Annotated in this window: 51 protein-coding genes (2 of these 51 only partly in view); 19 read left to right on the top strand and 32 right to left on the bottom strand. The window is 69.5% G+C overall.

Annotation, left to right across the window (positions count from 1 at the left end; all coding sequences use genetic code 11):
• Together VPH46_RS05070 and VPH46_RS05065 are read right to left on the bottom strand one after the other, a co-directional pair.
• Positions 1-258 carry the start of an O-antigen ligase family protein gene (locus VPH46_RS05070; protein ID WP_132882763.1) on the bottom strand. The gene continues 1125 nt to the left of window position 1, outside the view, so only the first 258 of its 1383 coding nucleotides appear in the window; the start codon lies at positions 256-258; its stop codon lies beyond the left edge, outside the window.
• 130 nt (positions 259-388) lie between these two features.
• On the bottom strand, positions 389-532 hold the full coding sequence (locus tag VPH46_RS05065; protein WP_416609449.1) for a hypothetical protein: 144 nt from the start codon (positions 530-532) through the stop codon (positions 389-391).
• Positions 533-945: 413 nt separating this feature from the next.
• On the opposite strand from VPH46_RS05065, the gene proS reads away from it, so the two are divergent.
• The 3 genes from proS (at position 946) to VPH46_RS05050 (ending at position 5662) form a co-directional block, all read left to right on the top strand.
• Positions 946-2478, top strand: coding sequence for a proline--tRNA ligase (proS, locus tag VPH46_RS05060; protein ID WP_416609447.1), 1533 nt, complete (start codon positions 946-948; stop codon positions 2476-2478).
• A gap of 347 nt (positions 2479-2825) precedes the next feature.
• Positions 2826-5084 (top strand): ribonuclease R, encoded by a 2259-nt coding sequence (gene rnr, locus VPH46_RS05055; protein ID WP_416609445.1) that lies wholly within the window; start codon positions 2826-2828, stop codon positions 5082-5084.
• Positions 5085-5140: 56 nt separating this feature from the next.
• Positions 5141-5662, top strand: coding sequence for a hypothetical protein (locus tag VPH46_RS05050; protein ID WP_416609443.1), 522 nt, complete (start codon positions 5141-5143; stop codon positions 5660-5662).
• Between the two features lie 75 nt (positions 5663-5737).
• Here VPH46_RS05050 and VPH46_RS05045 read toward each other — a convergent pair whose 3' ends face one another.
• Positions 5738-5995 carry a hypothetical protein gene (locus tag VPH46_RS05045; RefSeq protein WP_416609441.1) on the bottom strand — a complete coding sequence of 86 codons (258 nt, stop codon included), beginning with the start codon at positions 5993-5995 and terminating at the stop codon, positions 5738-5740.
• A gap of 87 nt (positions 5996-6082) precedes the next feature.
• Positions 6083-7825: an ABC transporter transmembrane domain-containing protein gene (locus tag VPH46_RS05040; RefSeq protein ID WP_416609644.1), complete on the bottom strand. Its 1743-nt coding sequence runs from the start codon at positions 7823-7825 to the stop codon at positions 6083-6085.
• 210 nt (positions 7826-8035) lie between these two features.
• Between VPH46_RS05040 and VPH46_RS05035 the strand changes: the two genes are divergently transcribed.
• Positions 8036-9268, top strand: a complete 1233-nt coding sequence (locus VPH46_RS05035; RefSeq protein ID WP_416609439.1) for a polyhydroxyalkanoate depolymerase — start codon at positions 8036-8038, stop codon at positions 9266-9268.
• Between the two features lie 15 nt (positions 9269-9283).
• On the opposite strand, the gene VPH46_RS05030 is transcribed toward VPH46_RS05035, so the two are convergent.
• The 4 genes from VPH46_RS05030 to VPH46_RS05015 all read right to left on the bottom strand — a co-directional run bounded on the left by VPH46_RS05030 (position 9284) and on the right by VPH46_RS05015 (position 13372).
• The gene (locus VPH46_RS05030; protein ID WP_239435985.1) at positions 9284-9670 is read right to left on the bottom strand and encodes a YkvA family protein; all 387 of its coding nucleotides are present in this window, start codon (positions 9668-9670) and stop codon (positions 9284-9286) included.
• A 1-nt stretch (position 9671) separates the two neighbouring features.
• Entirely contained in the window at positions 9672-10148 is a 477-nt protein-coding gene (locus tag VPH46_RS05025) for a pyridoxamine 5'-phosphate oxidase family protein (protein WP_416609436.1), read from the bottom strand.
• Positions 10149-10217: 69 nt separating this feature from the next.
• Positions 10218-12197, bottom strand: a complete 1980-nt coding sequence (locus VPH46_RS05020; RefSeq protein WP_416609434.1) for an alpha/beta hydrolase family protein — start codon at positions 12195-12197, stop codon at positions 10218-10220.
• A 146-nt stretch (positions 12198-12343) separates the two neighbouring features.
• Positions 12344-13372: a DNA topoisomerase IB gene (locus VPH46_RS05015; RefSeq protein WP_416609432.1), complete on the bottom strand. Its 1029-nt coding sequence runs from the start codon at positions 13370-13372 to the stop codon at positions 12344-12346.
• 111 nt (positions 13373-13483) lie between these two features.
• On the opposite strand from VPH46_RS05015, the gene VPH46_RS05010 reads away from it, so the two are divergent.
• Together VPH46_RS05010 and VPH46_RS05005 are read left to right on the top strand one after the other, a co-directional pair.
• Complete coding sequence (locus VPH46_RS05010; RefSeq protein WP_416609430.1) at positions 13484-14083, top strand: type 1 glutamine amidotransferase domain-containing protein; 600 nt, start codon at positions 13484-13486, stop codon at positions 14081-14083.
• An 87-nt stretch (positions 14084-14170) separates the two neighbouring features.
• A complete protein-coding gene (locus VPH46_RS05005) occupies positions 14171-15115 on the top strand; it encodes a NosD domain-containing protein (RefSeq protein WP_416609428.1) in 945 nt (314 codons plus the stop codon).
• A gap of 3 nt (positions 15116-15118) precedes the next feature.
• On the opposite strand, the gene VPH46_RS05000 is transcribed toward VPH46_RS05005, so the two are convergent.
• From VPH46_RS05000 to VPH46_RS04990, 3 genes are read right to left on the bottom strand one after another with little or no spacing between them, the layout of a single operon-like run.
• Positions 15119-16867 (bottom strand): hypothetical protein, encoded by a 1749-nt coding sequence (locus VPH46_RS05000; protein ID WP_416609426.1) that lies wholly within the window; start codon positions 16865-16867, stop codon positions 15119-15121.
• 7 nt (positions 16868-16874) lie between these two features.
• Positions 16875-18251 carry a putative O-glycosylation ligase, exosortase A system-associated gene (locus VPH46_RS04995; protein ID WP_416609424.1) on the bottom strand — a complete coding sequence of 459 codons (1377 nt, stop codon included), beginning with the start codon at positions 18249-18251 and terminating at the stop codon, positions 16875-16877.
• Positions 18244-18390 carry a hypothetical protein gene (locus VPH46_RS04990; protein WP_416609422.1) on the bottom strand — a complete coding sequence of 49 codons (147 nt, stop codon included), beginning with the start codon at positions 18388-18390 and terminating at the stop codon, positions 18244-18246. Before VPH46_RS04990 ends, VPH46_RS04995 begins: the two co-directional genes overlap by 8 nt.
• A gap of 87 nt (positions 18391-18477) precedes the next feature.
• Here VPH46_RS04990 and VPH46_RS04985 point away from each other — a divergent pair, with 87 nt between their 5' ends.
• Complete coding sequence (locus VPH46_RS04985) at positions 18478-19716, top strand: TIGR04063 family PEP-CTERM/XrtA system glycosyltransferase (protein ID WP_416609420.1); 1239 nt, start codon at positions 18478-18480, stop codon at positions 19714-19716.
• Positions 19686-20513 (top strand): hypothetical protein, encoded by an 828-nt coding sequence (locus tag VPH46_RS04980; protein ID WP_416609418.1) that lies wholly within the window; start codon positions 19686-19688, stop codon positions 20511-20513. The genes VPH46_RS04985 and VPH46_RS04980 overlap by 31 nt, the downstream gene beginning before the upstream one ends.
• A gap of 3 nt (positions 20514-20516) precedes the next feature.
• Here the strand turns inward: VPH46_RS04980 and VPH46_RS04975 are convergent, their stop codons facing one another.
• Positions 20517-20831 carry a hypothetical protein gene (locus VPH46_RS04975; protein WP_416609416.1) on the bottom strand — a complete coding sequence of 105 codons (315 nt, stop codon included), beginning with the start codon at positions 20829-20831 and terminating at the stop codon, positions 20517-20519.
• The gene (locus VPH46_RS04970) at positions 20828-21010 is read right to left on the bottom strand and encodes a hypothetical protein (RefSeq protein ID WP_125960534.1); all 183 of its coding nucleotides are present in this window, start codon (positions 21008-21010) and stop codon (positions 20828-20830) included. Before VPH46_RS04970 ends, VPH46_RS04975 begins: the two co-directional genes overlap by 4 nt.
• 90 nt (positions 21011-21100) lie before the next feature.
• On the opposite strand from VPH46_RS04970, the gene VPH46_RS04965 reads away from it, so the two are divergent.
• Positions 21101-21718: a LexA family transcriptional regulator gene (locus VPH46_RS04965; protein WP_416609414.1), complete on the top strand. Its 618-nt coding sequence runs from the start codon at positions 21101-21103 to the stop codon at positions 21716-21718.
• A gap of 3 nt (positions 21719-21721) precedes the next feature.
• Here the strand turns inward: VPH46_RS04965 and VPH46_RS04960 are convergent, their stop codons facing one another.
• Entirely contained in the window at positions 21722-21898 is a 177-nt protein-coding gene (locus tag VPH46_RS04960; protein WP_164521241.1) for a hypothetical protein, read from the bottom strand.
• Between the two features lie 141 nt (positions 21899-22039).
• Between VPH46_RS04960 and VPH46_RS04955 the strand changes: the two genes are divergently transcribed.
• The 3 genes from VPH46_RS04955 to VPH46_RS04945 all read left to right on the top strand — a co-directional run bounded on the left by VPH46_RS04955 (position 22040) and on the right by VPH46_RS04945 (position 30019).
• Positions 22040-24010, top strand: coding sequence for an autotransporter assembly complex protein TamA (locus VPH46_RS04955; protein WP_416609412.1), 1971 nt, complete (start codon positions 22040-22042; stop codon positions 24008-24010).
• Positions 24007-28176: a translocation/assembly module TamB domain-containing protein gene (locus tag VPH46_RS04950; protein WP_416609410.1), complete on the top strand. Its 4170-nt coding sequence runs from the start codon at positions 24007-24009 to the stop codon at positions 28174-28176. Before VPH46_RS04955 ends, VPH46_RS04950 begins: the two co-directional genes overlap by 4 nt.
• A 67-nt stretch (positions 28177-28243) precedes the next feature.
• On the top strand, positions 28244-30019 hold the full coding sequence (locus tag VPH46_RS04945; RefSeq protein ID WP_416609408.1) for an SLC13 family permease: 1776 nt from the start codon (positions 28244-28246) through the stop codon (positions 30017-30019).
• Between the two features lie 92 nt (positions 30020-30111).
• Here VPH46_RS04945 and VPH46_RS04940 read toward each other — a convergent pair whose 3' ends face one another.
• From VPH46_RS04940 to gltX, 3 genes are read right to left on the bottom strand one after another with little or no spacing between them, the layout of a single operon-like run.
• The gene (locus tag VPH46_RS04940; RefSeq protein WP_125960531.1) at positions 30112-30315 is read right to left on the bottom strand and encodes a hypothetical protein; all 204 of its coding nucleotides are present in this window, start codon (positions 30313-30315) and stop codon (positions 30112-30114) included.
• On the bottom strand, positions 30315-31598 hold the full coding sequence (locus VPH46_RS04935; RefSeq protein WP_132882783.1) for a citrate synthase: 1284 nt from the start codon (positions 31596-31598) through the stop codon (positions 30315-30317). Before VPH46_RS04935 ends, VPH46_RS04940 begins: the two co-directional genes overlap by 1 nt.
• Positions 31599-31616: 18 nt before the next feature.
• Positions 31617-33062 (bottom strand): glutamate--tRNA ligase, encoded by a 1446-nt coding sequence (gltX, locus tag VPH46_RS04930; protein ID WP_416609405.1) that lies wholly within the window; start codon positions 33060-33062, stop codon positions 31617-31619.
• Positions 33063-33102: 40 nt separating this feature from the next.
• Here gltX and VPH46_RS04925 point away from each other — a divergent pair, with 40 nt between their 5' ends.
• Positions 33103-35289: a ComEC/Rec2 family competence protein gene (locus VPH46_RS04925; RefSeq protein ID WP_416609404.1), complete on the top strand. Its 2187-nt coding sequence runs from the start codon at positions 33103-33105 to the stop codon at positions 35287-35289.
• A gap of 396 nt (positions 35290-35685) precedes the next feature.
• Here VPH46_RS04925 and lexA read toward each other — a convergent pair whose 3' ends face one another.
• The 6 genes from lexA to VPH46_RS04895 are packed head-to-tail and all read right to left on the bottom strand — an operon-like array spanning position 35686 to position 40409.
• Positions 35686-36360, bottom strand: a complete 675-nt coding sequence (gene lexA / locus VPH46_RS04920) for a transcriptional repressor LexA (RefSeq protein ID WP_416609402.1) — start codon at positions 36358-36360, stop codon at positions 35686-35688.
• A gap of 54 nt (positions 36361-36414) precedes the next feature.
• The gene (locus VPH46_RS04915) at positions 36415-37593 is read right to left on the bottom strand and encodes a molybdopterin molybdotransferase MoeA (protein ID WP_416609400.1); all 1179 of its coding nucleotides are present in this window, start codon (positions 37591-37593) and stop codon (positions 36415-36417) included.
• Positions 37590-38057: a cyclic pyranopterin monophosphate synthase MoaC gene (gene moaC, locus VPH46_RS04910; RefSeq protein WP_416609398.1), complete on the bottom strand. Its 468-nt coding sequence runs from the start codon at positions 38055-38057 to the stop codon at positions 37590-37592. Before moaC ends, VPH46_RS04915 begins: the two co-directional genes overlap by 4 nt.
• On the bottom strand, positions 38054-38833 hold the full coding sequence (gene trpC / locus VPH46_RS04905) for an indole-3-glycerol phosphate synthase TrpC (RefSeq protein ID WP_416609396.1): 780 nt from the start codon (positions 38831-38833) through the stop codon (positions 38054-38056). Before trpC ends, moaC begins: the two co-directional genes overlap by 4 nt.
• Positions 38830-39825 carry an anthranilate phosphoribosyltransferase gene (gene trpD / locus VPH46_RS04900; RefSeq protein ID WP_416609394.1) on the bottom strand — a complete coding sequence of 332 codons (996 nt, stop codon included), beginning with the start codon at positions 39823-39825 and terminating at the stop codon, positions 38830-38832. The genes trpC and trpD overlap by 4 nt, the downstream gene beginning before the upstream one ends.
• A complete protein-coding gene (locus VPH46_RS04895; protein ID WP_125960522.1) occupies positions 39822-40409 on the bottom strand; it encodes an anthranilate synthase component II in 588 nt (195 codons plus the stop codon). Before VPH46_RS04895 ends, trpD begins: the two co-directional genes overlap by 4 nt.
• 90 nt (positions 40410-40499) lie before the next feature.
• On the opposite strand from VPH46_RS04895, the gene VPH46_RS04890 reads away from it, so the two are divergent.
• A complete protein-coding gene (locus tag VPH46_RS04890; protein WP_125960521.1) occupies positions 40500-40916 on the top strand; it encodes a hypothetical protein in 417 nt (138 codons plus the stop codon).
• 298 nt (positions 40917-41214) lie between these two features.
• On the opposite strand, the gene trpE is transcribed toward VPH46_RS04890, so the two are convergent.
• Together trpE and VPH46_RS04880 are read right to left on the bottom strand one after the other, a co-directional pair.
• Positions 41215-42714, bottom strand: a complete 1500-nt coding sequence (trpE, locus tag VPH46_RS04885; RefSeq protein ID WP_416609642.1) for an anthranilate synthase component I — start codon at positions 42712-42714, stop codon at positions 41215-41217.
• 20 nt (positions 42715-42734) lie between these two features.
• On the bottom strand, positions 42735-44678 hold the full coding sequence (locus VPH46_RS04880; RefSeq protein ID WP_416609392.1) for a peptidyl-prolyl cis-trans isomerase: 1944 nt from the start codon (positions 44676-44678) through the stop codon (positions 42735-42737).
• 124 nt (positions 44679-44802) lie between these two features.
• Between VPH46_RS04880 and tpiA the strand changes: the two genes are divergently transcribed.
• The gene (tpiA, locus tag VPH46_RS04875; RefSeq protein WP_416609390.1) at positions 44803-45549 is read left to right on the top strand and encodes a triose-phosphate isomerase; all 747 of its coding nucleotides are present in this window, start codon (positions 44803-44805) and stop codon (positions 45547-45549) included.
• A 429-nt stretch (positions 45550-45978) separates the two neighbouring features.
• Here tpiA and VPH46_RS04870 read toward each other — a convergent pair whose 3' ends face one another.
• Positions 45979-47010 (bottom strand): choice-of-anchor A family protein, encoded by a 1032-nt coding sequence (locus VPH46_RS04870; RefSeq protein ID WP_416609389.1) that lies wholly within the window; start codon positions 47008-47010, stop codon positions 45979-45981.
• A gap of 73 nt (positions 47011-47083) precedes the next feature.
• Positions 47084-48478 (bottom strand): leucyl aminopeptidase family protein, encoded by a 1395-nt coding sequence (locus tag VPH46_RS04865; RefSeq protein WP_416609387.1) that lies wholly within the window; start codon positions 48476-48478, stop codon positions 47084-47086.
• A gap of 266 nt (positions 48479-48744) precedes the next feature.
• Here VPH46_RS04865 and VPH46_RS04860 point away from each other — a divergent pair, with 266 nt between their 5' ends.
• Genes VPH46_RS04860 through VPH46_RS04850 form a run of 3 tightly spaced genes read left to right on the top strand, consistent with a single transcriptional unit; the run spans position 48745 to position 50941 of the window.
• Positions 48745-50217, top strand: coding sequence for a GMC oxidoreductase (locus tag VPH46_RS04860; RefSeq protein WP_416609385.1), 1473 nt, complete (start codon positions 48745-48747; stop codon positions 50215-50217).
• Positions 50214-50564 (top strand): hypothetical protein, encoded by a 351-nt coding sequence (locus VPH46_RS04855; protein ID WP_416609383.1) that lies wholly within the window; start codon positions 50214-50216, stop codon positions 50562-50564. The genes VPH46_RS04860 and VPH46_RS04855 overlap by 4 nt, the downstream gene beginning before the upstream one ends.
• Positions 50561-50941, top strand: a complete 381-nt coding sequence (locus VPH46_RS04850) for a c-type cytochrome (protein ID WP_416609381.1) — start codon at positions 50561-50563, stop codon at positions 50939-50941. Before VPH46_RS04855 ends, VPH46_RS04850 begins: the two co-directional genes overlap by 4 nt.
• 329 nt (positions 50942-51270) lie before the next feature.
• Here the strand turns inward: VPH46_RS04850 and rimO are convergent, their stop codons facing one another.
• The 5 genes from rimO to serS all read right to left on the bottom strand — a co-directional run bounded on the left by rimO (position 51271) and on the right by serS (position 56481).
• Entirely contained in the window at positions 51271-52620 is a 1350-nt protein-coding gene (rimO, locus tag VPH46_RS04845) for a 30S ribosomal protein S12 methylthiotransferase RimO (RefSeq protein ID WP_416609379.1), read from the bottom strand.
• A gap of 63 nt (positions 52621-52683) precedes the next feature.
• The gene (locus VPH46_RS04840) at positions 52684-53040 is read right to left on the bottom strand and encodes a DMT family protein (RefSeq protein ID WP_416609377.1); all 357 of its coding nucleotides are present in this window, start codon (positions 53038-53040) and stop codon (positions 52684-52686) included.
• Entirely contained in the window at positions 53040-54083 is a 1044-nt protein-coding gene (locus tag VPH46_RS04835) for a potassium channel family protein (RefSeq protein WP_416609375.1), read from the bottom strand. The genes VPH46_RS04840 and VPH46_RS04835 overlap by 1 nt, the downstream gene beginning before the upstream one ends.
• Positions 54080-55159 carry a LysM peptidoglycan-binding domain-containing M23 family metallopeptidase gene (locus VPH46_RS04830; protein ID WP_125960509.1) on the bottom strand — a complete coding sequence of 360 codons (1080 nt, stop codon included), beginning with the start codon at positions 55157-55159 and terminating at the stop codon, positions 54080-54082. The genes VPH46_RS04835 and VPH46_RS04830 overlap by 4 nt, the downstream gene beginning before the upstream one ends.
• Positions 55160-55200: 41 nt before the next feature.
• The gene (serS, locus tag VPH46_RS04825; protein WP_416609372.1) at positions 55201-56481 is read right to left on the bottom strand and encodes a serine--tRNA ligase; all 1281 of its coding nucleotides are present in this window, start codon (positions 56479-56481) and stop codon (positions 55201-55203) included.
• Between the two features lie 113 nt (positions 56482-56594).
• Between serS and VPH46_RS04820 the strand changes: the two genes are divergently transcribed.
• A protein-coding gene (locus tag VPH46_RS04820) for a host attachment family protein (protein ID WP_125960507.1) crosses the window boundary here: on the top strand, positions 56595-56690 show its start. 414 nt of this gene lie beyond the right edge of the window; only the first 96 of its 510 coding nucleotides appear in the window; its start codon is at positions 56595-56597; the stop codon falls past the right edge of the window.

Here is a 56690-nt window from a genome sequence, read left to right as displayed (position 1 = left end):
CAATGCCGCGGCGAGGATGATCGGCAGCCGATCGACACGGACTGGGGCCTCTGCGGGGAGGAGCGACCAGAGGATCGCAGCACCGATCGCGGCGAGCTCCACCGCCAATTCCGTACGGGGTGCCGGCGATCCGCCGCCCCCGATCAGCAGCCCGACCGTCACCAGTCCCAGGCACAATGCCGCCCGGACGTCCGGCAGGCCCGTCCTCCCGGCACGATCCGCGCGTGCCGCCGCATTCCACGTTGTTGCCGAGATCATGGACGCAACTCGCGCAAGCACGGTTCCGCTCCGGCCGGAGCGACCGCGACAGGAAGGGAGCGGGCGCCGGCGGTTGCCGGCGCGCCATGCGATGTGCGGATCGCGCCGGTTCGCGGCGCGATGCCGGCGATCAGCCTTCGCTGTCGGGTTGGCCCGAAGCCGCCATGGCGACGGTCACCGCGACTGCCGTGCCGATGCCCAGACCGAGGAAGAGCGGTAGCCCGATCAGGCGGTTGGCTTCGGCCATCCGCGCGACTGTGCGCCGGGGTGCCACCGATCGTTGCGCAGCCGCACGCATCCGTGGAAGCGAATCCTCAGACCTCTGGGCGGCCGCTGCGCTTGCGACGCTTCCGAGCGCCACCGCGATCAATATGGCTGCTTTCAGCACTCCCCCGCTTTTCGACATCCGATCCCCCGATTCTTTGTCTATAGTTAACACTATCGTAATCGGATCAGTTGGCAACATGTACCAACAAGAAAAACTGCCAGTAGAGCATTGATGGACTGCCCCAAGCCGGGTCAGCATACAGGAGGTTTGGTTTCCTCTTCTTTCCCGTCGTTGCATCCGGCCAAGTAAATCGGAGTTGTGGGTCGAAGACCCGGGACGCGCGAAAGAACCACATCCGGTGCCGCGGATTGCGCGTGGGTAGATGACGCGGCGCTCGGACGGCGCTATCGGCGCTTTCCATGAAACACGCGCTCCCCGTCACCCGTGAGGCCGACTTTGCGGCCTGGTACCAGTCCGTCATCACCGAGGCCGACCTCGCCGAGGAATCCGGCGTCCGCGGCTGCATGGTCATCCGGCCCTGGGGTTACGGTATTTGGGAACGCATCCAGCGGCTGCTCGACGACCAGATCAAGGCGACGGGGCACGAGAACTGCTACTTCCCGCTGTTCATCCCGCTGAGCTACTTCGAGAAGGAAGCCGAGCACGTCGAGGGCTTCGCCAAGGAGATGGCGGTCGTTACTCACCACCGGCTGGTGGCGGACGGCAAGGGCGGGCTGGTGCCGGACCCGGAGGCGAAGCTGGAAGAGCCGCTGGTGGTTCGCCCGACCTCGGAGACGGTGATCGGCACCGCCTTTTCGCGCTGGGTGCAGTCGTGGCGCGACCTGCCGGTGCTCATCAACCAATGGGCGAACGTCGTGCGCTGGGAAATGCGCACCCGCATGTTCCTGCGCACCAGCGAGTTCCTGTGGCAGGAGGGCCATACCGCCCACGCAACCGCCGACGAGGCGCGCGAGGAGACGCTCAAGATCCTGGAGCTCTACCGCCGCTTTTCCGAGGATTGCCTGGCCGTCCATGTGATCGCGGGCGAGAAGCCGGAGAACGAGCGCTTCCCGGGCGCGGTCGCCACCTACAGCATCGAGGCGATGATGCAGGACGGCAAGGCGCTGCAGGCCGGCACCTCGCACTTCCTGGGCACCAACTTCGCCAAGGCGCAGAACATCCGCTTCCAGAACGCGAGCGGCGAGTTGGAGCTGGCGAACACCACCAGCTGGGGCGTGTCGACCCGCATGATCGGCGGCGTCATCATGGTGCACGGCGACGACGACGGGCTGCGCGTGCCGCCCAAGATCGCGCCGTGGCAGGTGGTGATCGTGCCGATGCTGCGCGACAAGCCCGAGGACGAGGAGGTCGTCGCCTATTGCCGCGACCTGCAGGCGGCTCTTGCCGGCCAGAGCGCGCTGGGCGAGCCCGTGCGCGCGCTGCTCGACCTGAAGCCCGCCAAGGCCGCGAACAAGCGCTGGGGCTGGGTCAAGAAGGGCGCGCCGATCATCGTCGAGGTCGGCCCGCGCGATGCGGCGGGCGGCAACGTCTCGGTGCTGCGCCGCGACCGGCTGTACCGCGAGGACGGCAAGCTCGACAGCGCGATCCTGCCGCGCGACGGCTTCGTCGGCGACGTCGGCGCAACGCTGGAGGCGATCCAGACCGCCCTGCACGACCAGTCGATCGAGAAGCTGCGCGCCCGCATCACGCCGGTGGACGGCTGGGCCGGCGTCGAAGCGCATTTTGCGGAAGGCGTCGTGAACCCCGGCTGGGTGGACGTGCGCTGGGTGCGCCCGACCGGCGCCGAGCTCGATCAGGTGGTCGAGCGGCTGAAGGCGCTGAAGCTCACCATCCGCAACGCGCCCACGGCGCAGACCGGCCATGACGAAGGCCCTTGCGTCTTCACGGGGCGTCCGTCGGTCGAGCGGATCCTGATCGGCCGCGCCTATTGAGCGATCAAAGGTGAGGGGGACTTCCCCTCACCAAAGCCGTGTTCCCGCCTGCGCGGGAGCACGACAGGGTAGCGGCCACACGGAGCGGGAGCCTCCCGCTCCATGCCCTCAACGGTGGTCGTCCGAGGTGTGGCCGGTGTCGCGGCGGCGCCACAGGAACAGGAAGGCCGCCGCGACGACCAGAACGATGAACACGACGATCATTTGATTGGTGGGCATCTACGCACCTCTTCTGAAGCCCCCGCTTCGCGAGCAGGCTAGGTGCCCAGGAGTTAACGGGCGGTAAGTTCAGCGACGGTCACGCAGTCCATTGGCCTTGCGGCCCCGGACGCCTATCTTTGCCCCACATGGCAAAGAAACAAATCGCCCCCGGCCTTCCGACGCGCGAGCAGATCCTCGACTTCATCACCACGTCGGACACGCCGGCCGGCAAGCGCGAGATCGCGCGCGCCTTCGGCCTTTCGGCCCAGCAGAAGATCACGCTCAAGGCGCTTTTGAAGGACATGGCCGACGAGGGGCTGATCGACAGCGCCCCCGGTCGTGCCTTCCACAAGATGGGGGGCCTTCCGAAGGTCACGGTGCTGCGCGTGGCCGATGTCGACGACGGCGGCAGCGTCTGGGCCGTGCCCGAGCGCTGGGAAGCGGAGACGCCCCCGCCGCGGCTGCGCATCCGGGAGAAGGGCAAGCGCTCGGCGCTCGGCGTCGGCGACCGCGTGCTCGCACGCACCGAGGAGGCGGGCTCCGGCTGGATCGCGCATCCGATGAAGACGCTCGCGCGCGGCGAGGAACTGATGCTGGGTGTCCTTCACGAAGAGGGCGGCAAGCTGTGGCTCCAGGGCGTGGAAAAGAAAGAGCGCCGCGACTTCATGGTCTCGGATGCCGGGGGCGCAAGTCCGGGCGACCTGGTTCTCGCTGAGAAGGCGGGGCGTCCACCGCGGATCACCGCGCGCGTGACCCAGCGGCTGGGCGATCCGTTCGAGGCACGCAGCTTTTCGTTGATCGCGATCCACAAGCACTCGATTCCCGACGTGTTCGGCGCCGAGGTGATCGAGGAGGCGGAGCGCATCGCCCAGGCGCCGCTGGGCGACGACCGTGAGGACCTGCGCGACCTGCCGATCGTCGCCATCGACCCCGCCGACGCGCGCGACCATGACGACGCCGTCTGGGCCGCGCCCGATGACGATCCGTCGAACCCGGACGGCTGGAAGGCGATCGTCGCGATTGCCGACGTGAGTTTCTACGTGCGCCCGGGCGGCGCGCTCGACCGCGAGGCGCGCAAGCGCGGTAACAGCGTCTATTTCCCTGATCGCGTCGTGCCGATGCTGCCGGAGACGCTGTCGGCCGACGTCTGTTCGTTGAAGGAGGGCGTGGATCGCGCCGCGCTCGCCTGCCACCTGCAGGTCGCAAAGGACGGCAAGCTCAAGGGCTGGCGCTTCACCCGGGCGGTGATCCGCGTCGCGGCAAATATCGCCTACGAGGACGCGCAGGCGGCGATCGACGGCACCGGTGACAAGGTGGCGCCGGAGCTGGTCGACACCGCGCTTCGCCCGCTCTGGGACTGCTGGCGCGCGCTCTACAAGGCGCGCGAAGCCCGCGAACCGCTCGACCTCGACCTGCCCGAGCGGCGGATCGTGCTCGACGAGAAGGGACGCATCCTCTCGGTCGCGCCGCGCGAGCGGCTCGACGCGCACAAGCTGATCGAGGACTACATGATCGCGGCCAACGTCGCCGCCGCCAAGGCGCTGGAGGCGAAGAAGGCGCCGGTCATGTACCGCATCCACGAGCCGCCGAGCCGCGAGAAGCTGGTCGCGCTCAAGGACTATCTCGAGACCTTCGACATCCCCTTCGCGCTGGGGCAGGTGGTGAAACCTGCCACCTTCAACCGCATCCTCGACAAGGTGGGGGAGGCGGCGTTCCGCCCGCAGGTGATGGAGCAGGTGCTGCGCTCGCAGACCCAGGCTTATTACGGGCCGGCGAACCACGGCCACTTCGGCCTGTCGCTTGGCAGCTATGCCCACTTCACCTCGCCGATCCGCCGTTATGCCGACCTGGTGGTGCATCGTGGTCTGGTCGCGGCGTACAAGCTGGGGCCGGGCGGCGTCGCCGAGGACATGGCGACGATGGAGCGCACCGGCGAAGTTATCAGCGCGCTCGAACGCCGCGCGATGGAGGCAGAGCGCGAGACGGTGGATCGCTACGTCGCGGCCTATCTGTCCGAGCATGTCGGCAGCGTCATGGAGGCGCGCATCACCGGCGTGCAGAGCTTCGGCTTCTTCGCGACGGTGGACGGCATCGGCGGCGACGGGCTGGTCCCCGCCCGCGACCTCGGCCGCGAGTATTTCCGCTACGACGAGAAGGGCCAGCGGCTGGTCGGCGACCACAGCGGTGAGGAATTCACCCTCGGCCAGCGCCTGCCGCTCCGCCTGGTGGAGGCGAACCCGGTGTCCGGCGCGCTGCGCTTCGAGCTGGTCGACGGCAAGGGATCGGCGGGCGGAGCGCCTGACGGCGGCGGTCGCGGCGATCGAGAGCCGGGCCGCCGACCGCCGAGGGTGCTGAAGCGCCGCGGACGCCCGGGCAACATCCGCCACCAGGGACGCAAGCGCTAGCCTCTTGCCCGCGACCCCGCTTCCCGCCACACCCGGTGGCGGGGACATGGGGAATAATGATGAAGCGGATGCTGGTAGCGGTGGCCGTACTGATGGCGTCGACGGCCGCCGCCGAGGAGCCTGCGCGCGCGCCCGACGCCGTGCGACAGCTGGAGGGCTGCTGGCAGGGCAGGGGCGAGGTGATGGGCAAGCCGGTGACCATCGCCGTCGAGGCTCGGCCGGTGGCGCTCGGCGCGATCCTGGCTCTCGATGCGAGCAGCGTCGCGATCGCCGATCCTTCGGACCGCTATGCCGCGCATCTGGTGTTCGGCGGCGGCAAAGGGGCTGGCGAGGTGATCGGTTTCTGGTCCGACAGCTTCGGCGGCAGCATGACGGCGACCGGCACGGGCTCAGTCCAGCCCGCCGGCTTCGACATCAGCTACCCCTATCCCGACGCGGAATTCGTCAACCGCTGGCGCCCGGCCGGCGAGCAACTCGGATGGACCATCATCGCGCGCGACGCGAAGAGCGGCGAGCAGCCGTTTGCGAGCTACGCGCTACGCCGCGTCCGCTGCGCGCCCGCCAAGCCCCCGCAATAGGTCGCTAGCCGTACGGCCTTGGACAGCCCTGGCGCCCCTGCCGCCGAGACGGCAGGGGCCGGGTCTCCTGTGCCGTTAGCGGGTGCCGCGCGACCGACGAGCCTGCTCCAGCGCGTCCTGGTTAGCCCTGTCGATCTCCGTCCATTCGGCCCTGGTGTGGCAGACGCGTTTCCCCGCCAGGATGCTGCCGGTGACCTGCATTCGCCGGCAGACCTTCTTCTCGGAAGCCTCCGCTCCCCCCTGGTCTACCGCCGCGCCTTTGTCGGTCCCCTGCGCGAGCGCCGTGCCTGCGCTCAGCGCGCCAAGCAGAACCGCAAGAATCATCGTCCGCATCATACCCTCCTGAAAGTCCCGAGCGAAAGGTAACGCGGTGACCCGGTAGAGGAAGCGCTATTCGCTTCTACGGTACTAGTGGGTCCTTCAGACGGCCTGGTTGAACTGCAACGCCGCGAGGCGCGCGTAGAGGCCGCCGCGGGCGATCAGCTCGCCATGGGTCCCGCTCTCGACGATGCGTCCCTCGTCCATCACGATGATGCGGCCGGCCGCCCGCACGGTGGCGAGGCGGTGGGCGATCACCAGCGTGGTGCGACCGGCCATCAGTCGCTCCAGCGCGTCCTGCACCAGACGTTCGCTCTCTGCGTCCAGCGCGGAGGTGGCTTCGTCCAGCAGCAGGATCGGGCTGTCGCGCAGCAGCGCGCGGGCGATCGCGATCCGCTGGCGCTGGCCGCCCGATAGGCGTGCTCCGCCTTCGCCCAGGAAGGTGTCGAGCCCTTCCGGCAGCGCGCGGAGGAACTCGCTCGCATTGGCGGCATCCGCCGCTGCCCAGATCGCCTCGTCGCTCGCGTCCCAGCGGCCGTAGCGCAGATTGTCGCGCGCCGAGGCACCGAAGATCACCGTCTCCTGCGGCACCATGGCGATGCGCGCGCGCACCTCTGCCGGATCGGCATCGCGCACGTTCACCCCGTCCACCGACACCGTGCCGCTCGCCGGATCGTAGAAGCGCTGGAGCAGCTGGAACAGCGTCGACTTGCCGGCACCGGACGGGCCGACCACCGCCACCGTCTCCCCGGGCGCGACCTCGAGCGAGAAGTCAGTGAGCGCCGCCACGTCCGGGCGGGTGGGGTAGCGGAACGCGACGTTCGCGAACGCCAGCGCGCCCTGCGGCGGCTGCGGCAGCGCCACGGGATTGGCCGGGGCACGGATCTCGGGCTCCTGGGCGAGCAGCTCGGCGAGACGGCCGGCGGCGCCCGAAGCGCGCAGCAGGTCGCCGTAGACCTCCGTCAGCGCGCCGAACGAACCGGTCACCAGCGCCGCGGTGATGACGAAGGCGGTCAGCGCGCCGCCGGTCGTGCGGCCCGAGGCGACGTCGCTGACGGCATCCCACAGGATCAGCGTGATCGCACCAAACAACAGCCCGATCACCATCGCGGTCATGATCGCTCGGGTGCCGAAGCGGCGGCGCGCCACGCCGAAGCCCGCCTCCACCGCCGACTGGAAGCGCTCCGCCTCGCGCTTCTCCTGCCCGAACGCCTGCACGATCTTCATCGCGCCCAGCGTCTCCGACGCGATGGCGCCGATATCGGCGATGCGGTCCTGGCTGGAGCGCGACAGCTTGCGCACCCGCGAGCCCATCCAGATGATCGGCGTCACCACCAGCGGGATGCCGATGATGAGGTAGGCGGCCAACTTGGGTGCCAGCGCGAACAGGTAGATCACGCCGCCGATACCGATCAGCAGGTTGCGCAGCGCCGTCGAGACGGTGGTGCCGACGATCTGCTCGACGATGGCGGTGTCGGCGGTCAGGCGCGACGCGATCTCGGACGGGCGGTTCTCCTCGAACCAGCGCGGCGGCATGCGCAGCAGGTTGCGATGCACGGCCGCGCGCATATCGGCGACGGTCCGCTCGCCCAGCCACGACACGAAGTAGAAGCGGCCGGCAGTCGCGAATGCCAGCGCAACGACGACGAACAGCAGCCCTTCGAAATAGCCGCCGATCTGCGACGGATCGGCCCCGGCGGCAAAACCGTTGTCGACCACCTTCTGGAAGGTGCGCGGGATCCACAGCGTCGCCATTGCCGCGATCAGCAGCGACACCAGCGCCGCGGCAAGCTGCAGCTTGTAGCGGATGGTGAAGCTCCACACGAGCTTGAGGGCGGGCAACATGCGCGTGGTCGGTTCGGCCGATGCGGCGCGCTGCGAGGAACGGAGTGCCATGCCGCCCGACTAGCGCGAACCGCCGCCGGGCGAAACCTCTGCGCGACGGCGTGCGTTCTGGTAGACGAGTGCCCGATGATTGCAGCCGCTTCGAAGTGGCTTATATCGTGGAACAAAGTGCCGTCCTGCGCGGGCGCGCTGGCGAAGGACGGTTTCTTGATGTTGTACGACGCTTACGAATTCCAACGATCGATGCTGGCCGGTGCCAGCGCCATGGCGAACTTCGGCGCGGGCCTGCTCCAGAACCCGGCGAACCCGTTTTCCTATTTCGGCGGCGGCCCGGTGCTTGCGTCTGCTTTGGAAGTCTTCGCGCATGCGGCTGCCCCGCGCGGCAAGCCGGCCTTCGGCATCACCCAGACGGTGGTCGACGGCCGCGAAGTCGCGGTCCGTGAAGAGATCGTGCTGCGCAAGGCCTTCGGCCAGCTCAAGCATTTCGTGCGCGAGGGCGTGACCGGCGGGCCCAAGCTGCTGATCGTCGCGCCCATGTCGGGCCATTACGCGACGCTGCTGCGCGACACGGTGCGGCGGATGCTGGTCTCGGCCGACGTCTACATCACCGACTGGCGCGATGCGAAGCTGGTGCCGCTGTCGGACGGCCGCTTCGACCTCGACGATTACATCGACTACCTGACCGACTTTCTGGCTGCGATTGGAGCCGAAGGCGATCCCCGCGCGCATGTGCTGGCGGTGTGCCAGCCGTCGGTTCCCGCCTATGCCGCGACCGCGGCGATGGGCCGCGATCGCCACCCGAACCGCCCCTATACGCTCAGCATGATGGGCGGCCCGATCGACACGCGCGAGGCGCCGACGGCGGTCAACACGCTCGCCACGGAGCGCCCGCACGCCTGGTTCGAACAGAATGTCATCGCGACCGTGCCGATGACCTATCCGGGCGCCGGCCGCCGGGTGTACCCGGGCTTTCTCCAGCTCGCCGGCTTCATGAGCATGAACCTCGGCAACCACATGATTTCCCACTGGGAGATGTTCAAGCATCTGGTCGAGGGCGACGGCGACAGCGCGTCCGCGACCAAGGACTTCTACGACGAGTATCGCTCGGTCTGCGACATGACCGCGGAGTTCTACCTCCAGACGATCGAGCTGGTGTTCCAGACCCACGCGCTGCCGAACGGCACGATGACGCATCGCGGCCGGCCGGTAGATCCGGCGTCGATCACCGACACCGCGCTGCTGGCGATCGAAGGGGAGCGCGACGACATCTCCGGCGTCGGGCAGACGCGGGCGGCGCTCACGCTCGCCAAGGCGCTTCCCGAGGAGATGAAGCAGTATCACCTTGCCGAGGGTGTCGGCCACTACGGCATTTTCCACGGCTCGAAGTGGCGCAACCGCATCGCGCCGGTGCTGGAGGGCTGGATCGCGCAGCACGGCGGCTGAAGCCGCCGCGAGCTTTCAGTCCCAGGCAGTTCTGGCCCAGTGCCACGCCGTCCAGGCGAGCACCGCCCACAGCATCACCACCATCGCCAGCCCGGCCCATGAGACCGGGCGGCGAGAGGCCGCCTCTGCCGCGGCGCGGTGTTCGACCAGCAGCGACGCCGGCACCATCCGCGCGATCAGCCAGAGACCTGCAGGGATCAGCAGCGCGTCGTCGATCAGCCCCAGCACCGGCACGAAGTCCGGCACCAGGTCGATCGGCGACAGCGCATAGGCCGCGATCACCAGCCCCAGCAGCCGTGCGGGCAGGGGCGTGCGGGGGTCGCGCACCGCCAGCCACACGGCGTGCGCTTCCACCCGCACGCGGTGGGCGAGCGAGGGCCCGACGAAACGCCGGGCGCGCAAGCTAGAGCGTAACCCGGGTGTGGCTTCCGGCTTCCTCGTCATAGATGGTGTTGCCCGTCAGCATCTTGAGCTTGCCCGTGATGCTGTGATCGGTTTCCCAGATCTCGGCATCGGCCAGGTCGAAGCGCAGCATCAGCAGGTTCGGATCCTGGCGCCCGCCTTCGTACCAGGCCTCGACCTGCTTGTTCCAATAACGGTCGATCACCGCCGGGTCGCTCTCGGTGCTCAGCGTGCCGCGCAGCGACGCATAGAGGTCGTGGTTCTTGGACACGAACTGGACGGTCGCGGGGCCGCCTGCGGCTGCGCGATTGTCCTTCTTGGTGTAGAACCAGAACTCGCTGTCGGCGTCCTCGTCCAGCACCGCGTACATCGGCTCGAAGTGCTCGCGGTCGGTGGTGGTGCCCAGCATCACATAAGGGCTGGCGGCCATCGCCTTCCACATCTGCTCGCGGATTTCCTTCGGGCTCTTGTCCGGCATCATTGTCCTCCTTGAATGGCTCAGGGAGGACAACGACCAGGGGCGCGGCGGTTTCCACGCCGTTCCGCATCACGCAGGGTTATGCTTGGCCAGGAAGCTCTCCAGCGCCTTCAGGAACTCCAGCCGGTCCTGCTCGCGGGAGAAATGATGGTCGGCGAGCGGCTGCTCGATATAGTCGACGGGCTTGCCCGCCCGCTTCAGCCGCTGGACCAGGGTCCGCGACTGCCGCACTGGTACCACCCGGTCCTTGACGCCGTGTACCACCAGCAGCGGCGTGCCGAAGCCCGCCGGATTGTTGATCGGCGATACCGCCGCCAAGTCTGGCGCCTGCCGCTTCAGCCAGTCGCGCCGAGCGCCCGAATAGAGGAAGCGGCTGTTGTAGCGGCGCATCGCATTGAGGTCGGAGACGCCGGCAAAGGAAACGGCACAGCGATAAAGCGTCGGATCGCGCTCGGCGGCGCGAAAGGCCGCGTAGCCGCCATAGGAGGCGCCCACCATGCACACCCGCTTCGGATCGGCGATACCCTGCTTGGCGAGCGCGGACACCGCATCGTTCAGGTCGTCCTGCATCGCCAGGCCCCATTGGCCCTCGCCCTTTTCGGTGAAGGGCGTGCCGTAGCCGGACGAGCCGCGGTAGTTGGGCTGGATCACCGCATAGCCGCGATCGGCGAGGAACTGCGTCCACCAGTCCCATTCCTCGGTGTCGCGTGCGAAGGGGCCGCCATGGGGCAGGACGATCAGCGGCAGGTCGCGGTCCGCGCCCTTGGGCGTCGTGAGCACCGCCGCGATCTCGAGGCCGTCGCGCGCCTTGTAGCGGATCGTGCGAACCGGATGCAGCCGCTTCATCCCGATCTTGGGGTTGGTGAAGCCAAGGTCGGTGAGTGTGTCCGTCGCCTTGTCGTAGAGGAAATAGGCGCCCGGGGAGTCGGACCCGCTTGCCAGCAGGATCACGCGCGACTGGTCGCGGCTGAACGAGACCAGCCGGACCTGCGCGCCGCGGATTCGTTCTCCCAGCTGCTTGGCCAGCTTGGCGATCTCCGGATCCATCCAGTGCTGCTGCGGCCGGTCTGTGCGGATGCCGACGCCCAGCACTCTCGATTCGCCGCTGTCGGAGATCACACCACCCAGGTCGAAGCCCTCGGTCGCCATCAATTGCTTGCCGCGGGTCATCGTTTCCAGGTCCAGCTCGTAGAGCGCGCTGAACCCCTTTTCGTCGTCGGCGATCGTCACCGCCCCGCCGGTGTCGCCCAGGAACAGCGCCGGGACCGTTAGGGAGCCGTCGTCGTCGCGGTCCACCGTCCGGAAGCGGCCCCGGTCACCCGCACGGTACAGCAGCCGCCGGCGGCGCCCGTCGTCCGATCGGCCGATGCCCATGCGCACCGCGCCCTTGCCGTCAGCGTACCAGGCCATCACGCCCGGCTGGCCCTCCATCACACGGGTGCGCTTGCCCGTGGCCAGGTCGAACAGGTCGACCCGCGGCCAAAAGCCGGGATCGTTGCTGTAGATCGACGTCTGATAGCCCAGCAGCACCCGAGCCGTACCGTCGTTGGCAGCCCAGAGGATGTCATCGCCGTTCTGTGCCGCGCTGTCCTTTGCCAGGACCTGCACCTTCTGGCCATCGGCGCCCACCGCGACCGCGCGGGTGACGTACCAATCCTCGTCTCCGACCGGACTGGTTCGACCGATGCCGATCACCAGCCAGTCGTCATTGACCCAGCGCCACCAGTTCAGGTCTGCCTCGCCCAGGCCCGCGTATCGCGGCGGCCCGCCGTCGACGGGGATGATGGCGAGGTACAGCGTGCCGTTGAGCGCCACGCGCGCTGCATAGGTCTTCCCGTTCGGGGAGAGCTCGGGCGATTGCAGCATCGGCAGGGCGGCGAAATCCTCGATCGGCCTCGGCCCGCGCTTCGCGGCGACCTTAGTCTCTGCCGGTCCGGCCGAGCCGGCCGGCGGCAGCGGCTGTCCTCCCGCCGCTAGCGCCGCGCTCGCGAGTGCCAGCAGGCCCACACCGGTCGCGGCTCGACCGGCTGCCCAACGTCCCTTGATCATCATTCCCCCCCTCAGCCGGGGCCCCCGCGCCGGACCCGCCATGCTGGCCAAGCACTCGGCACAAGGCAACCCCCGCGCGCGCACGTCGCCACCGGAGGGATGAAGAATGACGAAGGCCGCACGATGTGCCGTGCGGCGGGGAAGGGTCAGGCGGCCTTGCGCTCCGTCGCCTCCGCCAGGATCTCCTCTTCGACTTCCGCCTCGAGGAAAGCGATCAGGCCGCGTTCGAAGCGGCTCAGATAGCGTTTCGCCCGCGGCAGTCGCAGCGTTTCCCGAAACTCGGCCTGGCCGTGTTTCACCAAATCGATCAGACGCGGGTGGACATAGGATTTGCGGGCGATCGCCGGCGTGTTGCCGAGCGCCTCCACCACCGGTTCGAGCATCGTCTTGAGGCTGATGTCGTGCGTTGCCGTCGCCAGTGCCTCGAACGCCAGGACGCTCGCGCCCCAGGTGCGGAAGTGTTTGGCGGTGTAGTCGGCGCCCATCGCCTCGCGGATGTAGCAGTTGACGTCGGTGGAGGTGACGGGATGCGTCTCCCCCGCGGAGTCGACCCAGCGGAACAGGTGCTGTCCCGGCAGGTCCTGGCACCGCTTCACGAAGCGGATAAGCGAGCCGTCGGTGACGGTCAGCGTCCGCATCTTGCCCGACTTGGCGCGGTATTGCAGCTTCAGCCGATCGCCCTTCAGCGTCGCGTGCCGCTTGCGCAGCGTGGTCGCCCCGAAGCTCTTGTTCTCCTTCGCATAACCCTCGTTGCCGACGCGTACGCGGCCCAGGTCGAGCAGCCGGACGACCGCCGCGACCGCGCGATCCTTGTCCAACGTGCGGTGGCGAAGGTCCGCTTCGACCTTGGCGCGAAGCTTGGGCAGCAAATGGCCGAACTGGGCGCAGCGGTCGTACTTCTCCGCCTCGCGCGCTTCGCGAAAGGCGGTGTGGTAGCGATATTGCTTGCGGCCCCGTTCGTCCCAGCCGATCGCCTGGATATGGCCGAACGGGTCGGGCGAGAACCACGCGTCGCGATAGGCGGGGGGCAGGCCGATCGCGTTCAGCCGGTCGATCTCGTCGCGATCGGTGATGCGGGTCCCGTCCGTCCCGAAATACCCCCAACCGTGACGCATCTTGCGGCGGGTGATACCCGGCTGCGCATGGTCGATGAACTGGATTTCCCCGCCTGTCATTGGATCCTCTCGATTGTCGCTCCCAATGCGCCGCTCGTCGCTTCGTTCCGGAACCGCGGGGAGTGCGGCTTGTTCGACCTTGGCGTTCCCCAACAGGATAGGAGAATTCCAATGGCAGACCTTGGCGATGCGCGCGTGCTGATCCTGGCGGCCGACGGATTCGAGGAATCCGAGCTGTTCGAGCCGCGGCAGGCACTGCTCGACGCGGGTGCGACCGTCACCCTGGCCTCGATCAAGACCGACGCCATCCAGGGAGTGGTGCACGACACCGAGAAGGGAAAGACGATCACGCCCGACCTCAAGCTGGAGGACGTGGACGTCGACGATTACGACGCGCTGCTCCTGCCGGGCGGCGTCGCCAACCCGGACAAGATGCGGCTGCAGGAGCGTGCGGTCGAGATCGTCGGCGAGTTCATGGACGAGGGCAAGATCGTGGCGGCGATCTGCCACGCGCCCTGGCTGCTGGTAGAGGCCGACGTGGTCGACGGCCGCCGCGTCACCAGCTGGCCCTCCGTCCGCACCGACCTGGAAAACGCCGGCGCCGACGTGGTGGATGAACAGGTGGTCGTCGACGATAACCTCATCACCAGCCGCAAGCCGGACGACATCCCAGCGTTCAACCGCGCCCTGATCGAGGCGCTGGAGAACGACCTCGCCGAAGACGAGGACGACGACGAGGTGGACGCGGAGGCAGGCTCCGGCGACGATTGAGCGTTGCGGGCGGCCGGCTCGCCCGGCCGCCCGTTTCTGCTATGACGGTGCTGGCGGCGCGGGGCCGCTCCAGCTCGAGGATCGCCCATGCGCTTGTCCGCCGTCATCACCGCTGTCCTGCCCCTGTTGGTCGGAGCCGCCAGCGGCCCGCTCGCAGCCCAGTCCGGCGGTCCGTTCACGGTTGCGGAGACCGGCCGCAGCTACGCGCGCCTCCAGGATGCGGTGGGTGCGATCGGCGCCGGCACGGGCACCATCCGGATCGCGCCCGGCACCTACCGCCAGTGCGCGGTGCAGGAACAGGGGCGGATCGCCTATGTCGCCGCCGAACTCGGCAGGAGCGTGTTCGAGCGGGTCACGTGCGAGGACAAGGCGGCGCTGGTGCTACGCGGCGCCGGCGCGCGGGTCGACGGGCTGGTCTTCACCCATCTCCAGGTGGCCGATGGCAACGGCGCGGGCATCCGTATCGAGAAGGGCGATCTCGCCGTGGCGAACACCCGGTTCATCGACAACCAGTCCGGCATCCTGTCCGCGAGCGATCCGACGGCCACGATCACCGTGGATCGCTCGACCTTTGCCGGCCTTGGCAAGGACCCGACCGGCAATGGCGCCCACGGCATCTACGTGGGCGGTTACGGCGCGCTGACGGTCACGCGGTCCCGCTTCGAACGCGGCACAGGCGGGCATTATCTCAAGAGCCGGGCCCCGCGCGTGACGATCGTCGACAACAGCTTCGATGACAGCGCGGGGGAGGGGACGAATTACATGATCGACCTGTCCAACGGCGCGACCGGGCGCATTGCGGGCAATAGCTTCGAGGTGGGCCCGAACAAGGACAATTACTCGACCATGATCACCGTCGCGCCCGAGGGGGCGGAGAACCCTTCGACGGGGCTGGTGGTCGAGAACAACCGCTCCTGGCTCACGCCCGCCTTCCGCTGGAAGACCACCTTCGTGGGCAATTGGTCCGGTGATCGCGTGACGCTGCGCAACAACCAGCTTGCCGAGCGGATCGCGCCCTACGCCGATCGCTAGCGATCACGTCGCCAGGCGCGACCCCAGCCAGCCGGCAAGATACTCCAGGCACGCGATCCGCCGCCACAGGCCGGAGTCGGTGATCCGTTCCATGTCGAAGTAGCGCTGCATCGCCGGGAACGCGGGGTCGATCACCCGGTGCATATAGTCGGGCGAGAGCAGCCCGCCGTGCTCGTCGCCCAGCGGCCGCAGCCGGCGCTGGACCGCATAGCTGTGCTGGCGCACCCAAGCCGGCCGGATGCGCGAGGACCATTCGTCGAACCGGTGGCGCAGGCTCGGCGGCCCGGCGAAGTCATGGCCGTAGGCGGAAGGATAGCCGGCGAGCACCGGGTCGATCGCCGCCAGCAGCCGGGCTTCGAACGCCCCGGCGTGCTTTGCGGCCATGGGCAGCGTCAGCGCGGCCGACACCAGCTGATGGTCCAGGAACGGCATCAGATAGGCGCCGTGCTGCGCCTCCAGGCTGATCTCGCGGCCGAACAGCGCCCGACAGCGCACGCGCGGATAGGCCTGCTCGGCATGGGTGCGGGACATGCTGGTCCGCGCGTCCGGCAGGTCTAGGGCGTCGGCGATCTTGTCTGCGATCCGGTCCAGGAACGCGCGCCCGTCGAACCCCGGCGTGGCGTCCCCGGGCGTGAAGCGCGCGAAGAAACTGCGGGCGATGGTCCTCGCGGTCAGCCGCCGGTCGGGCAGCAGGAAGAAGTCGCGATAAACTTCTCCACATCCGCCCGAGGCCGCGAGGTCGCCGTCCGCGTGCCGACGCAGTTGGGCTGCGGCATGGCCGCCGTTGTCGAAGATGTTGCCATAGGTCGGCAGCCCGTCGAACTGGTGGAAGTTCGCCTCCACCTGCGCCGGGAACGCCTCAGGCGTCATCGGCGCGGCCGATTTGTCGATCCAGTCGACTGCGAACCCCTCCGCCCGGCCGATTGCCTGCGCGATCCGAACGTCCGCGCTACCCTCCGGCCCATAGACATAGACCGATGGCGTGCTGCCGGCCGCGCGCAGCCCCGCGAACAGCAGCCGCGAATCGATCCCGCCGGAAAGCGGGCAGTGAATGCGGTCGCCATATGCAGCGACATAGGGCGCCACCGTCGCGCGCAGGCGCTCCGCATGCTCGGCCAGGCGATCGGGGGGGCGGGCCCGGCTTGGCGCATGGGGCAGCGGCTTCGCGGTCGCGTGGCGGGTCACCCCGTCGCGGGTGAGTTCCAGCACCCACTTCGGCCCCAGCGTCTTCAGTTCGGCAAACACCGTGTCGTCGCCGATCGGCACCACGTTGAACGCGTGTTCGTACACCCCCTGCGCATCGAAGCGGACGCTCGGCAGCGCCTGCAACGCGGCGAGCAGCGAGGTCGAGAAGATCCGGTTGTCCAGGTCGTGGAACAGCTGGAACGCCCCGAAAAAGTCGCCGAACAGGAAGGCGCGGCCGTTCTTGCGGACCAGCGCCACGAACTCGCCGCCGATCCGCGACCAGTCCAGCGCCGGCAACTGCGTCTCGCGCAGCAACGCGGCAAGTGCCGGCGCGCCGAGACGACCGTCGAACACCAGCGTTCCGGCGACCGCGACCAGGTCGTCGCCCGCGACCAGCAAGCCTCCGGCACCGCCGCTCGGCGGCTCGAAATGCAGCAGGGACCAGCCGGGAAAGCTGTGCCTTGTCGGGGCGGTCAGCCCGGCCCGTGCCCCCTGCGCCTGCGCCGCCGCGAACGCCTGCTCGCAGGAGGGGCCGCTGTCCGTACGTGCGAGAAACAGTCCCCCCATCGCTTCCCTATCCCTCCGCCGGCTGGAGTGGCGCCGCGCCGGGCCTCGGTCGCGCCTGCCGGATCGGACGCCACTGGCTCTCCGCACGCTTGCGCGCGAGATAGCCGTCGAGCCCCATCTGCGCGCCCAGCAGCATGAAGACGAAGGGATTGAACGCGATCGCCACGAACGCCGCGCCCAGCAGGTAGATGAGGTGCGCGTGCTGCAGCGCCGTCGCGAGCGGCGAGGCCCAGGCAAGCTCCGGCGGCGCCTGCGAATAGCGGCGGCGCAGCAGTTCCATCCGGAACAGCCCTCCCAGGTGGATCGCCAGCCACAGTGCCAGCCCGAAATAGCCCTGCTCGCCGAGCATCTCAAAATAGGCGCTGTGGTAGGCGCGCGCCTGATCGACCTCGAGCGCGCGCTCCACCGTCGCGTTGTTGCGGTCTCCGACGGTGGCGACCGTGTCGTAGCGGATGCGGTTCTGGCGATAGGCGTCGAACCCGCCGCCCATCGGGTGATCCCGCACATAGTCGATCGTCCACTGCCACACCGCCAGCCGGGTCGAGGCGGACGTGTCGGCCTGATAGCTGCGGATGGTCTCCATGCGCTCCGTGAAGGTGGAGGGAAGCAGCGGCACCGCGATCAGCGCTGCCGCTCCCAGTGCCGAAAGGTAGAGCACCCGCCGCTTCACCTCGCGCAGCATCAGCACCGCGAGCAGCCCGACGCACAGCAGGCCCGTCCGTGCCGAGGTGCCGACCGGGATCAGCAGGCATGCGAAGCTCAGCGCATAGCAATAGGTCCGCACCCGCCAATCCGGCGGAAAGATCGTCCCGTGCCGCGTGAACCACAGGATGATCGGAATGATCGCGATCGCGACGGTGGAGATGGTGCTGCTCTCGTAGAGGCCCGAATTGTTGGAGACCATGAGGTTCAGCTCACCATAGCCGCCGCCGGTCACCAGCGTCTTGATGGCGCCCACCACGATGATCGAGGCTGCCGACAGGAGCATGAACAGCAGCAACGCCTCGATCCTCAGGCGCGTGCGCAGGGTCAGCGGCAGGAAGATGGCGAAGGCCATCGCCTTCCACACCCAGTCCCATTTGTACCGGGCCTCCACCGGGAAGTCGGCGTGGACGGTGGTGTACCAGCACCAGCCGATCAGCATCATCAGCAGCACCTGCCGAGGCGCGATCCGCAGCCCGCGCTTGTCATCGGCGAGCAGCCATCCGCCCACCGCAAAGGCGGCCGCGATCGCGGAGATCGGCACCGAGTTCAGCAGCAGGTAGGTCAGCCGCTGCGGCGAGACGATGTCGATATAGGCATAGGCTAGCACGAACAGGAACGGCCGGCGAAAGCCGAAGGCGAACAGCGCTGCCAGGAAGCCGACAAATGCAAGATCACGCACCGAAGCGGTTCCTGCGCCGCGACTTAGCGGGCTCGGATGCGGGGGGCGTCTCCCGGTCCAGGTCCGGCCGCCGCAGCAGCAGCCATGCGGCCAGCAGCATCAACCCGTGCGAGAGACCAAGCGAGAAATTGTCGATCATCGTCCCGCTTTCTTACCTCTCGCCGGCCAGCGACTGCACAAGCACGGTTGACGCAGCGTTAAATGCTTTAGAGGCAGGACACCAGCCATGCGGATCCTGCACGTCCTTGATCATAGTCTGCCGCTGCACAGCGGCTATACCTTTCGCACGCGCGCGATCCTGAAGGCGCAGATCGCGCGCGGCTGGACCGTGGCGGGCGTGACGGGGGCACGGCAGGGCGGTCACGCCGCCCCCGAGGAGGACGTCGACGGGCTGCACTTCTTCCGCACCGATCCGCCCGAACCCGCCCGCGCGCCCCTGGGCGAACTGCGCGAGGTGGCGGCCCTCGCCCGGCGCGTCGAGCAGGCGGTCGACCGGTTCAAGCCGGACGTGCTGCACGCCCATTCGCCGGTGCTCGACGGGCTGGCGGCGCTGCTCGTGGCCCGCCGCCGCAAGCTGCCGCTCGTCTATGAGATCCGCGCCTTCTGGGAAGACGCCGCGGTCGGCAACGGTACCGGGCGTGAAGGCTCGTTCCGCTACCGGGCGATCCGCCGCCTCGAAACCTGGCTCGTGCGCCGCGCGAACGCGGTCGCCGTGATCTGCGAGGGACTGCAGCGCGACCTCGTCGCGCGCGGCATCGATCCCGCCCGCATCTTCGTGTCCCCCAACGGCGTGGACATGGCGCTGTTCGGCGACCCGCCGCCGCCGGACGCGGCGCTCGCCCGCGAACTGGGGCTGGAGGGAGAGACGATCGGCTTCATCGGCAGCTTCTACGACTATGAAGGGCTGGACGATCTGATCGCGGCGATGCCGGCGCTGGTGGCCAGGCGCCCCCGGCTGAAGCTGCTGCTGGTGGGCGGTGGCCCGACGGAGGCTGCTCTGCGCGCCCAGGCCGCGGCGTCGCCGGCTTCCGACGCGATCCGCTTCGTCGGGCGGGTCCCACACGAGGCGGTGGAGCGCTACTACGGTCTCGTCGACGTGCTGGTCTATCCGCGCAAGCACATGCGGCTGACCGACCTCGTCACGCCGCTCAAGCCGCTGGAGGCGATGGCGCAGCGCCGGCTGGTGGCGGCTTCCGATGTCGGCGGCCACCGCGAGTTGATCCGGGACGGCGATACCGGCACGCTGTTCCCCGCCGACGATCCGCAGGCGCTTGCCGAACGGGTGGCCGCGCTGTTCGAAAACCGGGGAGAGTGGGACGCGATGCGCGTCCGCGCCCGCGCTTTCGTCGAGCGCGAGCGTAACTGGTCGTCAAATGTTTCGCGCTACGAACCCGTATACCACGCGCTTGTCAAAGGCTTCGCAACGGACGCACCATGGACGCCACAGTCGCTCCCCGACGCTTGAGCCTGCCCGCCGCCACCGCTGCCGCCGTTCTCGGCGGGGGGGGCGTCGCGCTGATCGTGCTGCTGCTGCCCACGGCTCTCCTGGAAAGGCAGGTCGCGGCGAGCGGGCTGCCGGCCATCCTCGCCGCAGCCGCGCCGCCGCTGGGGATGACGGCGCGCCTCGCGCTGATGCTGTTCCTAGGCGGCATCGCTGCGGGATTGATGTGGGGGCTGGGCCGGATCGCCTTCGGCAGGCTCCCCCTGGTGATGACGCTCCCGGCGATCCGCCGTCCCGGGCGCGCCGCGCCGCGGGAGATCGCGGCCATTCCGGTCCTGCGCCGCGGCGATGCGCATCCGGACGCCCCGGCGCGCGCGCCCGTGCTCGCGATGCGCGACCTCGGCACCCCCTTTCTGGAGGTGACGGCGGCGAACACGGTCGTGGCGGTTCCGGCCGAGCCGATCGAGCAGGCGCTGCCGGAAGACCTCGACCTGCCGCTCGCTGCCTTCGATCCGGACGCCATTCCGGTGCCGGTCGAGCCGCCGCGGCCGCTGTTCCACATCGATGCGGCGTCGGGTGAGGGTGCCGATGCGGTGCTGCTCACCCGTCAGATCCGCGCCGGTTTCGCCGCACCGCCCGAGCCCGAACCGGAGCCGCCGGTCGAGGAAAGCTCGACCCGCGCATTGCTGGTCCGGCTTGAGCGGGGGCTCGCGCGGCGGGAGCGGGGCGAGGGCGCGCCCCAGCTCGCGCGTGGCAGTGCGGGAGACGAGACGCTGCAGGCGACGCTCGCCTCGCTGCGACGCTGGGCCACCAGCGCCTGAGGATCAGCGTTCCTCCACCGTCAGTACTTCGATTTCGGCGCGAAGCCGCTCGCCATCCACCTTGCTCGACAGCATTTCTAAGTCGGCCACCAAGTGCCCGCGCAGCGGCAGCTCCGCCTCCGGCAACGCCTGAAGCCACGCCTCTAGTTCCGCTGTCGCCCTCCCGGCCATCCGGACCCGGTGGCGCGCGCCGTTGAAGGTGGCGCTCGCCCAGGGCGTGCTTTCGATGCCCTCGATCGTGATCCCGTGGCCGCCTGCCTGGCCGGCCAGCAACAGCCGGCGTTCCAGCAAGGTCGTCACGTCCGGCCCGCGGCTCATGCGCGGCCCTCCTGCTCGGCGATATAGGTCTCGATCCGCGCCACCGTGTCGGGCCGCGGTTCGCGTCCGTTGCGCAGGTCGCCGACCAGCCGCGGGTCGTGCACCGCGTTCCGCCCGAACAGCGTCGGCGGCATGCCGCTCGCGTGCAGGAACCGGTCGATCTTCTGCAGAATTGTCACCTGACAATCTCCTGATTCGCGTCTTTCCGTTCCGGTTCTGTTCTCGCAAATCCAACTTGTCTAGGAAGATTCCTACGGCTACCAAGAGGCGTGGAACCCGAGCAGCAACGCGCGGTGCTCGCCGCCCTGGCGGCAGAGCGGGGCGAGAGCCTGGCCGCGCTGTCGCGACTGCTCGGACGCAACGCCGCCTATCTTCAGCAATATCTGGAGCGCGGCAGCCCGCGCATGTTGCGCGAGGAGGACCGCGAGAAGCTGGCCCGCTACTTCGGCGTTCCGGAAGGCCGCCTGGGAGGTCCGGCGGTGCCGCACACGGTCGCGATCCCGCGCCTGGACCTTGCGGCCTCCGCGGGACCTGGCGCCCTGGTGGAACTGGAATCCGCCGCACCCTTGCGCCTGGATGGTGAGTTCGTCCGCCGGCTCGGCGCGCGGCCGGAGGCGCTGTCGATGATCGCCGTGCGCGGCGACTCGATGGCGCCGACGCTGGAGGACGGCGACTCGATCCTGGTCGACACCGGCTCGCGAGACGGCGGGGAGGGCGTCCAGGTCGTCCGCCACGAAGGCGTGCTGCTGGTGAAGCGCCTGCGCAAAATCACGGACGGCACCGCTCTCGTCAGCGACAATCCCGCATACCCGCCGATCCCGGTGCGCCCGGGCGACCGGCTGGAGATCGTGGGCCGTGTCGTCTGGCTGGCCCGGCGCCTGCGCTGACCGTCAGCGGCGGTCGACCAGCCACACCGCCAGCGCGATCGCGACGCCCGCCGCCGCGCCGACCAGAAAGCCGATCGTCGGCTGGTGGAAGCCGACGGCGCCGAGGATCGTACCGCCGAGCACGCCGGTCGCGATGGCGAAGCCGCCGGCAGCGGTGTTGCGGGAGGGGCGCGGGTCCATGCCCTGCCTCTGCCATGTCGATGCCGCGCGCGCCAGTCATGCGACACCACCCTAGCGGACCGCCCCGTGCGTGCGGCGCATCGCGGACCGTCGTGCCTAAACGATTGGCGGGCGCCGTGGAGTCGGTCTAGGGAAGCCACTATGTCGTGGCCCTCCCGCCGGCTCGTCCTGCTCGCTGCCGCCGGGTGCGTCGCCGCACTCGCGTCCGCAGGCGCGCGTGCGCAGCAGGCGCCCGCTACGCCGGTCCCCTCGGACGACCTGGGCTCGACCCTCGATCCAGCCTCGCCGCTGTCGCCGATGCCTGACATCGGCGTCGACTGGCCCGATCTGTCGCCGGACCCCGCAGAGGCGACCGCTGCGACGGACCAGACGGCCGACCTGGCAACGGTGGAGCGCCGCTACGGCTATCGTGTCCTTGGTATCGAGGGGATCGGCGGCGACTTGTTCCGCGAACGCTTCGACGAACTGTCGACGTTGCGGGCGAACGAGGCGCATGCCGCCAACGTGGCCCAGATCGATCGGCGTGCACGCGAGGATGCGGCGCTGCTCAACGACCTGCTGCGCAACGAAGGTTATTTCGACGCGCGGGTGACGACGACGACGGCAGCGGAGGAGGGCAAGCTGCTCGTCACGCTGCAGGTCGAGCCCGGGCCGATGTATCGCTTCCAGCAGGTGACGCTGCCGGGCGCCGAGGAGGCAGGCGCCAAGGCCCCGGCGCTCGCGACCGCGCTGGGTGTGAAGCCGCAGGACCCGGTCAACGGCGACGCGATCGAGGCGGGCGAGAAGCGGTTGCGCAGCGCCGTCGGGCGGGAGGGGTTTCCCTTCGCGCGGGTGCGGCCGCCGGTGGTGGTCGTGGATCATGCGACGCGCACCGCCACGCTGGAGATGCCGGTCACGCCCGGCGGGGAGCGGCGCTTCGGCCGCATCAGCACACCCGACGCGCGCGTGTTCGACGGCGAGCATGTGCAGGAGATCGCCCGCTTCGCTCCCGGCGATCCGTACGACGCGGCGGAAGTGGACGACCTGCGCCGCGCGATCATCCAGACCGGCCTGGTGTCTTCGGTCCGCGTGCGGGAGGTGGAGGGGCTTTCGCCAGGCTCCGTCGACCTCAACGTCTTGCTCGAACCGGCGCCGCCGCGAACCATCGCCGGCGAACTCGGCTATGGCACGGGGGAGGGCGCGCGCGCAGAAGCGAGCTGGACTCATCGCAACCTGTTCCCGCCAGAGGGGGCGCTGACGGTACGGGGCGTGCTCGGCACCCGCGAGCAGCTGGGTGCGCTCACATTCCGCCGCAACAACTTCCATGCGCGCGATCGGGTCCTCACGGGTCAGATCTCCGCCTCGCACGTGGAGCGCGACGCGTATGAGGCAGATACCTTTTCCGTCTCGGGCGCGCTGGAGCGGCAGACGAACATCTTCTTCCAGAAGACCTGGACGTGGTCGCTCGGTGCCGAGTTGGTCGCCACCGACGAACGCGACGTGATCGTCTCCACCGGCGAGCCGCGGCGGCAGACCTATTTCATCGCGGCTGCGCCGACCTCGATCAACTATGATGGGTCCGACGACCTGCTCAATCCGACCCGCGGCTTCCGATTGGGAGCGCGGGTGAGCCCGGAACTGTCGCTGTCGGGCAAGGCATTCGGCTATACCCGCGCGCAGATCGACGCCAGTGCCTACCAGCCGGTCCGCGACGGGGTGGTGGTGGCGGGGCGTGTGCGGCTGGGCTCGATCCTGGGTGCGCCGCGCGATGCGGTGGCGCCGTCCCGCCGCTTCTACGCGGGTGGCGGCGCGTCGGTGCGCGGCTATGGCTATCAAGACATCGGCCCGCGCGACCCGAACAACGACCCGATCGGCGGGCGCAGCCTCGCGGAATTTTCGCTGGAGGCACGCGTGCGCGCCTTCGGCAACTTCGGCGTGGTGCCGTTCCTCGACGGCGGCAACATCTACACCTCGACGCTGCCGGACTTCTCCGGCTTCCGCTACGGCGCGGGCCTGGGCGTCCGCTATTATTCCAGCTTCGGGCCGATCCGCATCGACGTGGGAACGCCGCTCAACCCTCAAAAGGGCGACGCGCGCGTCGCCGTCTACGTCTCTTTGGGGCAGGCATTTTGAGCGACGAGGAAACGCCCGAAGCGCCGGCCGTCGCCGTGCGTCGGCGCGGACGCTGGGCGCGGCGGATCGCGGGCGCGCTGCTGCTGGTGCTGGGCGCGATCGCGGCGCTCCTGCTGCTGCTCGACACCGGTCCCGGCCACCGGCTGATCGCAAACCGGGTGGCCGCGCTCCAGCCCAAGGACGGCATGCGCTACCGCATCGGCCGCATCGAGGGCTCGATCTACGGCCGGGCGCGGCTGATCGACGTGCGCGTCTATGATCCGAAGGGGCTGGTCTTCCGCGCGCCGGTCGCCAACCTCGACTGGAGCCCGTTCGCCTGGTTTTCGAACCGGCTCGACATCACCCGCCTGGTGGTCCCGCGCGGCGTCCTCGCGAAACTGCCGCAGCCGCGCCCGACCGGCCGCAAGGGTCCGATCCTGCCCGGGTTCGACATCCGTATCGGCGCCCTCCGCATCGATCGGCTAGAGGTGGGCCCTGCGGTCACAGGCGTGGCGCGCGTTGGCAAACTACAGGGTCGCGCTGACATCCGCTCCGGCCGCGCGCTGGTCGATCTCGCGGCGCGCATCGACGGCAGCGATCTGTTGCGCGTCCATCTGGATGCGGAGCCCGACCGCGATCGCTTCGAGGTCGCCACCCGCGCGATCGGCCGCCCCGACGGCGTGCTGGCCCGGCTCACGGGCATCCGGCGTCCGCTGACCTTACGCATCGACGGCGACGGTACGTGGACCCGCTGGCAAGGCAGCGCGCTCGGGATCGCCGGCGACACGCGGGTCCTCGATCTCACCCTCGGAAATCGTGCGGGCGCCTATACGCTCGGCGGTACGCTCGCCCCGGCATCGCTGCTCCACGGCAAGCTCCAGCGGCTGTCCGCACCACGCGTCCTCGTCAACGGCGCCGCGACGCTGGCCAATCGCCGGCTGGAGGGGCGGCTGGGGCTTCGCTCCCGCGCGCTTGCGCTGGAGGCGGAGGGTGGCCTCGACCTCGCACGCCGCGCCTATCGCGACCTGCGCCTCCACGCGCGGCTGCTCCAGCCGGCGGCGCTGTTCCCGAACATGTCGGGCCGCAACATCGAACTGCGCGCGATCCTGGAGGGGGAGTTCGCGACCGCCGCGTTCGACTATCGGCTCACGGCCGATCGCCTGGCGTTCGACGACACCGGCTTCGAGGGTGCTCGTGCCAGCGGCAAGGGACGGCTTTCGCCGGCGCCCTTGACGGTGCCGATCCGGGTGACCGCCCAGCGCGTGACCGGCGTCGGAGACGTCGCGGGCGGCATCCTTCGCAACCTGTCCGTCGACGGCGCGCTGAAGGTGACCGCGCGCACGCTGACGGGCACGAACCTCCGGCTGCGCTCGGACAAGCTCAACGCCACGATCATGCTGGTGCTGGATCTGCGGAACGGCCGCTATGAAGTCGGTCTCACCGGCGGGCTCCGGCGCTATCTGATCCCGGGGCTCGGCATCGTTGACGTCCAGTCGCGGCTGACGGTGGTGCCGGGTCCGAACGGGCGGGGAACGCGGATCGTCGGACGGGGTGCCGCGCAGATGGTGCGGCTGGACAATGGCTTCTTCCGCTCGCTCACCGAAGGCCTGCCCCGCATCACCACCGGGCTCGAGCGCGGCGCCGATGGCGTGCTCTACTTCCGCAACCTCGTGCTGACCTCGCCGGGGCTGACGCTCAGCGGCAACGGCTTGCGGCGGCGTGACGGCACCTTCCGCTTCGTGGGCCAGGGGCGCCAGCGGACCTATGGCCCCGTCTCGCTCGTGCTCGACGGGCGTATCGAGAAGCCGACGCTGGACCTGCGCTTCCAGCGGCCGAACGACACGCTCGGGCTCAGCGACGTGACCGCACACCTCGATCCGACGGCGGAGGGCTTTGCCTTCACCGCTGGGGGCGGCTCTCGTCTCGGCCCCTTCACGGGCGCCGGGCGCATCCTGCTCCCGCGCGGCCAGGACGCGAGCATCGCGGTCGATCGCCTCGACGTGAGCGGCACCCGCGCGAGCGGCGCGATCGCGATCGTCGAGGGCGGGTTCGACGGCCGGCTGGCATTCGGCGGTGGCGGCCTCTCGGGCGAAGTTCGCTTTATCCCTCAGGGTGGCATCCAGCGTATCGACATCACCGCGGATGCCCGCAACGCGCAATTGGGTGGGCAGGGACGCGTGCGCACCGGCCGGCTGGAAGCAAGCCTGCTGCTCGATCCAGAGGGGACGACGATAGACGCCACCCTCACGGCGCAAGGCCTCCGTCGGGGTGGGCTTTCGATCGCGCGGCTCGCTGCCAACGCCAAGCTGCGGGGCGGCGAGGGCGAGGTGCGAGCCTCCATCGCCGGTTCTCAGGGGCGCGCCTTTGCGATCCAGTCGGTCACCCAGGTAACCGCCGACGAGTATCGCGTGCAGGCCCAGGGCAGCCTCGACGGCCGCACGCTCCGGCTCGAGACGCCGGCGGTGATCCGGCGCGAGGCGGACGGCGGCTGGCGGATCGCGCCGACCCGCTTCACCTTTGCCGGCGGGGAGGCGCAGGCGTCCGGCCGCTTCGGCGGCGGCGACACGGAAGTCGCGCTGCAGCTCACCCGCATGCCGCTGACGGTGCTGGACATCGGCTATCCCGGGCTGGGCCTCAGCGGCAACGCCTCGGGCAAGCTCGATTATGCCCTGCGCGACGGCGTGCCGAGCGGGCGGGTCAACATGACGGTGCGCGGCCTGTCGCGCGCCAGCCTGGTGCTCGCGTCGCGGCCGATCGACATCGGCCTGGCCGCGGTGCTCGACTCCAACAAGATCGGCGCGCGTGCGCTGCTGGCCAGCGGCGGCAAGATCATCGGCCGTGCCCAGGCCCGGCTCGCGCCGCTGGGGAGCGGCGGCACGCTGGCCAGCCGCATCGCCAATGCGCCGCTCGCCGCGCAGCTCCGCTACGACGGCCCCGCCGATACGCTGTGGCGGGCTACGGGGATCGAGCTGTTCGACCTTTCCGGACCGCTCGCGATCGGCGCCGATGTCAGCGGCCGGCTGGCCGATCCGCAGATCCGCGGATCGCTTCGGGCCACCAACGCCCGGATCGAGAGCGGTGCCACGGGCACGGTCCTGACCCAGGTGAACGCGCAGGGCCGCTTCGGCGGATCGCGGCTGGTGATCGACCGCTTCTCCGCCAGCGACGGCCGCTCGGGGCAGGTGAGCGGCACCGGCACGTTCGATCTCGCGGCCGTGCGCGGCTTCGGCATCGACCTGGCGCTGGAGGCGCAGCGCGCCCGGCTGATCAACACGGACACGCTGGCCGCCACCGTCACCGGCCCGATCACCATCCGGTCGGACGGATCGGGCGGCACCATCGGCGGCGAAGTGCGCCTGAACGAGGGCCGCTATCAGCTCGGCAAGGCGTCTGCGAGCGCACCCCTGCCGCGCATCGCCATTCGCGAGATCAACCTGCCCGGGGGCGACGAGCAGGACGAGGTTCCCCGCCGCCCGTGGCGGTTGAACCTGCAGGCGCGCGCCAGCAAGGGGCTGATGGTATCCGGCCTCGGCCTCACCAGCGAGTGGTCTGCCGATCTTACCATCCGCGGCGAGCCCACCAACCCGTCGATCCGCGGTCGTGCCGACCTCGTCCAGGGCGATGTCGAGTTCGCGGGCCGCGAGTTCGAGCTGGAGCGCGGCAACATTCGCTTTGATGGGTCGGTGCCCGCGAACCCGGCGCTCGACATCTCCGCCGATGCGGACGCCGAGGGATTGAACGCCAACATCCGTGTGACGGGCACGGCGCTCAAGCCGGAGATCGACTTCACCAGCACGCCCGCGCTGCCGCAGGACGAACTGCTGTCGCGCCTGCTGTTCGGCACCTCCATCACCAACCTCTCGGCACCGGAGGCGCTGCAGCTCGCAGCCGCGGTGGCGGCGCTGCAGGATGGGGATACCGGGCTCAACCCGATCAATGCGGTGCGCCGCGCGACCGGCCTCGATCGCCTGCGCATCCTGCCGGCCGACCCGCAGACCGGGCAGGGCACGTCGGTCGCTGCGGGCAAGTATCTGACGCGGCGCTTCTATGCGGAGATCGTCACCGACGGGCAGGGCTATTCGGCGACCAACGTGGAGTTCCGCGTCACGCGCTGGCTCTCGCTGCTCTCCTCCATTTCCACCATCGGCCGCCAGAGCGCTAACCTTCGCGTTTCGCGGGATTATTGATCGGCACCTCCGGCGCGGTCGGGCGTTGAGCACAGCGGAAAACTGGTGCTGGGGGACCCGCGTTCGCATGACAACGCCGCAAATCCTGTCCGTCTGTGTGCTGACGGGCATGATGCTGCTCTTCATCTGGGGGAAGTTCCGCTACGATGTGACGGCGGTCATCGCCCTGCTCGCGGCGATCGGCTTGGGCCTGGTGAAGCAGGAGGACGCCTTCAGCGGCTTCTCCGACGACATCGTCGTGATCGTCGCCTCCGCGCTGGTCATCAGCGGCGCCGTGCAGCGTTCCGGGGTGATCGAACGAATGCTCCGGGTGGTGCAGAAATATGTGACCCGGCTGCCCTCGCAGCTCATGGTGCTATGCGCTTCGGTCGGGTTTGCCTCCGCGCTGGTGAAGAACATCGGTGCGCTCGCCATGTTGATGCCCGCCGCCTTTCAGATGGCGAAGCGCTCGAAGAGCTCGCCTTCCGCGCTGCTGATGCCCATGTCGTTCGCGTCGCTGCTGGGCGGCCTCATGACGCTTGTCGGCACCTCGCCGAACATCATCGTCAGCCGCGTGCGCGAGGACATGACGGGCACGCCGTTCCGCATGTTCGACTATCTGCCGGTGGGACTAGGCCTTACGCTCATGGGGCTAGTCTTTCTCCGCTTCGGCTACCGCCTGCTGCCGGGCGACCGTCGCGCCGCGCCGACGATGGGCGAGGCGCTGGACATCCAGGACTATGTGACCGAGGCCCGCGTCGCCGAGCGATCCGAGGCGGTGGGGGAGACCATCGCCGCCTTTGTTGCCCGCCATGGTCATGACGTCACCGTCACGCAGGTGCTGCGCGCCGGCATCCGCACGACGCCCTGGCGCGAGCTCGAGCTCCGCGCCGGCGACGTGCTGATCCTGGGCGGGGCTCCCGACACGCTCGAACAGGTCATCGCCGGCGACGGGCTGGAGCTGGAAGGGCACGACCGCGCCCAGCCGCAGGGCAGCGAGCACGACGAGGTCGGCGTGATCGAAGCCGTACTCGGCGCGGACTCGGTGCTCGTCGGCCAGACCGCGGGGCGCATGCTGCTCCAGGCGCGCTATGGCGTGAACCTGATCGCGATCTCCCGCCGGGGCGAGCGACTGACGCGGCGCCTTGCGAACACGGTGCTCTGCCCCGGGGACGTGGTGGTGCTGCAGGGGCCGCTCGGGCTTCTGCCGGAGCGGCTTCGCATGCTCGGTTGCCTGCCGCTTGCCGAACGCTCGCTGCGGCTGGGCAACGCGCGCAAGGGGCTGCTGCCGCTGGCCGTGCTGGGCGTGGCCATGGCCGCGACGGCGAGCGGGCTCGTCCCGGTGGCGGTCGCCTTCTTCGCGGCTGCGGCCATCGTGATCCTCACCGGATCGCTGCCGGTGCGGGACGCATATAGCCATATCGAATGGCCGATCCTGGTGATGCTCGGCGCGCTGATCCCGGTCAGCGACACGCTGCGCACCACGGGCATGAGCGACATCATCGGCGTCTGGCTCGCGCAAACGGCGGCGTCGCTTCCTGTCTGGGGTGCGGTGGGCCTGATTCTGGTCGCCGCGATGGCGGTGACGCCGTTCCTCAACAACGCGGCCACGGTGCTGGTGATGGCGCCGATCGCCGCCACGTTCGCAGGCGATCTGGGGTACCGGCCGGAGGCGTTCCTGATGGCGACGGCCGTGGGTGCGGGCTGCGACTTCCTCACCCCGATCGGGCACCAGTGCAACACGCTGGTGATGGGCCCCGGCGGCTACCGCTTCGGCGACTATGCGCGGCTGGGGGCACCGCTGTCGGTGCTCGTCCTGCTGCTGGGGACGCCCTTGATCCTGTGGGTATGGCCGGTGCACTGATCCGGCCTGGGAGGTGCGTCGAGCCGCGGCGCTAAGGGCCGGGCGCTCTGGGAAACGGCAGGACCCGGAATAGAGGCTGCCTGACGAAGTCGCTAGCCGCGCATCCGCCGTGCGATCAGGATCGCGACCAGCCCTGCGACGGCGGTGACGGTGCCGGTGAGCACCCAGTCATATTGGTCGATCATGAAGCTGGAGGCCGGCCAGCGGATGATGCCCACCCCCTGGCCGATCCAGAACAGCCCGACGATCGCCGCGACCGCGCCGGCGATCATCAGCAATCGTCGGGACACGCGCATCAGCGCTGGCCGATCTCGACATAGTCGCGCTGCGTCGGGCCCGTGTAGAGCTGACGCGGACGACCGATCTTCTGGGCCGGATCCGAGATCATCTCGTTCCACTGCGCAACCCAGCCGACGGTGCGGGCAAGGGCGAACAGCACGGTGAACATCTCGGTCGGGAAGCCGATCGCCGACAGGATCACGCCCGAATAGAAGTCCACGTTCGGGTAGAGCTTCTTGTCGATGAAATACTGGTCCTTGAGCGCGATCTGCTCGAGCTCGCGGGCGGTATCCAACACCGGATCGTTGATGCCCAGCTTGTCCAGCACCTCGGTCGCGGCCTTCGACAGCACCTTCGCGCGCGGGTCGAAGTTCTTGTAGACGCGGTGGCCGAAGCCCATCAGGCGGAACGGATCGTCCTTGTTCTTTGCCCGCGCGATGTACTCGGGGATGCGATCCGGGGTGCCGATCTCGCGCAGCATGTTAAGCGCCGCCTCGTTGGCGCCGCCATGTGCCGGGCCCCACAGGCAGGCGATGCCGGCCGCGATGCACGCGAACGGGTTGGCGCCCGACGAACCGGCCAGACGAACGGTCGAGGTGGACGCGTTCTGCTCGTGATCGGCGTGGAGGATGAAGATCTTGTCCATCGCCGATTCGATGACCGGATCGACCTCATATTCCTCGGCCGGCACGCCGAAGGTCATGCGCAGGAAGTTGCCCGTGTAGGACAGCTTGTTGTCCGGATAGAGGAACGGCTGGCCCACCGAGTACTTGTACGCCATCGCCGCGATCGTCGGCATCTTGGCGATCAGGCGGTGGCTGGCGATCTGCCGCTGCACCGGGTCCGTGATGTCGGTCGAGTCGTGGTAGAAGGCGGAAAGCGCGCCGACGACGCCGCACAGGATCGCCATCGGGTGGGCATCGCGACGGAAGCCGCGATAGAAGTTCGCCAGCTGCTCATGCACCATGGTGTGGCGCGTGATGGTGTTGGTGAACTTGTCGAGCTCGCCCTGGTTCGGCAGCTCGCCGTTCAGCAGCAGGTAGCTGACTTCCATGAAGCTCGACTTTTCGGCGAGCTGGTCGATCGGGTAGCCGCGGTGCAGCAGCACGCCCTGGTCACCATCGATGTAGGTCAGGCCCGACTCGCAGCTCGCGGTCGAGGTGAAGCCGGGATCGTAGGTGAAGGCGCCGGTCTGCGCATAGAGCTTGCGGATGTCGATGACGTCCGGTCCGACCGTGCCCGAGAGCACCGGATAGTCACCGTCCTTGCCCGCTACCTGCAACTTGGCGGTCTCGCTCATCGGGTGTCGTCCTTTCGTTCAGTGGTTGGCCGGAACGGCCATCTGGTCGGCGATGCGGCCGAGGCTTTCCTCGCGGCCGAGCAGTTCGAGAACGTCGAAGATGCCCGGCGAGGTGCGGCGACCGGTCAGTGCGGCGCGAAGCGGTTGCGCAACGGCACCCAGCTTCACTCCGGCTGCGTCCGCCACGCTGCGTACCGCATGTTCTGTCGTCTCCGTATCCCACCGCTCGACCGCGTCAAGCGCCGTGTGCAGCTGCGAAAGCAGCGCGGGCGCATCGCCGGCCAACAGGGGCGCCGCCGACTCCTCGATCGGCAGCGGGCGAGTGGCGAACAGGAAGGCGGTGTTGTCTGCGAGTTCGTTGAGATCGGCCGCGCGCGGCTTCAGCGCCGGCATGGCGCGGCGCAGCAGATCGAGCCCCGCTGCGTCCGGAGCCTGCGGCAGGCGCGCCGCGACGAGATCGGCGAGTCGGGCGTCGTCCGCCTCGCGAATATAGTGGCCGTTGACGTGCGCGAGCTTCTTGAGATCGAAGCGCGCGGGCGAGCGGCCGACGCCGGCGAGATCGAACACCTCCACCGCGCGATCGCGGCTGATGATCTCCTCGTCGCCATGGCCCCAGCCCAAGCGCAGCAGATAGTTGTTGAGCGCTTCGGGCAGGATGCCGAGTTCATCGCGATACGCGTCGACACCCAGCGCGCCGTGGCGCTTGGAAAGCTTGGCGCCGTCCGCCCCGTGGATCAGCGGGACGTGCGCATAGACCGGGTCCGGCCAGCCACCCTCGACGGCGTCCATCGCGCGGATCAGCGCCAGCTGCCGGAACGCGTTGTTGAGATGGTCGTCGCCGCGGATCACATGGGTGACGCCCATGTCATGGTCGTCGACCACCACCGCCAGCATGTAGGTGGGGGTGCCGTCGGAGCGCAGCAGCACGAAGTCGTCGAGCTCGGCATTGGCGACGGTGACGTCGCCCTGCACCCGGTCCGGGATCGTGACCGCGCCGTCCTTCGGCGCCTTCAGCCGCACCACATAGGGCGCGCCTTCCGGTGCGGTGGCGGGATCGCAGTCGCGCCAGCGGCCGTCGTAGCGGATCGGCTTGCCCTCGGCCCGCTGCTGCTCGCGCAGCGCCGTCAGTTCCTCGGCGGTGGCATAGCATTTGTACGCATGGCCGGCGGCGAGCAGCTGGTGCGCGACTTCGGCATGGCGATCGGCGCGGGAGAACTGGAACACGGCGTCGCCGTCCCAGTCGAGGCCCAGCCAGCGCATGCCGTCCAGGATCGCCTCGATCGCCGGCTCGGTCGAACGGGCGCGGTCGGTATCCTCGATGCGGAGCAGGAACTTGCCGCCATGGTGGCGGGCATAGAGCCAGTTGAACAATGCGGTGCGCGCGCCGCCGATGTGCAGGAACCCCGTGGGGGAGGGGGCGAAGCGCGTGACGACTGCGCCTTCAGGCGAGGTTCCGGTATCCATACTTGCGCGCAACTGCGCCTGCTCCCAAGCTCGAACAATCATGGCCACATCAGCCGCGCCCGCCCCTAGCACGGCCCCTCCGAGGCTTCAAATCAACCGGCGGGTGTATTTTTTGCATGTGGTCGAGCGGTGGCTTGAAGCCGAGCGGGACCAGTTGCCGCTGTGGATCCCCGTGGCACTCGGCACGGGCATCGCCGCCTGGTTCGTGCTGCCCAACGTTTCCTCCTGGATGGCGTTCCTCCTCTGTGCGCTCGGCGTCGGTGCGTCAGGCATGGTCTTTCCCACCGCCGGGCGGCTCGGCCGGATCGTGGCGGGTGCCGGGCTGCTTGCGGCGCTCGGCTGCGCGCTGGTGTGGTGGCGTGCCGAGCGCGTCGCGGCGCCGGTGCTGGCGCGGCCCGGCGTCTTCGCCCTCACCGCGCGCGTGGAGCGGGTGGAGCCCCTGCCTGCGCGCGAGCTGGTGCGGCTCCGGCTCGCGCCGGTCGACATGCCCACGCTGCCGCCGATCGTGCGAGTCAACGTGCCGCAGGAAGCACTTCCGGTCGGCGCAGGACCCGGTGCCGTCCTGCGGTTGCGCGCGCGACTCGTGCCCCCGCCGCCGCCTGCCGTACCCGGCGCCTATGACTTCACCCGCGTGGCGTGGTTCGACCGCGTCGGTGCGACGGGCCGCGGCTTCGCGCCAATCGAGGTGGTGACGCCGGCGGTCACCCCCGGCGCCGGGCTGCGCAACCGCCTGGCCGCCCACATCCAGCAGCAGGTGCCCGGCAGCGAGGGCGGAGTCGCGGCCGCGCTGGTGACCGGAGACCGCGGGGCGATTGGCGAGGATGCGGACGAGGCGATGCGCCGCGCGGGCCTGGCCCACCTCCTGTCGATCAGCGGCCTCCACGTCACGGCTGTGGTGGGCGCGACCATGCTGTTGCTGCTCCGCCTGCTGGCGCTGGTGCCGGCGCTCGCCCTGCGGGTGCGCCTGCCGCTGGTGGCGGCGTCCGGCGCCGCACTGGCAGCGATCGGCTATACCTGGCTGTCCGGGGCCGAGGTGCCGACCATCCGCTCCTGCGTCGCCGCGCTGCTGGTGCTGGCGGCGCTGGCGATGGGCCGGGAGGCGATCACCCTGCGGCTGGTCGCGACCGGGGCTTTCCTGGTGCTGTTGCTGCTTCCGGAGTCGCTTGCCGGTCCCAGCTTCCAGCTGAGCTTTGCCGCCGTCACCGCGATCGTCGCGCTCCACGAACACCCGCGAGTCCGCCGCTGGTTCCAGGCGCGCGACGAGGGGCTGCCGCGCCGGCTACTGCGCGGGCTCGGCTCGCTGCTGCTGACCGGCATCGCGGTGGAGGCGGTGCTGATGCCGATCGGCCTGTTCCACTTCCACAAGGCCGGGCTTTACGGGGCGCTTGCCAACATCGTCGCGATCCCGCTCACCACCTTTGTCGTCATGCCGGCGGAGGCGCTGGCACTGCTGCTCGATCTCCTCGGCCTGGGAGCGCCGGTCTGGTGGGTGGTAGAGCGCGCCCTGTCGCTGCTGCTCTGGATCGCGCAGACGGTCGCAGCCGCGCCAGGCTCCGTCGCGGCGCTGCCGTCGATGCCGGGCGGAGCGTTCGGGCTGATGGTCGCAGGCGGGCTGTGGCTGGCGCTATGGCGCACGCGCGCGCGGCTGCTGGGGCTGGCGCCGTTCGTGGCCGGGGCGCTGTGGGCGCTCGCGACGCCCGCGCCGGACCTGCTCGTCACCAGCGACGGCCGGCACCTCGCCATCCGCACGCCCCAGGGAGGCATGGCGATCCTCCGCGACCGGGCAGGCGACTACGTGCGGGACACCTTGGGGGAGGGGGGCGGTGTAGAGGGCGAACTGCCCCCGCTCGCCGAGCAGCCTAACGCCCGCTGCACCGCCGACGTCTGCGTCGTCGATGTTGCCGCTCGCGACCGCATCTGGCGCGTCGTCGCCACCCGTAGCGGCTACTTGCTTCCGGTGGGCGACCTGATCGCCGCATGCCGCGACGCCGACATCGTCGTGAGCGAACGCCGTCTCCCGCGCGGCTGCACGCCCCGGTGGCTGCGGCTAGACCGACCGGTGCTCGCGCAAACGGGCGGCATCGCCATCCGCTTCGATCCGCCCGAGGCGCGCCGGGCCCGCGCGCCCGGGGATCAGCACCCGTGGATCACCCCGCCGACGACGGCGCCCGTGGCGGATCGCTGGCCGCGGCGCAGAAGGAGCGGCCGGGACCACCCGTCTCCCTGACGCCGCACCGCGCCAGCTATCCACCTCCGCCTCGTCATTCTGACAAAGGCCGGGGTTGCTAGCCTCTCCCACGGCACCCGCCACGCATGCTCCTGCGGAGGCAGAAGCCCAGGTTGGGGTGCTGCACGTCGTTGTCCTGCTTGGACCCGGACCGCCGCCTACGCAGGGACTCGGCGTATCCGTACCTCTGCTCCGATGGCGAGGGTCCCGCCTCCGCGGGGCAGGATGATGTGCGCCGGGCGACCTGCTTCGCGGAGCCAACTCCCACGAGCCGCACGCTATGGCTCTTTGCAGAGCCATCACCCCTTCGCCCGAACGCGCAATGAAGACGGACCCGAGCCGGCCGCGACGCGTCAATGGCCGCAACCCGGTCACAGGGGAATTCGAGCGTCCGCCTCAGTAGCGGCGCAGCAGCCCGGCAAGCTTCCCCTGCACCCGCACCTGATCCGGGCGATAGCGCTGCGGATCATAGCTGCGGTTCGCCGGGTCGAGGCGGATCATCGCGCCTTCGCGACGAAAGTACTTCAGCGTCGCCTCGTTCTCGTCGATCAGCGCAACCACGATCTCGCCATCCCGCGCCGCATCGGTGCGGCGGACCAAGGCATAGTCGCCGTCGAGGATGCCCGCCTCGACCATCGAGTCCCCCGCGACCTCCAGCGCATAATGCTCGCCCGAGCCGAGCAGCGCGGCCGGCACCGGCAGCATCTGCTGGCCTTCCATCGCCTCGATCGGGACGCCGGCGGCGATGCGGCCGTGCAGCGGGATCTCGATAACGTCGTTGGCGGGAGCGGGCGGGGCGACTGGCGCGCTCCGGGCGGGCGCCGACTTGGCCGGCGCCTTCTTGGCCGTTTCCGGCCGGTCCGGCATCCGCAGCACTTCCAGCGCGCGGGCGCGGTTCGGCAGGCGGCGGATGAACTGGCGTTCCTCCAGCGCGCTGATCAGGCGATGCACGCCCGACTTCGACTTGAGGTCGAGCGCTTCCTTCATCTCCTCGAACGAGGGGGATACGCCGGTTTCCTTCAACCGGTCGTCGATGAAGCAGATCAGCTCGTGCTGCTTGCGCGTGAGCATGCGGTCCTCCGTCGGAACAGATATGGAACCTTTAGGAAACGGAGCCGCCCCCTGTCAACCGATATCCAGGATTTCCACCGAGTCGCCCGCGTTTGCCGCGGCCGCATGGGGAGGACGCACGATCAGGCAGTCTGCCCGGGCGAGCGTGCGCAGCATGGAACTGTCCTGCGTAGGGGCGGGGAAGGCAACCCCGTCGCGCAGCTGAGCGCGCAGGTGATCGGCCCTCCGGTCGTTCGCGGCCAGCGGCGCGCCGAGCGGCACCACGCGCCGCCGCGACAGCGGATCGGCCGCGCCCGCGAGCGTGCGCACCAGCGGCAGCAGGAACAGCGTTGCCGTCACGAATGCGGAGACCGGGTTGCCCGGCAACCCCAGCACGACGGCGTTGCGGAGCCTGCCCGCCATCATCGGCTTGCCCGGCCGCATCGCGATGCGCCAGAAGTCGATCCGCGCGCCGGCCGCCTCCAGCGCCGGCCGCACCAGATCGTGGTCGCCGACGGAGGCGCCCCCCGTCGTCACCAGCACATCGGCATCCACCCCGGCGAAGGTGGCAGTGAGTGCGGAGAGGTCGTCCGGCAGGATGCCCAGGTCGATCCGTTCGACGGGCAACCTCCCGAGCAGACCCGCCAGCAGCACGCCGTTGGACTCCGGGAGCCCGGCGTCGGGAGGTGAACCCGGTGGCACGAGTTCGTCCCCCGTGGCCGCGATCGCCACCCGCACCTGGCGCCGGACGGGAACCATGCCGTGTCCGCCGACGGCCAGCAGCGCTGCCGCAGCCGGCGTGATCGCCGCGCCCGCCGACAGCAGCCGCTCGCCTGCGCTGAAATCCAGCCCGGCCGCGCGCACGCTGCTGCCGCGCCGCGGTGGTCCTTCGCCCGCCAGCATCAGACGGCTGCCCTCGCGCGCTGCCTCTTCCTGCACCAGCACGGTGTCGGCGCCCTCGGGCAACGCGGCCCCCGTGAAGATGCGCGCCGCCTGGCCTGCTCCCACCAGGCCGCCGAACGGACGCCCGGCCGCGGACTCGCCGATGACCTCCCACGGCCCCGGCAGGTCGTCGAAGCGGATCGCGTAGCCGTCCATCGACGACAGCGCGCGCTCGGGCTGGGTGCGCAGCGCCGGCAGATCGTCGGCTGCCCAGCGGCCGATGGCGTCGCGGATTGGCACGGTCTCGACCGCGACCGGCGCGGCCAGACCCAATACCCGCGCCTGCGCCTCGTCGAGCGGCAGCAGGCTCACGCCTGCCAGTCTCCGGACTTGCCGCCCGATTTGGCGAGCAGGCGCACGCCGTCAATCACCATGCCGCGGTCGAGCGCCTTGGCCATGTCATAGACGGTGAGCAGCGCGACCGATACGGCGGTCAGCGCCTCCATCTCCACGCCGGTCTTGCCGTCCGTCGCGCAGGTCGCGGTCGCAGCGATGCCGTCCGCCTCGATCGTCAGGTCCAGCACCACGCGGGTGAGGGGCAGTGGATGGCACAGCGGCACCAGGTCGCTGGTGCGCTTGGCGGCCATGATCCCGGCGACCCGCGCCACCGCAAGCACGTCGCCCTTCTTCACCAGCCCGTCGCGGATCGCTGCCAGCGCCTCGTCCGACATGGTGATCCGGCCGGTGGCGGTCGCCTGCCGCGCCGTCACGGCCTTGTTGCCCACGTCCACCATGCGGGCATGGCCTTCCGCGTCGAGGTGGGTGAGGCCGCTCATCGGGTCAGGGCGCGGGTCGCCGCCTCGACGTCGTCCTGCCGCATCAGCGCCTCGCCGATCAGGAAGCAGTGGATGCCGTGCTCCGCCATCGCGTCCAGGTCGGCGCGGCCCGTCAGCCCGCTTTCGGCCACGAAGGTGCAGCCCTCCGGCGCGTGCGCGACCAGCTCATAGGTGCGATCGAAGTTCACGGTGAAGTCGCGCAGGTCGCGGTTGTTGACCCCGATCAGCCGCGTCTTGAGCTTGAGCGCGCGCTCCAGCTCCGGATAGTCATGGACCTCCACCAGCACGTCGAGGCCGCGCTCCAGCGCCGCCGCCTCGATCTCGGCCATCTGCCGGTCTTCCAGCGCCGCCACGATCAGCAGGATCGCGTCCGCGCCCAGCGCCCGCGTCTCCGCCGCCTGCCAGGGATCGATGACGAAGTCCTTGCGCAGCACCGGCAGGTCGCAGGCCGCGCGCGCGGCGACCAGATAGTCGTCGGATCCCTGGAAATATTCCTCGTCCGTCAGCACCGACAGGCAGGCCGCACCGCCCGCCTGATAGGCGCGCGCATGGGCCGGCGGGTCGAAGTCGGCGCGGATCAGCCCCTTGGACGGGCTCGCCTTCTTGATCTCGGCGATGATCGCATGCCCCTGCTTGGCGTCGAGCGCGGCGCGAAAGCCCCGCGGCGGCGTCTGCATGCCCGCCCGGCGGTCGAGCTCCTGCACCCCTGCCATGCTCTTGCGGGCGGCGACCTCGGTGCGCTTGGTCTCGAGGATCTTCGAAAGCATCGTGCTCATGCGTAGGCAATCCATGCGTCCAGAAGGCGCCGGGCGGCACCGGAATCGATCGTGTTGGCGGCAAGCACCGCGCCTTCGGCAAGGTCGCTCACCTTGTCCGCGATGACCAGGGCGGCGGCCGCGTTCAGCAGCACCGCGTCCCGGTAAGCGCTTTCCTCGCCTGCCAGCAGCCGGCGCAACGCGAGCGCATTGTGCGCGGGGTCGCCGCCGCGCAGCGCATCGAGCGGGCTCGCCGGCAGGCCGGCGTCCGCGGGCGTGATGCGGTCGGGCAGGGCGACCGAACCGATGCGCACCACGCGGGTGGGGCCGGCGATCGAGATCTCGTCCAGCTCCTCCTCGCCCGCGATCACCGCGGCGGCCGTGGCGCCCAGGCTTTCCAGCGCCTCCGCATACAGGGGCGCATAGTCGGGACGTGCGATGCCGATCAGCTGGCGCTCGACATGCGCAGGATTGGCGAGCGGACCCATCAGGTTGAAGACGGTGCGCCGGCCGATCTTCTGGCGCAGCGGCTGGATGCGTCGCATCGCTGGATGGTGGTTGCCCGCGAACAGGAAGGCGATGCCGATATCCGCCAGTGTCTGCTCGGCCATCGCCCCGGCGCGCATCATGTCCAGGCCGAGCGCTTCGAGCGTGTCCGCGGCCCCTGCCTTGCTGGATGCAGCCCGGTTGCCGTGCTTGGCCACTGGCACGCCGGTTGCCGCCACCACCAGGCTGACGGCGGTGGAGACGTTCAGGGTATGGTGCCCGTCGCCGCCGGTGCCGCAGACGTCGATCGCCCCTCGCGGCGCGTCGATCGGCACCATGCGCTGGCGCATCGCGCGCGCGGCCTCGGCGATTTCGATGCTGGTTTCGCCGCGCTCGGTGAGCCCCACCAGGAAGGCGATGATCGCCTCTTCCGACGCCTTTCCGTCGAGGATCGCGCCGAACGCCTCGGCCGCGCTCTCGTGCGACAGCGGCGTCTCCGTCGACGGCAGCAGGACGGTGGTCGTCATGCCGCGCGCTGCTTCGGCGAGATGCCGGTGCTCTTCAGCCAATTCGCGAGCATCGCATGGCCATGTTCGGTGGCGATGCTCTCCGGGTGGAACTGAACGCCGTGGATCGGCAGGCTCACATGGCGCACGCCCATGACGCTGGCATCGCCGGCGGTGCAATTGACCACCAGCGACTCCGGCACCTCCGTCACGATCAGCGAGTGGTAGCGGGTGGCGGTGAAGGGGCTGGGGAGCCCCTCGAACAATCCGGTGCCGTCATGCTCGACCGGACAGGTCTTGCCGTGCATCAGCCCGCCGCGCACCACCTTGCCGCCGAAATGCTGGCCGATCGCTTGGTGGCCCAGGCACACGCCCAACAGCGGCCGCCCGGCCTCCGCACAGGCGGCGACGAGGTCGAGCGAGACACCCGCCTCGTTCGGCGTGCACGGGCCCGGCGAGATGAGGAAGCCGGCGGCATTGCTCGCCAGCGCCTCTTGGGCGGTCAGCGCGTCGTTGCGCACGACCTTCACCGGCGCACCCAGCTCCATCAGGTAATGGACCAGGTTCCAGGTGAAGCTGTCGTAATTGTCGATGACAAGGATCATGGCTTTGCCATAGCGCCGCCGCAGTCTGGCGCAACGCTGCGCTGGACCCGATCGTTGGTCGGGCGTGTGTTTTGCGTTCAGGAGGTTGGCATGGTTCGTTGGATTCTCGTGGCGGCGCTGGCGGCATCCCCGGCCATGGCCCAGGAAGCCGAGAAGACCAGCAGCGCGCCCCCGCAGCGCACGCGCAGCGTCACCGTCTATGGCAAGGAGGAATGCCCCAAGCCCGAGACGGAGAACGAAGTGGTCGTCTGCGCCCGCAAGGACGAGAGCGAGCGCTTCCGCATCCCCAGCGAGTTGCGCAACCCGCCTTCACAGGAGGCCGCCGCGCAAAGCTGGGCGAATCGCGCCGAGACGATGATGGAGGTCAACCGCGTCGGCCTGCCCGACAGCTGCTCCCCGGTCGGCACCGGCGGCCAGACCGGCTGCAACCAGCAGTTGCTGCGGCAATGGTACCAGCAGCGCAAGGCGCAGCAGCAGGCGGAGCAGTTTCCCCGCGCCGGGGACTGATCAGGATCGGGAGGGGGACCGGAACCTGCATCGTACCCCGGCGGAGGCCGGGGTCCAGTTGCGGTGACTTGGCAGTCCTCGCTAACCGACGGCCCGTGCCGGACTGAGCTGGCGCTTGCCGGCCATCTCCCGATCCCCTGCCGTGCTCCCGCGAAGGCGGGAGCCCAGGGTTCCGAAAGCCAGCCGTCGTTGTCCTGCTAAACTCTGGATCCCCGCCTTCGCGCGGACACAAGGTGGGGGAAGGGCACCCGCTTTTCCGGCGTCCCCTGCCCGAAGCGGACGGGGGTCCCGCCCCCCGCTATTGCCCGAAGCGGGGGCTGCTCGCCTGGGCGACCGCCTCGCGCGCGGCCGCCAGCAGCGCGCTCGCCTTGGCCTCGCACTCGCGCTGCTCATAGTCCGGGTTGCTGTCCGCGACGATGCCGGCGCCGGCCTGGACGTGCATGGTGCCGTCCTTGACCACCGCGGTCCGCAGCACGATGCACGAGTCCATCGAGCCGTCGGGCGAGAAATACCCGACGCCGCCCGCATAGGCGCCACGCGTCTCCCCCTCCAGCTCGGCGATCACCTGGCAGGCGCGGACCTTGGGCGCGCCGCTGACCGTGCCCGCCGGAAAGCCTGCGAACAGCGCATCCAGCGCGTCGTGATCCGGCGAGAGCCGGCCGACCACGTTGGACACGATGTGCATCACGTGGCTGTAGAACTCGATGCCGTAGCTGTCGGTCACCCGCACGCTGCCCGCGTCCGCCACCCGGCCGACATCGTTGCGGCCCAGGTCGAGCAGCATCAGATGCTCGGCCCGCTCCTTGGGATCGGCGAGCAGGCTCGCGCGATTCTCCGCGTCCTGGACGGCGGTCGCGCCCCGCGGCCGGGTACCGGCGATCGGGCGGATCGTGACTTCGCCGTCGCGCACCCGCACCAGGATCTCCGGGCTCGATCCGATCAGCGCAAAGCCCGGCAGGTCGAGGTGGTAGAGGAACGGCGACGGATTGATCCGCCGGAGCGCGCGGTAGAGCTCGAACGGCGGCAGCGTGAAGGGCGCGGTGAAGCGCTGCGCCAGCACCACCTGAAAGATGTCGCCCGCGCTGATATATTCCTTCGCGCCTGCGACCATTTCCGCGTAGCGGCCAGGGGTCAGGGCGGGGGTGAGCGCGATCTCCTGCGCCTCCTGCCGCGCCGGCTCCGGAAGCGGCGTGCGGGCGAGCCGTGCGGCCACGTCCTCGATCCGTGCCGCGGCGGTTGCGATCGTTGCGTCCGCCGCGCTCGATCCGGGCCATACCGGCGCCACCAGGAACAGCGCGTCCGAAAGGCGATCGAACACCATCAGCAGCGTCGGCCGCACGAACACCATGTCTGGCAGGTCGAGCGGATTGGCCGGGGGCCGATCGAGCTTCTCGACCAGGCCGATCGTCTCATAGCCGAAATAGCCGACCAGGCAGGCGAGGGCGCGCGGCAGTGCCTCGGGCACGTCCATCCGGCACGAGGTGACGAGGGTGCGCAGCGCTTCCAAGGTCGGCTCCGCGCACGGCTCGAACGCATCGCGGTCGGCAAGCCAGTTGCGGTTGATCGTCGCCTCGGCGCCGGTCGCGCGGAACACCAGGTCCGGCGCCAGCCCGATCAGGCTGTGGCGCCCGCGCACCGATCCGCCCTCGACCGACTCGAGCAGGAAGTCGCCGCGGCCGGGCTCGATGAGCTTGAGCGCGGCGGCCACCGGCGTCTCGGTGTCCGCCACCAGCCGCTGCCACAGCAGCGCCGGCGTACCCGCGGCAAGCGCTGCCTGCGCGCCCTCGCGTCCCTGGATCACAGCCTCGATCCCCAGCGTCAGTTGGCCGCGCCGCCCTGGCCGGCCAGCGTGGTGCGGACGCGGGCGACGGCGGCGTCGTTCTTGGTCACGCCGACGTTACGGCGGACCGCCTCGGCGAACTGCTCGGCATATTCCTGGCCGACGACCTGACCCAGGCCGCCGCGCGCGGAGGCGATGGCGCGCTTGTCGCCGCTCGCGTCGCCGGGCGTGATGCTGTCCAGATACACCACGAACCAGCCGCCGTTACCCGGTGCCGCGATCAGCCGCGCCTTCTTCGGCGTCATCGCGAACATCAGCTCGACCGGCGGCGGCACGTTGCCCTGCTGGGCGGCGAGCTGCGCACGGGTGGCGGTCAGCGGCGTCGGCGCGGGTACCTTCAGGCCCGATGCGGCCACTGCCTGGGCGAGCGGCGTGCCGCCGTTCACCTTCGCGAGGATCGCCGCTGCGGCCTTGCGCGCTTCCTGCTGCGCACGCTCGGCGACGAACGCCTTCTGCACGACATCGCGGACCTGTGCGAGCGGGCGAGGGGCGGCCGGGAGCACCCGGTCGAGGCCGACCACCGCAAAGCTGCCGTCCTGTTCGATCTGAACGATCTGCGGTGCGTCGCCCTGCTCGGCGCCGAAGCCGGCCTCGATGACGCGGGCAAGCGCCGGGTCGGCCGGGGTGTTCGGCTGGTCGGGGTTGGTGCCCGCGCTGGTGACGGGGGCGGTGCTCTGTGCGGAGAGCTTGGCCTCGCTCACCACCTCCGCGAAGGTCGCGCCATCGTTGATCGCGCCGTCGATCTTCTCCTGCACCGCGTTGATCGCGCCCGCCGCCTTGCTGCGGCTCAGCTCTGCGACCAGCTCGGGGCGAGCCTGCTCCAGCGTCTTGCCGGCGACCTTGCTGACCTTCTCGACGCGCAGCACGTGCCAGCCGAGGGGCGAGCGAACCGGGCCGACCACCGCGCCTTCACTGGCTGCAAAGGCAGCGGTCGCGATCGCCTGCGAGGTCTGTGCGCCCAGCGCCGCCTTGTCGAGGTCGCTGAAGCTGGCAGCTTCCAGACCGGCTGCGCGGGCAGCGGCGTCGATCGCGGTGCCGCCCTTGACCTTGGCGGTCAGCTGGTTCGCGGCATTCTGGTCGGCCAGCACCACTTGGCGGACGGTGCGGCGCTCGGTTGCGGCAAAGCGGCTGGCGGCCGCACGATAGGCCTGCGCGATCTCCGCTTCGGTCGGCGTCGCCTGCCCCGCGACGCTGTCGGCTCGCACCAGAGCATAGCGGATCACGCGCCGCTCCGGCACCGTGTAGCGCGCGCGGTTCTTCGCGTAGAAGGCGGTCAGTTCCGCGTCCGTGGGCGGGTTGCCCTGCGACACCGCGGCAGAGGGGATCAGCACGATCTGCCCCGCGCGCTTCTCCAGCATCAGCGAGGCATAGGGCAGCGCGATCTGCTCCGGAAGCTGGGTGGCGCCCACGGTCGGGCTCACCAGCCACTGGGCGAGCATGTCGCGGCCGATCGCCTCGCGCAGGCCCGCCGGGGTCATGCCGCGCTGCGCGATCGCACGCTCGAAGGTCGCCTGGTCGAACTTGCCGTCAAAGCCCTGGAAAGCGGGGATGCTCGCGATCTGCCCGTCGACCAGCTTGTTGTTCACCGCCATGCCGACCTTGTTCGCGAACTTTTCCAGCGCGATCGAGGTGACGAGCCGCTGAAGGATGTTCTCCACGCCGCCGGCTGCGATCAGCTGCTGCATGTCGACGTTCGGGTCGCGCTGGCGAGCGCCTTCCAGTTCCTGCTGCACCTGCTTGGTCAGCTCGGCGTCGTGCACCTTGTGGCCGCCGACCTTTGCGACCACATCGCTGGATGCGCCACCCGGGCGCAGGCCGCTGATGTCGCCCGCGGCGAACGCCAGGGCGATCACGACCAGGAACGCGAGTGCGATCCCCTTGCCGAGGGTCGAGTTGAGAAACCGCCTGACGAATGCGAGCATCGAAGAGCTACCGATCCTGCCGGAAAAAAAGAACGGGTCGCTTTAGGGCGCACACTGCGCGGCTTCAAGCTTGTGCCGGCGGCAAGGCTTGGTATCGCCGGCAACAGACACAAAGGAGACGGGCGTGACGCGACGCAAGCTGGTGACCGGCAACTGGAAGATGCACGGGCTGCGTGCCCAGTTGAAGGAAATCGCAGCGATCGAAGCCGCGGCTGCTGCTCACCCGCATGTCGACGTGGCGCTGTGCGTGCCGGCGACGCTGATCGCCGCTGCGGTCGATCATGTGCAAAGCGTGCGCATCGGCGCGCAGGACGTTCACGAAAACGAGCACGGGCCCCACACCGGCTGCGTCTCCGCGGCGATGCTGGTCGAAGTGGGTGCCCAGACCGTGATCGTCGGCCACTCGGAACGGCGCGCCGACCAGAACGAGACCAGCCACGACGCCTGGGCCAAGGCCGCCGCTGCCCGCAAGCAGGGCATGCACGTGATCCTGTGCGTGGGCGAAACCGAAGCGGAGCGCAACGCCGGTCGCGCCGAGCGCGTCGTCCAGGCGCAGATCGAGAAGTCAGTGCCCGAGGATGCCGACGGCGACTGGTTCACGCTTTCGTACGAACCCCGCTGGGCGATCGGCACCGGTCGTACGCCTACGACCGAGGAGATCGCCTCGATCCACGCGATCGCGCGCGCCAAGCTGCGCATGATGGTGGGCGACGCGGCCGATCGTATCCGCATCCTCTACGGCGGCTCGGTCACCGGGGAGAACGCGGCCAAGATCCTGGCGGTGGAGAATGTCGACGGCGCGCTCGTCGGCGGTGCCAGCCTGACTGCGGAGAAGTTCGTGCCGATCATCCAGGCGGCCGCGGCGATCTGAGCGGCGCGCGGCGCCGGCGGTCTGCGCGGGCTCGGGCTCGGATCGAAGCGCGCTGACACGAACCCGCCACCGGTATCTCGGCGAAGGCCGGGGTCCAGTCGGGACGACGGTGGGAAATCGCGCACCGGAGCGGCCCTCTCGCACCCTGCCGGAGACTGTTCCAGGAGCGGGGCGCCATCTCCTACCTCCGTATCCCCGCGAAGGCGGGGATCCAGGGCCAAGCAGAGCAACGACTACGGTTTCCGAAACCCTGGACTCCCGCCTTCGCGGGAGCACGGCGGGATTTGCAGTGAGTGTTTGTCCAACGCGCAAACAGCGCTAGTCAAACGGCATAGGGTTCACCGGGTCCCGGCATTCACCGTGGTACTGTCTTCCCGTCAAAGGCGCCCGGTGCCGATCAGCCTCGGCCGGCTGCGCCTGCTCCCAGGCTTACGCCGCAGCCCCGCGCCGGCGACGCAGCAGCAGGCCCGCCATTGCCAGCCCCGCAAGCATCAGCGCCCAGGTGCCGGGCTCGGGCACCGGCTTCGGGCCGCCGGGATCGGTCGGGGTCGTCGGCGTATAGCCGCCGGTATAGGTGCCCAGGTGGAACTCGCCGTTCTGCACCAGGCTGCCGAACACGGCCGATCCCTGGATATAGTTGCCGGTGTTCGCAGCCGCGCCGGGCGCCAGCACCGAACCGCCCCAGGCGGTGGTCAGCGACAGGTTCTTGGCGTCCGCGAAGTTCCAGATGACATGCTCGCCAAGACCCTGGGTGCCGCCCAGGAAATTGTCGTTCAGCACGACGTTCGCGCCGCTGACGTTGACGATCGCGGTGTCGGCGCCGTTTAGGTTGAACTGGATCTCGCCGATGCGGTTGAGGTCGTCAGCCGTCAGGTTGAACACCGCGACGCCCTTTGCGTCGGGCTTCGCGTTGAAGGTCGCGCGATTGTTGGCGAAGGTGACGGTGCTGTTCGCCTCCAGCTTCGTCATGCCCTGTGACAGGTCGGTCATGCCGCTGGCGAGCAGGCTCTTCTGCTGCTGCAGCCCTTCGAGGAAGCCGGCGTTGGATGCCAGTCCCGAGTTCACCGTGTTCTGGTTCACGTTGGTGTTGGCGATGCTGCCGCCGACCTGCACCGTCTGCGCTGCGCCGTTCAGGTTGAAGCCGCTGCTGACGTTGCCGCCCACCACGGCGCCCGACCCGTTGTTGAGGTTCTTCGTGCCCCCCGTGACGTCGCCGACGACGATCAGGCCGGGCGTGTCATAGGAGGACGGCGGCGGCGTCTTGATCTGGTAGTTCGACGAATTCCCGTCGAGGTTGCCGCCGACGAAGGTCCGCCCCTCCACCTCGGAACTGGAGGTCAGGTCCCCCAGCACGATCAGGTTCCATTCCTTCAACGCGTCGACGCCGACCACCGGCGAGGCGACCGCCGGAAGGGCGAGGGCGGTGGCCGAAAGGGCGGCTGCGAGGAGGCGGGTTCTCATGCCTCCTGCGTACCCGCTTCGCGCGTGCCCTACACGTGAAGAATTGGTTAACCCTGTCCCAAAATGCGCCGGTTCAGCGACCGTCGTAGCGGCGGCGCAGCAATGCCCAGGCTGCGCGCAGGCCATAGGCGTCGCCGCCCTTGGGTCGGCCCGGCTTGGGAGACGGCCGCCACGCGAAGGTATCAAGATGTGCCCAGGCGATCTCCCCGGGTACGAACCGCCGGAGGAACAGCGCGGCCGTGATCGCACCGGCGAAACCGCCTTCGGGTGCATTGACCATGTCGGCGACGCTCGATTTCAGCATGTCATCGTACGCATCCCACAGCGGCAGCCGCCACAGCGGGTCCCCTTCGGCCGTGCCGCAAGCGAGCAGGTCGGCTGCCAATGCCTCGTCATTGGCGAAGGTCGCGGGCAGGTCCGGGCCCAGCGCGACGCGCGCGGCACCGGTAAGCGTCGCGAAGTCGATCATCAGCTCCGGCTGCGATTCGGCAGCGCGGGTGAGCGCATCGCCCAGGATCAGCCGCCCTTCCGCGTCCGTGTTGGTATTCTCGACCGTGATACCCTTGCGGGTGCGGAGCACGTCGCCGGGCCTGAAGGCGTCCCCGGCGATCGCATTCTCCACCGCCGGCACCAGCAGGTGCAACCGGACCGGCAGCCGCGATTCGATCACCAGCGTGGCAAGCGCCAGCGCATGGGCGGCACCGCCCATGTCCTTCTTCATCAGCGCCATGCCGCTGCCGGGCTTGATGTTCAGCCCGCCCGAGTCGAAGCACACGCCCTTGCCGACGATCGCGACGCGCGGATGCGCCGGGTTGCCCCATTCGACGTCGATCAGCCGCGGCTCGCGACCCTTGGCGGCGGCCTTTCCTACAGCATGGATCATCGGGTAGCCCCGCTCCAGCTCAACACCCTTGGTCACCGTCAGCGTGGCGCCATGCGCGCTGGCGAGGCTTGCCGCCTGCGCCTCCAGCTCGGCGGGCCCCAGGTCGTTGGCGCCGGTGTCGACCAGGTCGCGGACCAGCAGCGTGGCCGCCGCCTGTCGCACGACATCGTCGACCCGCGCCGGGTCGCCGGTCAGCAGGATACGGGGGCCTTCGCCAGCCTCGTCCTTGCGGTAGCGGGTGAAGCGGTGCTGCGCGACGAGCCAGCCGAACGCCGCCGCGCCGGGCTCGCCGCTGTGGAGGCGGTAGCTGCCGGCGGGCAGCACCTCGGCCAGCTTGGCCAGGCACCAGGGGGAGAGTTCGCTTGTGTTCGCCACGACAACGACCACCGACCAGTCCTCGGCACCTTCGCCAGGAAGAATGGCGTAGGCAAAGCCCGTCGGCTTCAGCCGCTGCGCGGCGATCGCGGCGCGATGGCGGGGCGGCTGCTGCCCGAGCCACGCGTCGAACCCCTGGGGGTCCACCAGGTGGATGGTGCGGGCGGGTTGGCCGCGATCGGCCTGAAGCAGCGAGGAAAGCTCGGACATGGAGGTGATCTAGGCTTTGGACCGGCCGAGTGAAAGACCTTGCTCCGTTCCGGACACGCTACCCGGTCGCCCGTCTGTTCACGCTTTGGGCGCGCGGATAGGCAGGCGGCAGTGCCGGCGGGGGGCTGGAGGGGCAAGGGGAGGCTGGTCTGTTCGAAGACGCGCGAAAGCTCGGAAATGCGCCGCTGGAAGCCGATCTCTGCATCATCGGAGCGGGCGCCGCTGGCCTAACCTTAGCCTCACCTTTCGCCGGCACGGGGGTACGCGTGCTGCTGCTGGAGAGCGGCGGCGAGGGGATCGAGCGGGAGGTGGAGCAGCTCAACGGCAATGCAACGGTCAGCGGGCTTCCCTATCCGCTGCAGGCGTCCCGCCTCCGCTACATCGGCGGGACGACCAATCACTGGTCGGGGCATTGCTACCGTTTCCTCGACCGGGACTTCGCGGCGCGGCCGGGCATCCCCAACACGGGCTGGCCCATCGCCCTTGCCGACATTGCCGATTATCTGCCGGAGGCGTCGAAGCGGGTGCTGTTCCGCGACGACATCGTCGATTGGTCGCCGGAAGCCTGGCGTCGGCGTCTGGCGACGCAGGGTTGGCGGCTCGACCCGCAGTTGTTCGAAACCCGGCTGACGTTTGTTGCGCCGATCAATCCCAAGACCGGCAACCGGACCTTTGCCCGCTATGCGCCTCCGGTCGCCAAGGCGCCGAACATCCGCTTCCTCCACCACGCCAACGTGACCGAGCTGGTCGGCTCGGCGGATGGCACTAGGATCGAGGAGGCGACGGTTCGCACGCTCGCCGGTACCGAGGCGAAGGTCCGCGCCCGCGTGTTCGTTCTGGCCGCGGGCGGGGTGGAGAATGCCCGGGTGCTGCTCGCCTCGCGTCGGCCTTTCGCGGCCGGCCTCGGCAACGCTCACGACCAGGTCGGGCGCTACTTCACGGACCATGTCGTGATCTACCAGGACTTCGCCCGCAATCCGGCCGTGCCGATGGACCGGCTGATGGCGTTCCAGGACTATCCGGGCGATACCCACACCGTCAGCCACTTCCTGCTCACCGACGCAGCGCTGAGGCGGGAGCGGATCGACGACGTCTTTCTGCGGGTGACGCCCGTCTACGAGCAGCCTACCGCCGGCGGTGCCGCTGCCAAGCGGCTCCAGGACGGCATCGCCGCCGGAGACGCCGGCAGCATCCGCGGCGAAGACCTTTCCACCGCGCTCGCCCACCCGCTCGACACCGCGGGCTGGGCGGTCGATCGCGGTTACTGCCGGGCGGAGCCGACCCGCTACCGCGTCGCCGCTCGGCTGGAGCCGCGGCCGATCCCCGAGAGCCGCGTGACCCTCACCGATACGGTGGATGCGGTGGGCATGCCGATCCTCAATCTTCACTGGGCGCTCGCGGATGAGGGCAAGCGCTCGCTCCACCGCAGCCTGATGCTCTTCGGCGAGGAGACCGGCCGGCGCGGGTTAGGCCGGTTGCGCCTGCGCTACGATCCCGAAGCGCCGTGGCCCGACTTCCCCGAACTCGACATCGGATATCATCACACCGGCACGACCCGCATGAGCGACGATCCGCGCCACGGCGTGGTCGATCGCGACTGCCGCGTGCACGGCGTCGGCAACCTCTATGTCGCGGGAAGCTCGGTGTTCCCGACCGCGGGCAGCGGATCGCCCACGATGATGCTTACCGCCCTCGCGCTACGGCTTTCCGATCATCTCAGACAGGAGCATTTCGCATGAAGCTCTCGCGCCGCGGCTTTGCCGCCGGGGCCGGTGCCCTGCTGGCCGGCGGCGCCGGCCTGGCTTTGCCCCCGGTTCGCCGTACCTTGTGCGGCTCGCCGGAGCAGCGCTACCGCCAGGATGCAATGGCGAGTCTCGGCCGCGCCTGCGTGCGCTGTGATCCTGCGTTGTCCCGCGATGCCGTGCGTGCCGACTGGCGGGCACTCGGCACGCCGGACGACGAGCAATTGGCAGGGCTGGTGGCGGCAGACTTCGCGGAGGGCCGGACCCGGCAGGTGGACGGCTGGCTGCTCGCCTCGACAGAGGTGCTGGCCTTTGCCGCCGCGTATCATGGGGTCACCGCATGAAGGCGCTGGGCGGGTCCGCGGGGTTGCTGCTGCTGGCGGCACTCTCCGGGTGCCGGGGCGAGAAGCCGCCCGCCGCACTCCCGCAACCCGCCGCCTTCGCTGCCTGCCAGACCTGCCATCGCACCACGCCGGGCGCCGCTGCGCTCGGTCCCAGCCTCGCGGGCCTCGCCGACCGGCGCGCGGGGAGCCTCCCCGGCTATGGCTATTCCCCCGCGATGCAGAAGCTGGAGGGTGGCTGGGACGAGCCTCGGCTCACCGCCTTCCTGCTCGACCCGGATAATGTCGTACCCGGCACCCGCATGGCCTTCGCCGGGCTGGAGAACCGGAAGCAGGCGGCCGAGGTCGCCCGTTATGTGCTCAGTCTTCCGGGAGAATGAAGCTTCGATCAGCCGCTGCCCCGTGTCCCGCGAGGTCGGGGATCAGGGGCAACAGCGGTTCGCGCGCGCTACTCTGGGCTCCCGCCTGCGCGGGAGCACAAGAAGGAGGAGGGACCCTCTCACTGTCCTCTCGAAGGAAGGTAGGGCCTATGGATCAGGAGAGCGATCCGCGTACCTTGTCAGGAAGGTCGAAGGTGGCCGAGGCACCGATATGGCGAACTCGGCGCACCCACCGAACGCCCTCAACGGCGCCGACTTTCGCCGGACGCCGTGTACTCAGAAGCCAGCCTGCTCTCGGCTGCCCGCAGCCAAGGCAAACCAGCCGCGGATCAGCGGCTGACTGGCACCCCGTAGAGGTCGTGCTCGTCGGCATCCTCCACCAGCACGGGGACGATGTCGCCCTGTGCGAGATGGCCGGAGTCGCGTAGGAACACCTCGCCGTCGATGCCCGGCGCGTCTGCCTGCGAGCGGCCGGTGGCGCCGCCCTCTTCATCGACGTCGTCGATGATGACCGGGATGGTGCGGCCGACCTTTGCCTGGAGCTTGGCTGCCGAGATCGCGGCGGTCTTCTCCATCAGGCGGGTGTAGCGCTCTTCCTTCACTTCCTCCGGCACCGGGTCCGGAAGCGTGTTGGCAGCGGCGCCCTCGACCGGCTCGAAGCGAAACGCGCCGACGCGGTCGAGCTGCGCTTCGTCCAGCCAGTCGAGGAGATACTGGAAGTCCTCCTCGGTCTCGCCGGGGAAGCCGACCACGAAGGACGAGCGGATCGCGATGTCCGGGCAGACCGCGCGCCAGCCGCGCAGCCGCTCGAGCACCTTGGCGTCGTTGGCCGGGCGCTTCATCGAACGCAGCACCTTGGGGCTGGCGTGCTGGAACGGGATGTCGAGGTAGGGAACGATCAGCCCCTGCGCCATCAGCGGGATGACGTGGTCGACATGGGGGTAGGGATAGACATAGTGCAGCCGCACCCAGACCGGCTGGTCGGGCGTACCGAGCTTGCCGAGCTCGCGGGCAAGATCGGTCATGTGCGGGCGGACTTCGGCGCCCTTCCACATCCGCGGCTGGTCGCGGATGTCGATACCGTAGGCAGAGGTATCCTGGCTGATCACCAGCAGCTCGCGCGTGCCGGCCGCCACCAGCTTCTCCGCCTCGCGCAGGATCGCGTCCGGCCGCCGCGAGGCCAGGTCGCCGCGGATCGCCGGGATGATGCAGAAGGAGCAGCGGTGGTTGCAGCCTTCGGAAATCTTCAGATAGCTGTAGTGGCGCGGCGTAAGCTTCAGCCCGGCTTCGGGCACCAGATCGACGAAGGGGGAGGGGATCGGCGGCGCCGCCTCATGCACGGCCTCGACCACCGACTCATACTGATGCGCGCCGGTGATCGCGAGGACGTTGGGGAAGCGGGCGCGAATCGCCGCGGCCTCGTCACCCATGCAGCCGGTGACGATGACGCGGCCGTTCTCGGCGATGGCTTCGCCGATCGCCTCGAGGCTCTCCTCCTTGGCGGAGTCGAGGAAGCCGCAGGTGTTGACGAGTACGACGTCTGCGCCGGCATAGTCCGGCGACAGCCCGTAGCCGTCGCTACGCAGCTTGGTGAGGATCCGTTCGCTGTCGACGAGGTTCTTCGGACAGCCGAGCGAGACCATCCCCACTTTGGGGGCTTCAGGAAGTCTGGTTGCCATGATCGCCGCGCGACATAGTGATTTCGTGCGAAAAAGATAGGGGCAGGAGGGGTTTGCCGGCGCTCAACCCGCCGGCGCGCGAAACACGAACCAGGCGCCCAGCGCGATCAGCGCGAAACCGATCAGGTGGTTCACGGTGATCTTCTGCCCGAGGTAGAGCACGGAAAAGGCGCAGAAGATCGCCAGCGTGATCACCTCCTGCATCGCCTTGAGCTGGGCGGCCGAATAGACCTGCGCGCCGATGCGGTTGGCGGGCACGGCCAGACAATATTCGAAGAAGGCGATGCCCCAGCTGCCCAGGATGATCAGCAGCATCGGCGCGCTGCGGACCTTCAGATGGCCGTACCAGGCGAAGGTCATGAACAGGTTGGAGCAGACCAGCAGCAGGACCGGCAGCAGCCGGGTCGCGACCTCCGGCATCAGGGCAGCGTCGGCCCGGAGGCCGTTTTCCGGTTCGGGACGATCTCCACGATCAGATCTCCCGCCTGGAGCGATGCCGCCTCGGCTTCGGCGAAGCTGAAGAAGCGGTCGCCACGATAGACACGTACGCCAAGCCCGGGCGTGATCGCCGAGAGCGGCTTTCCGATCTCCTCCGGCCGGACGGGGCGCTCCGACAAGGCGACGGGGCCGCCGATCGAGGCGAGATCGTTGATATAGTCCGCCATGTGCGGTCCGCGGCAGGATCCCGCCAGCAGCAATCCGGCAAAGCTGATCGGGTTGATCACGGTCGTGGCGCCCGCTGCCCGCGCCGGCAGTTCGTTGTCCTCTGCCTTGACGATGATGCTGATCGGCACCGTCGGCGCCAGATGGCGCGCAGTGAGCGTGATCAGGATCGAGGTATCGTCCCGCCCGGCCGCCACGATGATCGTCCGGGCATTGGCGACGCGCACGTCCTGCAAGACCGTGTCGCGCGTTGCATCCGCCTGGAGGACGGTGCAGCCAAATGCCTCGGCCGCGGCGAGATTGTCCTGATCGCGGTCGACGACGACGATCCGCTGCGGCATCTCGCCCCGCGCGATCAGTTCGGCGACCGCCTCGGAACCGGTCTTGCCGAAGCCCGCGACGATCACATGGTCTTCCAGATTCTTTTGGATGCGCGCCATCAGCCATCGGTCCCAAGTACGTCGAAGCACGAATTGATAGGTGGTGCCGATGAACAGCAGCACCACGAAGACCCGGATCGGAGTGACGATCAACGCGTCAAACAGGCGGGCGCGCTCGGACACCGGCGCGATATCCCCATATCCCGTCGTCGTGATGGAGATCATCGTGAAGTAGATGACGTCGAGGAAGCTGACCTCGCCGTCGTAATTGTCCCGCAGCCCGGTGCGGTCGAACCAGTGAACGCTGATGGCGAGCGCGAGCAGCGAGAGAACCGCCACCACCCGCCAGGCGATCTGGGCCCAGACCGGCGTCTGGGACGCTCGCCTGAGCGTTCGGTGGGAGGGCTCGCGCCGGCTCACCGCGCGGGCAGCTTCGACAGCGGGTCGACGGGCGCGCGACCCTGGCGGATCTCGAAGTGCAACTGCGGCCGGGCGGCATAGCCGGTCTCTCCCGAAACCGCGATCTGCTGTCCGCGTTTGACCGACTGCCCCCGCTGCACGAGCAACTCCTTCGCATGCCCATAGACGCTGGTGTAGCGGTCACCGTGCCGGAGGATGACGACGCCGCCAAGGCCCGGAACGCCGCTGCCCGCATAAGCGACGACGCCGTCCGCCGCCGCGAGCACGGGCGTGCCGAGCGGCACCGCGATCTTGATGCCGTCGTTGCGTTCCCCGCTTTCGCCCGCGCCGAACCGCTTCACGACGGTGCCGCTGGCGGGCCACTGGAACTGGCCGGCCAGGCGCGCCGGCGGGGCCACCGCTGCACTGGGGGGCAGCACGCGGGCGGGCGAAGCGGTCGCTCGGGCGGGTTTGTCCTCCGGCTCGATCGCCGGTTCGCCGCCGGTCAGAATGTCGTCGATGTCGAGGCGGAAGGCAGCGGCCCGTTCGGCGACGCTCATGCCGGCAGTCGCCGCGGCGCCGGGGATCAGGATCCGCTGTCCGGTGCGGAGGATATAGGGATCCTCCAGCCCGTTGGCGGAGACGATCTTCGACCAGGGCACGCCATAGGCGCGGGCAATGGCGATGCCGGTCTGCCCCTCCCGCACCAGATGGTAGCGGCCACCTGGAATGGTGAGCTTCTGCCCCGGATAGATGGTGAAGGGCGGGGCGAGACCGTTGGCACGCGCGATCGCTTCTGATCCCGCGCCTGTCTTGTTCGCGATCGCGCGCAGCGTCTCTCCGCGAGTTACGGTGTGGACGTCCTGCGCGACGGTCCGGGCGTCCGCCACTACGCGGTTGACCTCCCACGCGGGCGGCGCGGTCGGCGGCGCAGTGACGCCCTCCGCCTGCGGCTGCGCGCTGCCCGTCCGGTCGTCCGGCGGCCCCGCCACCGTTCTCGACGGGATCTGCTGCGGCCGGCCGCCGGGAATGCAGGCACTCAGCAGCCCCAGTGCCAGCAAGGGTAGAGCGCGGCAGCAAGCGCGTTGGCCGATCATGCGTTCCCCCTCGATCCCTTGCCTCGCCGGCAAACCGGTTTTCAGCGCGTCGGCGCGAGCGTCTCCAGTCCGCCCAGATAGGGCTGCAGCACGTCCGGCACGCCCACGCTGCCGTCGCCGCGCTGGTAATTCTCCAGCACGGCCACGAGCGCGCGCCCCACGGCCAGGCCGGAGCCGTTGAGCGTGTGGACGAAGCGCGTCGCCTTTTCACCCTCGGGCCGGAAACGCGCGTTCATCCGGCGCGCCTGGAAATCGGTGCAGGTGGAGCAGCTCGAGATTTCCCGATAGCGATGCTGGCCGGGCAGCCACACCTCCAGGTCGTAGGTGCGCGCGGCCGAGAAGCCCATGTCGCCGGTGCACAGCTTCATGCGCCGGAACGGCAGGCCCAGGCGGGTGAGAATGTCCTCGGCCGCCGCGGTCATGCGCTCATGCTCGGCCTCGGACTGCTCGGGCGTGGTGATGGAGACCATCTCCGCCTTTTCGAACTGGTGCTGGCGGATGAAGCCACGCGTGTCGCGGCCGGCCGCACCCGCTTCGGAGCGGAAGCAGGCCGTCAGCGCCGTGAAGCGCAGCGGCAGCTCCGTCTCGCTCAGGATCTTGCCGGCGACGATGTTGGTGAGGCTCACCTCGGCGGTCGGGATCAGCCAGCGGCCGTCGGTGGTGCGGAACAGGTCCTCGGCGAACTTGGGCAGCTGCCCGGTGCCGAACAACGCCTCGTCGCGGACCAACAGCGGCGGCACGACCTGCTCGAAGCCGTGCGCATCGGAAAGCGTGTCGAGCATGAACTGGCCGAGCGCACGGTGCAGCCGTGCGGCGCCGCCGCGAACCAGCGTGAAGCGTGCCCCGGACAGCGCCGCGCCGGTTTCGAAGTCGAGGCCGATCGCGGGGCCGATCGCGTCGTGCTCCCGGACGGCGAAGTCGAAGCTCCGGGGCTGGCCGCGCTCGTGCACCAGGGCGTTGTCGTCTTCGTCGGCACCTTCCGGCACGTCGGCGAGGGGAAGGTTGGGGATGGACGCTAACCGCGCGGTGAGGTCCTCGCCGACCGTGCGCTCCTCTGCTTCCAGGGCGGGCAGCCGTTCCTTGAGGATCGCCACCTCGGCCATCAGGGCAGCGGCGGTCTCCTCGTCCCGCTTTGCCTTCGCAGCGCCGATCGCCTTGGACGCTTCGTTGCGACGGGCCTGTCCTTGCTGCAGCTCGGTCACCAGCGCGCGACGGCGCTCATCCAGGGCGACGAGCTCGGCCGATACCGGCGCCAGGCCCCGGCGGGCTAGCGCTGCGTCGAAGGCTGCGGGATCGTCGCGGATCAAACGGATGTCGTGCATGGCCGCGGCTATGGCCGGGCGTTCCGCGCCGTGCAAGCCGCAAGACCAACCGGGGAAACCTGTACGGCGAACGATGCGTTGGGCTGGCAACTGGAACGAGAGGAGACCCTTCCATGCAGATCCCCCACGACGCTTTCGTGCTTGTCGCCGACGGCCGCAAGATGCTGTTCCTGCGCAACGAGGGTGACGCGGTGCAGCCGAACCTGCAG

The organism is Sphingomonas sp. MJ1 (PH-R8), assembly GCF_048058635.1.
GTDB lineage: Bacteria > Pseudomonadota > Alphaproteobacteria > Sphingomonadales > Sphingomonadaceae > Sphingomonas.
This window is presented reverse-complemented; position numbering and strand designations above follow the sequence as displayed.

Bases quoted from the DNA above. Each gene is read 5' to 3' on its own strand.
- proS (WP_416609447.1), top strand. From the start codon at position 946: ATGAAACACGCGCTCCCCGTCACCCGTGAGGCCGACTTTGCGGCCTGG.
- rnr (WP_416609445.1), top strand. From the start codon at position 2,826: ATGGCAAAGAAACAAATCGCCCCCGGCCTTCCGACGCGCGAGCAGATC.
- VPH46_RS05050 (WP_416609443.1), top strand. From the start codon at position 5,141: ATGATGAAGCGGATGCTGGTAGCGGTGGCCGTACTGATGGCGTCGACG.
- VPH46_RS05045 (WP_416609441.1), bottom strand. From the start codon at position 5,995: ATGCGGACGATGATTCTTGCGGTTCTGCTTGGCGCGCTGAGCGCAGGC.
- VPH46_RS05040 (WP_416609644.1), bottom strand. From the start codon at position 7,825: ATGTTGCCCGCCCTCAAGCTCGTGTGGAGCTTCACCATCCGCTACAAG.
- VPH46_RS05035 (WP_416609439.1), top strand. From the start codon at position 8,036: ATGTTGTACGACGCTTACGAATTCCAACGATCGATGCTGGCCGGTGCC.
- VPH46_RS05025 (WP_416609436.1), bottom strand. From the start codon at position 10,148: ATGCCGGACAAGAGCCCGAAGGAAATCCGCGAGCAGATGTGGAAGGCG.
- VPH46_RS05020 (WP_416609434.1), bottom strand. From the start codon at position 12,197: ATGATCAAGGGACGTTGGGCAGCCGGTCGAGCCGCGACCGGTGTGGGC.
- VPH46_RS05015 (WP_416609432.1), bottom strand. From the start codon at position 13,372: ATGACAGGCGGGGAAATCCAGTTCATCGACCATGCGCAGCCGGGTATC.
- VPH46_RS05010 (WP_416609430.1), top strand. From the start codon at position 13,484: ATGGCAGACCTTGGCGATGCGCGCGTGCTGATCCTGGCGGCCGACGGA.
- VPH46_RS05005 (WP_416609428.1), top strand. From the start codon at position 14,171: ATGCGCTTGTCCGCCGTCATCACCGCTGTCCTGCCCCTGTTGGTCGGA.
- VPH46_RS05000 (WP_416609426.1), bottom strand. From the start codon at position 16,867: ATGGGGGGACTGTTTCTCGCACGTACGGACAGCGGCCCCTCCTGCGAG.
- VPH46_RS04990 (WP_416609422.1), bottom strand. From the start codon at position 18,390: ATGATCGACAATTTCTCGCTTGGTCTCTCGCACGGGTTGATGCTGCTG.
- VPH46_RS04985 (WP_416609420.1), top strand. From the start codon at position 18,478: ATGCGGATCCTGCACGTCCTTGATCATAGTCTGCCGCTGCACAGCGGC.
- VPH46_RS04980 (WP_416609418.1), top strand. From the start codon at position 19,686: ATGGACGCCACAGTCGCTCCCCGACGCTTGAGCCTGCCCGCCGCCACC.
- VPH46_RS04975 (WP_416609416.1), bottom strand. From the start codon at position 20,831: ATGAGCCGCGGGCCGGACGTGACGACCTTGCTGGAACGCCGGCTGTTG.
- VPH46_RS04960 (WP_164521241.1), bottom strand. From the start codon at position 21,898: ATGGACCCGCGCCCCTCCCGCAACACCGCTGCCGGCGGCTTCGCCATC.
- VPH46_RS04955 (WP_416609412.1), top strand. From the start codon at position 22,040: ATGTCGTGGCCCTCCCGCCGGCTCGTCCTGCTCGCTGCCGCCGGGTGC.
- VPH46_RS04945 (WP_416609408.1), top strand. From the start codon at position 28,244: ATGACAACGCCGCAAATCCTGTCCGTCTGTGTGCTGACGGGCATGATG.
- VPH46_RS04940 (WP_125960531.1), bottom strand. From the start codon at position 30,315: ATGCGCGTGTCCCGACGATTGCTGATGATCGCCGGCGCGGTCGCGGCG.
- VPH46_RS04935 (WP_132882783.1), bottom strand. From the start codon at position 31,598: ATGAGCGAGACCGCCAAGTTGCAGGTAGCGGGCAAGGACGGTGACTAT.
- gltX (WP_416609405.1), bottom strand. From the start codon at position 33,062: ATGGATACCGGAACCTCGCCTGAAGGCGCAGTCGTCACGCGCTTCGCC.
- VPH46_RS04925 (WP_416609404.1), top strand. From the start codon at position 33,103: ATGGCCACATCAGCCGCGCCCGCCCCTAGCACGGCCCCTCCGAGGCTT.
- lexA (WP_416609402.1), bottom strand. From the start codon at position 36,360: ATGCTCACGCGCAAGCAGCACGAGCTGATCTGCTTCATCGACGACCGG.
- moaC (WP_416609398.1), bottom strand. From the start codon at position 38,057: ATGAGCGGCCTCACCCACCTCGACGCGGAAGGCCATGCCCGCATGGTG.
- trpC (WP_416609396.1), bottom strand. From the start codon at position 38,833: ATGAGCACGATGCTTTCGAAGATCCTCGAGACCAAGCGCACCGAGGTC.
- trpD (WP_416609394.1), bottom strand. From the start codon at position 39,825: ATGACGACCACCGTCCTGCTGCCGTCGACGGAGACGCCGCTGTCGCAC.
- VPH46_RS04895 (WP_125960522.1), bottom strand. From the start codon at position 40,409: ATGATCCTTGTCATCGACAATTACGACAGCTTCACCTGGAACCTGGTC.
- VPH46_RS04890 (WP_125960521.1), top strand. From the start codon at position 40,500: ATGGTTCGTTGGATTCTCGTGGCGGCGCTGGCGGCATCCCCGGCCATG.
- VPH46_RS04880 (WP_416609392.1), bottom strand. From the start codon at position 44,678: ATGCTCGCATTCGTCAGGCGGTTTCTCAACTCGACCCTCGGCAAGGGG.
- VPH46_RS04870 (WP_416609389.1), bottom strand. From the start codon at position 47,010: ATGAGAACCCGCCTCCTCGCAGCCGCCCTTTCGGCCACCGCCCTCGCC.
- VPH46_RS04865 (WP_416609387.1), bottom strand. From the start codon at position 48,478: ATGTCCGAGCTTTCCTCGCTGCTTCAGGCCGATCGCGGCCAACCCGCC.
- VPH46_RS04855 (WP_416609383.1), top strand. From the start codon at position 50,214: ATGAAGCTCTCGCGCCGCGGCTTTGCCGCCGGGGCCGGTGCCCTGCTG.
- VPH46_RS04850 (WP_416609381.1), top strand. From the start codon at position 50,561: ATGAAGGCGCTGGGCGGGTCCGCGGGGTTGCTGCTGCTGGCGGCACTC.
- rimO (WP_416609379.1), bottom strand. From the start codon at position 52,620: ATGGCAACCAGACTTCCTGAAGCCCCCAAAGTGGGGATGGTCTCGCTC.
- VPH46_RS04840 (WP_416609377.1), bottom strand. From the start codon at position 53,040: ATGCCGGAGGTCGCGACCCGGCTGCTGCCGGTCCTGCTGCTGGTCTGC.
- VPH46_RS04830 (WP_125960509.1), bottom strand. From the start codon at position 55,159: ATGATCGGCCAACGCGCTTGCTGCCGCGCTCTACCCTTGCTGGCACTG.
- serS (WP_416609372.1), bottom strand. From the start codon at position 56,481: ATGCACGACATCCGTTTGATCCGCGACGATCCCGCAGCCTTCGACGCA.